This window comes from Clostridium sp. (assembly GCF_050717515.1).
In the GTDB taxonomy this organism is placed as follows: domain Bacteria; phylum Bacillota; class Clostridia; order Clostridiales; family Clostridiaceae; genus Clostridium_AD.
In genome coordinates this window covers 173015-230685 of sequence record NZ_JBOITL010000042.1, presented here as the reverse complement: position 1 = coordinate 230685, position 57671 = coordinate 173015, and the positions used below count along the sequence as shown (strand labels likewise).

Annotated in this window: 53 protein-coding genes and 1 riboswitch (2 of these 54 running past the window's edge); of the genes, 12 read left to right on the top strand and 41 right to left on the bottom strand. The window is 31.6% G+C overall.

Annotated features, from left to right (window positions below):
- From ACREV6_RS25410 to ACREV6_RS25400, 3 genes are all read left to right on the top strand, one after another.
- On the top strand, window positions 1–540 hold the 3' portion of the coding sequence (locus ACREV6_RS25410) for a PTS mannose/fructose/sorbose transporter subunit IIC (protein WP_431580827.1). 267 nt of this gene lie to the left of the window's left edge; only the last 540 of its 807 coding nucleotides appear in the window; the start codon falls outside the window, past its left edge; its stop codon occupies window positions 538–540.
- 19 nt (window positions 541–559) lie between these two features.
- Window positions 560–1471, top strand: coding sequence for a PTS system mannose/fructose/sorbose family transporter subunit IID (locus tag ACREV6_RS25405; protein ID WP_431580826.1), 912 nt, complete (start codon window positions 560–562; stop codon window positions 1469–1471).
- A 191-nt stretch (window positions 1472–1662) separates the two neighbouring features.
- The gene (locus tag ACREV6_RS25400) at window positions 1663–2037 is read left to right on the top strand and encodes a DUF956 family protein (protein WP_431580825.1); all 375 of its coding nucleotides are present in this window, start codon (window positions 1663–1665) and stop codon (window positions 2035–2037) included.
- 146 nt (window positions 2038–2183) lie between these two features.
- On the opposite strand, the gene kamE is transcribed toward ACREV6_RS25400, so the two are convergent.
- The 21 genes from kamE to ACREV6_RS25295 form a co-directional block, all read right to left on the bottom strand.
- On the bottom strand, window positions 2184–2972 hold the full coding sequence (gene kamE, locus ACREV6_RS25395) for a lysine 5,6-aminomutase subunit beta (RefSeq protein WP_431580824.1): 789 nt from the start codon (window positions 2970–2972) through the stop codon (window positions 2184–2186).
- Window positions 2972–4573, bottom strand: coding sequence for a lysine 5,6-aminomutase subunit alpha (gene kamD, locus ACREV6_RS25390; protein ID WP_431580823.1), 1602 nt, complete (start codon window positions 4571–4573; stop codon window positions 2972–2974). Before kamD ends, kamE begins: the two co-directional genes overlap by 1 nt.
- A 1-nt stretch (window position 4574) precedes the next feature.
- Window positions 4575–6044 (bottom strand): lysine 5,6-aminomutase reactivase ATPase KamC, encoded by a 1470-nt coding sequence (kamC, locus tag ACREV6_RS25385; RefSeq protein WP_431580822.1) that lies wholly within the window; start codon window positions 6042–6044, stop codon window positions 4575–4577.
- Window position 6045: 1 nt separating this feature from the next.
- Window positions 6046–7071 carry a lysine 5,6-aminomutase reactivase subunit KamB gene (kamB, locus tag ACREV6_RS25380; protein ID WP_503417278.1) on the bottom strand — a complete coding sequence of 342 codons (1026 nt, stop codon included), beginning with the start codon at window positions 7069–7071 and terminating at the stop codon, window positions 6046–6048.
- Between the two features lie 19 nt (window positions 7072–7090).
- On the bottom strand, window positions 7091–8344 hold the full coding sequence (gene kamA, locus ACREV6_RS25375) for a lysine 2,3-aminomutase (RefSeq protein WP_431580820.1): 1254 nt from the start codon (window positions 8342–8344) through the stop codon (window positions 7091–7093).
- Between the two features lie 105 nt (window positions 8345–8449).
- Complete coding sequence (kdd, locus tag ACREV6_RS25370; protein ID WP_431580893.1) at window positions 8450–9487, bottom strand: L-erythro-3,5-diaminohexanoate dehydrogenase; 1038 nt, start codon at window positions 9485–9487, stop codon at window positions 8450–8452.
- Window positions 9488–9502: 15 nt separating this feature from the next.
- Window positions 9503–10168 (bottom strand): 3-oxoacid CoA-transferase subunit B, encoded by a 666-nt coding sequence (locus ACREV6_RS25365; RefSeq protein WP_431580819.1) that lies wholly within the window; start codon window positions 10166–10168, stop codon window positions 9503–9505.
- A gap of 1 nt (window position 10169) precedes the next feature.
- Window positions 10170–10823, bottom strand: coding sequence for an acetate CoA-transferase subunit alpha (gene atoD, locus ACREV6_RS25360; RefSeq protein WP_431580818.1), 654 nt, complete (start codon window positions 10821–10823; stop codon window positions 10170–10172).
- On the bottom strand, window positions 10816–11649 hold the full coding sequence (gene kce, locus ACREV6_RS25355; RefSeq protein WP_431580817.1) for a 3-keto-5-aminohexanoate cleavage enzyme: 834 nt from the start codon (window positions 11647–11649) through the stop codon (window positions 10816–10818). Before kce ends, atoD begins: the two co-directional genes overlap by 8 nt.
- A 55-nt stretch (window positions 11650–11704) precedes the next feature.
- On the bottom strand, window positions 11705–12085 hold the full coding sequence (kal, locus tag ACREV6_RS25350; protein WP_124997282.1) for a 3-aminobutyryl-CoA ammonia lyase: 381 nt from the start codon (window positions 12083–12085) through the stop codon (window positions 11705–11707).
- Window positions 12086–12232: 147 nt separating this feature from the next.
- A riboswitch (Lysine riboswitch) is annotated at window positions 12233–12414 on the bottom strand.
- A gap of 80 nt (window positions 12415–12494) precedes the next feature.
- The gene (locus ACREV6_RS25345) at window positions 12495–13388 is read right to left on the bottom strand and encodes a GNAT family N-acetyltransferase (protein ID WP_431580816.1); all 894 of its coding nucleotides are present in this window, start codon (window positions 13386–13388) and stop codon (window positions 12495–12497) included.
- A gap of 16 nt (window positions 13389–13404) precedes the next feature.
- On the bottom strand, window positions 13405–14166 hold the full coding sequence (locus tag ACREV6_RS25340; RefSeq protein WP_431580815.1) for a DUF2087 domain-containing protein: 762 nt from the start codon (window positions 14164–14166) through the stop codon (window positions 13405–13407).
- A 232-nt stretch (window positions 14167–14398) separates the two neighbouring features.
- Window positions 14399–15640 carry a sensor domain-containing diguanylate cyclase gene (locus ACREV6_RS25335; RefSeq protein ID WP_431580814.1) on the bottom strand — a complete coding sequence of 414 codons (1242 nt, stop codon included), beginning with the start codon at window positions 15638–15640 and terminating at the stop codon, window positions 14399–14401.
- A gap of 54 nt (window positions 15641–15694) precedes the next feature.
- Window positions 15695–16555: a formate/nitrite transporter family protein gene (locus ACREV6_RS25330; protein WP_431580813.1), complete on the bottom strand. Its 861-nt coding sequence runs from the start codon at window positions 16553–16555 to the stop codon at window positions 15695–15697.
- A 191-nt stretch (window positions 16556–16746) separates the two neighbouring features.
- Window positions 16747–17178: a hypothetical protein gene (locus tag ACREV6_RS25325; RefSeq protein WP_431580812.1), complete on the bottom strand. Its 432-nt coding sequence runs from the start codon at window positions 17176–17178 to the stop codon at window positions 16747–16749.
- A 127-nt stretch (window positions 17179–17305) separates the two neighbouring features.
- Window positions 17306–18424, bottom strand: coding sequence for a hypothetical protein (locus ACREV6_RS25320; protein WP_431580811.1), 1119 nt, complete (start codon window positions 18422–18424; stop codon window positions 17306–17308).
- 267 nt (window positions 18425–18691) lie between these two features.
- Window positions 18692–20719 carry a urocanate hydratase gene (hutU, locus tag ACREV6_RS25315; protein ID WP_431580810.1) on the bottom strand — a complete coding sequence of 676 codons (2028 nt, stop codon included), beginning with the start codon at window positions 20717–20719 and terminating at the stop codon, window positions 18692–18694.
- A 248-nt stretch (window positions 20720–20967) separates the two neighbouring features.
- Window positions 20968–21435: a response regulator gene (locus ACREV6_RS25310; RefSeq protein WP_431580809.1), complete on the bottom strand. Its 468-nt coding sequence runs from the start codon at window positions 21433–21435 to the stop codon at window positions 20968–20970.
- A gap of 221 nt (window positions 21436–21656) precedes the next feature.
- Window positions 21657–23984 carry a hypothetical protein gene (locus tag ACREV6_RS25305; protein ID WP_431580808.1) on the bottom strand — a complete coding sequence of 776 codons (2328 nt, stop codon included), beginning with the start codon at window positions 23982–23984 and terminating at the stop codon, window positions 21657–21659.
- Between the two features lie 104 nt (window positions 23985–24088).
- Window positions 24089–26188, bottom strand: coding sequence for an efflux RND transporter permease subunit (locus tag ACREV6_RS25300; protein ID WP_431580807.1), 2100 nt, complete (start codon window positions 26186–26188; stop codon window positions 24089–24091).
- Between the two features lie 24 nt (window positions 26189–26212).
- Window positions 26213–26836, bottom strand: coding sequence for a TetR/AcrR family transcriptional regulator (locus ACREV6_RS25295; RefSeq protein WP_431580806.1), 624 nt, complete (start codon window positions 26834–26836; stop codon window positions 26213–26215).
- Between the two features lie 356 nt (window positions 26837–27192).
- On the opposite strand from ACREV6_RS25295, the gene ACREV6_RS25290 reads away from it, so the two are divergent.
- Window positions 27193–28299 carry an AI-2E family transporter gene (locus ACREV6_RS25290; RefSeq protein ID WP_431580805.1) on the top strand — a complete coding sequence of 369 codons (1107 nt, stop codon included), beginning with the start codon at window positions 27193–27195 and terminating at the stop codon, window positions 28297–28299.
- Between the two features lie 9 nt (window positions 28300–28308).
- On the opposite strand, the gene tsaD is transcribed toward ACREV6_RS25290, so the two are convergent.
- Window positions 28309–29331, bottom strand: coding sequence for a tRNA (adenosine(37)-N6)-threonylcarbamoyltransferase complex transferase subunit TsaD (gene tsaD / locus ACREV6_RS25285; protein ID WP_431580804.1), 1023 nt, complete (start codon window positions 29329–29331; stop codon window positions 28309–28311).
- A gap of 245 nt (window positions 29332–29576) precedes the next feature.
- On the opposite strand from tsaD, the gene ACREV6_RS25280 reads away from it, so the two are divergent.
- From ACREV6_RS25280 to ACREV6_RS25270, 3 genes are all read left to right on the top strand, one after another.
- Window positions 29577–30215, top strand: a complete 639-nt coding sequence (locus tag ACREV6_RS25280; protein WP_431580803.1) for a RusA family crossover junction endodeoxyribonuclease — start codon at window positions 29577–29579, stop codon at window positions 30213–30215.
- A 128-nt stretch (window positions 30216–30343) separates the two neighbouring features.
- Window positions 30344–30487, top strand: coding sequence for a hypothetical protein (locus ACREV6_RS25275; RefSeq protein WP_431580802.1), 144 nt, complete (start codon window positions 30344–30346; stop codon window positions 30485–30487).
- 259 nt (window positions 30488–30746) lie between these two features.
- Window positions 30747–31775 (top strand): branched-chain amino acid aminotransferase, encoded by a 1029-nt coding sequence (locus tag ACREV6_RS25270; RefSeq protein ID WP_431580801.1) that lies wholly within the window; start codon window positions 30747–30749, stop codon window positions 31773–31775.
- Between the two features lie 50 nt (window positions 31776–31825).
- Here the strand turns inward: ACREV6_RS25270 and ACREV6_RS25265 are convergent, their stop codons facing one another.
- The 3 genes from ACREV6_RS25265 to glgP all read right to left on the bottom strand — a co-directional run bounded on the left by ACREV6_RS25265 (window position 31826) and on the right by glgP (window position 35800).
- Window positions 31826–33199, bottom strand: a complete 1374-nt coding sequence (locus tag ACREV6_RS25265) for an MATE family efflux transporter (RefSeq protein ID WP_431580800.1) — start codon at window positions 33197–33199, stop codon at window positions 31826–31828.
- 29 nt (window positions 33200–33228) lie between these two features.
- Window positions 33229–34062 (bottom strand): hypothetical protein, encoded by an 834-nt coding sequence (locus ACREV6_RS25260; protein ID WP_431580799.1) that lies wholly within the window; start codon window positions 34060–34062, stop codon window positions 33229–33231.
- Between the two features lie 118 nt (window positions 34063–34180).
- Entirely contained in the window at window positions 34181–35800 is a 1620-nt protein-coding gene (gene glgP / locus ACREV6_RS25255) for an alpha-glucan family phosphorylase (RefSeq protein WP_431580798.1), read from the bottom strand.
- A 285-nt stretch (window positions 35801–36085) separates the two neighbouring features.
- On the opposite strand from glgP, the gene ACREV6_RS25250 reads away from it, so the two are divergent.
- On the top strand, window positions 36086–36697 hold the full coding sequence (locus ACREV6_RS25250) for a DUF4230 domain-containing protein (RefSeq protein WP_431580797.1): 612 nt from the start codon (window positions 36086–36088) through the stop codon (window positions 36695–36697).
- 97 nt (window positions 36698–36794) lie between these two features.
- On the opposite strand, the gene ACREV6_RS25245 is transcribed toward ACREV6_RS25250, so the two are convergent.
- The 4 genes from ACREV6_RS25245 to ACREV6_RS25230 all read right to left on the bottom strand — a co-directional run bounded on the left by ACREV6_RS25245 (window position 36795) and on the right by ACREV6_RS25230 (window position 40742).
- Window positions 36795–37739 carry an ROK family protein gene (locus tag ACREV6_RS25245; protein ID WP_431580796.1) on the bottom strand — a complete coding sequence of 315 codons (945 nt, stop codon included), beginning with the start codon at window positions 37737–37739 and terminating at the stop codon, window positions 36795–36797.
- A gap of 248 nt (window positions 37740–37987) precedes the next feature.
- Window positions 37988–38764 (bottom strand): TPM domain-containing protein, encoded by a 777-nt coding sequence (locus tag ACREV6_RS25240; protein ID WP_431580892.1) that lies wholly within the window; start codon window positions 38762–38764, stop codon window positions 37988–37990.
- A gap of 109 nt (window positions 38765–38873) precedes the next feature.
- A complete protein-coding gene (locus ACREV6_RS25235; protein WP_431580795.1) occupies window positions 38874–39443 on the bottom strand; it encodes a LemA family protein in 570 nt (189 codons plus the stop codon).
- Window positions 39444–39731: 288 nt separating this feature from the next.
- Window positions 39732–40742, bottom strand: a complete 1011-nt coding sequence (locus tag ACREV6_RS25230) for a MarR family transcriptional regulator (protein ID WP_431580794.1) — start codon at window positions 40740–40742, stop codon at window positions 39732–39734.
- A 366-nt stretch (window positions 40743–41108) separates the two neighbouring features.
- On the opposite strand from ACREV6_RS25230, the gene ACREV6_RS25225 reads away from it, so the two are divergent.
- On the top strand, window positions 41109–42773 hold the full coding sequence (locus ACREV6_RS25225) for a SulP family inorganic anion transporter (protein WP_431580793.1): 1665 nt from the start codon (window positions 41109–41111) through the stop codon (window positions 42771–42773).
- A gap of 70 nt (window positions 42774–42843) precedes the next feature.
- On the opposite strand, the gene ACREV6_RS25220 is transcribed toward ACREV6_RS25225, so the two are convergent.
- Window positions 42844–43017: a CoA-binding protein gene (locus tag ACREV6_RS25220; protein ID WP_431580891.1), complete on the bottom strand. Its 174-nt coding sequence runs from the start codon at window positions 43015–43017 to the stop codon at window positions 42844–42846.
- A gap of 255 nt (window positions 43018–43272) precedes the next feature.
- On the opposite strand from ACREV6_RS25220, the gene ACREV6_RS25215 reads away from it, so the two are divergent.
- Window positions 43273–45273: a fructose-1,6-bisphosphatase gene (locus ACREV6_RS25215; protein WP_431580792.1), complete on the top strand. Its 2001-nt coding sequence runs from the start codon at window positions 43273–43275 to the stop codon at window positions 45271–45273.
- Between the two features lie 118 nt (window positions 45274–45391).
- Here ACREV6_RS25215 and ACREV6_RS25210 read toward each other — a convergent pair whose 3' ends face one another.
- From ACREV6_RS25210 to ACREV6_RS25195, 4 genes are all read right to left on the bottom strand, one after another.
- Window positions 45392–45583: a hypothetical protein gene (locus tag ACREV6_RS25210; RefSeq protein WP_431580791.1), complete on the bottom strand. Its 192-nt coding sequence runs from the start codon at window positions 45581–45583 to the stop codon at window positions 45392–45394.
- A gap of 139 nt (window positions 45584–45722) precedes the next feature.
- On the bottom strand, window positions 45723–47066 hold the full coding sequence (locus ACREV6_RS25205; RefSeq protein ID WP_431580790.1) for a S1C family serine protease: 1344 nt from the start codon (window positions 47064–47066) through the stop codon (window positions 45723–45725).
- Window positions 47067–47463: 397 nt separating this feature from the next.
- Window positions 47464–48690, bottom strand: a complete 1227-nt coding sequence (gene pepT / locus ACREV6_RS25200) for a peptidase T (protein ID WP_431580789.1) — start codon at window positions 48688–48690, stop codon at window positions 47464–47466.
- A gap of 137 nt (window positions 48691–48827) precedes the next feature.
- Window positions 48828–49418, bottom strand: coding sequence for a DUF1836 domain-containing protein (locus ACREV6_RS25195; RefSeq protein ID WP_431580788.1), 591 nt, complete (start codon window positions 49416–49418; stop codon window positions 48828–48830).
- A gap of 394 nt (window positions 49419–49812) precedes the next feature.
- Between ACREV6_RS25195 and trhA the strand changes: the two genes are divergently transcribed.
- Together trhA and ACREV6_RS25185 are read left to right on the top strand one after the other, a co-directional pair.
- Window positions 49813–50466, top strand: a complete 654-nt coding sequence (trhA, locus tag ACREV6_RS25190) for a PAQR family membrane homeostasis protein TrhA (protein ID WP_431580787.1) — start codon at window positions 49813–49815, stop codon at window positions 50464–50466.
- A 129-nt stretch (window positions 50467–50595) separates the two neighbouring features.
- The gene (locus ACREV6_RS25185; protein ID WP_431580786.1) at window positions 50596–51084 is read left to right on the top strand and encodes a thioredoxin family protein; all 489 of its coding nucleotides are present in this window, start codon (window positions 50596–50598) and stop codon (window positions 51082–51084) included.
- A gap of 75 nt (window positions 51085–51159) precedes the next feature.
- On the opposite strand, the gene ACREV6_RS25180 is transcribed toward ACREV6_RS25185, so the two are convergent.
- The 7 genes from ACREV6_RS25180 to epsC form a co-directional block, all read right to left on the bottom strand.
- Window positions 51160–52332 (bottom strand): NAD(P)-dependent malic enzyme, encoded by a 1173-nt coding sequence (locus tag ACREV6_RS25180; RefSeq protein ID WP_431580785.1) that lies wholly within the window; start codon window positions 52330–52332, stop codon window positions 51160–51162.
- 82 nt (window positions 52333–52414) lie between these two features.
- The gene (gene nth, locus ACREV6_RS25175; RefSeq protein ID WP_431580784.1) at window positions 52415–53044 is read right to left on the bottom strand and encodes an endonuclease III; all 630 of its coding nucleotides are present in this window, start codon (window positions 53042–53044) and stop codon (window positions 52415–52417) included.
- 146 nt (window positions 53045–53190) lie between these two features.
- Window positions 53191–54150: an L-threonine 3-dehydrogenase gene (locus ACREV6_RS25170; protein ID WP_431580783.1), complete on the bottom strand. Its 960-nt coding sequence runs from the start codon at window positions 54148–54150 to the stop codon at window positions 53191–53193.
- A 98-nt stretch (window positions 54151–54248) separates the two neighbouring features.
- Window positions 54249–55442, bottom strand: coding sequence for a glycine C-acetyltransferase (locus ACREV6_RS25165; RefSeq protein WP_431580782.1), 1194 nt, complete (start codon window positions 55440–55442; stop codon window positions 54249–54251).
- Between the two features lie 288 nt (window positions 55443–55730).
- On the bottom strand, window positions 55731–56438 hold the full coding sequence (locus ACREV6_RS25160; protein WP_431580781.1) for a lysophospholipid acyltransferase family protein: 708 nt from the start codon (window positions 56436–56438) through the stop codon (window positions 55731–55733).
- A gap of 39 nt (window positions 56439–56477) precedes the next feature.
- Entirely contained in the window at window positions 56478–57470 is a 993-nt protein-coding gene (gene queG / locus ACREV6_RS25155) for a tRNA epoxyqueuosine(34) reductase QueG (RefSeq protein WP_431580780.1), read from the bottom strand.
- Window positions 57471–57484: 14 nt separating this feature from the next.
- A protein-coding gene (gene epsC / locus ACREV6_RS25150) for a serine O-acetyltransferase EpsC (RefSeq protein WP_431580779.1) crosses the window boundary here: on the bottom strand, window positions 57485–57671 show its 3' end. The gene runs 398 nt beyond the window's last position; only the last 187 of its 585 coding nucleotides appear in the window; the start codon falls outside the window, past its right edge; it ends in the stop codon at window positions 57485–57487.

The window sequence follows — 57671 nt, the reverse complement described above, 5'->3', positions numbered from 1 at the left end:
CAAGGCACAGCAGGGGTTCCAGCAGCTTATGCTATTGCTGTTCCGCTAGCAGTTGCAGGGCTATTATTAACAATTCTTTGTCGTACCATTGCAACAATATTTGTACATTTCATGGATGCCGCTGCTGAACAAGGAGATATCAGAAAAGTTGAAATGTGGCATATCATTGCTATTTGTATGCAGGGTGTACGTATTGCAATTCCAGCAGCCTTGATCTTAGCAGTTGGTGCTGGTCCTATTCGTTCAGCACTTGAAGCTATGCCTACTTGGTTAACAGGTGGCCTGGCAATCGGTGGTGGAATGGTGGTAGCTGTGGGTTATGCAATGGTAATCAACATGATGGCTACAAAAGAAGTATGGCCATTCTTTGCAATTGGTTTTGTGCTTGCAACTATTTCACAAATTACACTTATCGGACTAGGGGCAATCGGTGTATGTGTGGCTCTTATTTACTTAAAGCTTTCTAAACAAGGCGGCTCAGGTAATGGTGGAAGCTCAAATACTGGTGATCCATTAGGCGATATTATTGACACTTACTAAGAAGGGAGAGGACACGAAAATGGCAAATAAAATAACATTAACAAAAAAAGATCGTATTTCTGTTTGGTGGCGTTCAACTTTCCTTCAAGGTTCTTGGAACTACGAAAGAATGCAAAACGGTGGCTGGGCATACGCATTAATACCAGCAATCAAAAAATTATATAAGACCAAAGAAGATCGTGCAGCTGCACTCAAACGTCACTTGGAGTTCTTTAACACTCACCCATATGTAGCTTCACCAGTCATTGGTGTAACATTAGCCTTAGAAGAAGACCGTGCAAATGGTTTACCAATCGATGATATAACTATTCAAGGTGTTAAAGTCGGTATGATGGGTCCTTTGGCGGGCATTGGTGATCCAGTTTTCTGGTTTACTGTTAGGCCAATTTTAGGGGCATTAGCTGCTTCTCTTGCTATGGCTGGTAACATACTTGGACCAATTATCTTTTTCCTTGCTTGGAATGCCATCCGTATGTCATTTACGTGGTATACACAAGAGTTTGGTTACAAAGCAGGCTCTCGTATTACCGATGATGTATCAGGTAATTTATTACAAGATGTTACAAAAGGAGCATCCATCCTTGGTATGTTCATTTTGGGATCATTAGTTAACAGATGGGTATCCGTTTCATTTACACCTATAGTATCAACCGTTAAATTAGCTAAGGGAGCCTTCATTGATTGGAGCAAAATTCCTGCTGGAGCAGAAGGTATTAAAGAAGCACTGCTACAACAAGGAAGTGGTTTGTCATTAACTTCTGATAAGGTTACTACACTACAAAATAACTTGGATTCTTTGATTCCTGGAATTGCAGGATTAGGATTGACATTACTTTGTATGTGGTTGCTTAAGAAGAAAGTATCCCCAATTGCAATTATTTTTGGGCTGTTCGCAGTCGGGATTGTTTTCCACTTAATCGGTTTAATGTAATATTTTTCACTCAGCCTGGGCTTTTTAGCCTGGGTTTTTTTGTTACTAAAACTGGTTTTGACAGTTGTGCCTTGCATCACTTGATTATTTCATCTTAAGAAGGTATATTATAAATTATAGTCAATAAGTAAAATGATTTATTAATTAATAGAAACAAATTAAAAACATACAATAGAAGAGAGGTAAATCTTATGGTACAATCACTCAATACAAAGGTGGATCTAGTAATTGAGGCAACGGCCTTAACGGGTTTTACAGAATATGGTAAAATTATGATTGGCGACAAAGGTTTTGAGTTTTATAATTCTCGTGATTCTCGCAAATATATTCAAATTCCTTGGGAAGAGGTTGACAATGTCATTGCGTCCGTATTGCTAAAAGGAAAGTGGATTCCACGATATGCAATCCAAACGAAGAAAAATGGTAACTATATTTTTTCTTCTAAAGAACCAAAAAAAGTACTTCGTGCTATTCGAAAATATGTTGATCCAAGTCATATGGTTAATTCGTTAAGTTTTTTTGATGTGGTCAAACGAGCGGTGCAATCGAGATTTAAGAAGGGTTGATCAACTAAAGAACTTATCATGTGTATAAATTAGGTGAAAAGCAATTTGATTTCGGCTCCTAGTTAAACATAAAAATGTACCCCTAGAGTAGACTTTTTTTAGTTTACTCTGGCGTACATTTTGAATTTCTTTCAAGCCTTATCTACTTAAACGAGTCCTCTCTCAACCATTTCTGTAATAGCAAAACTTGCTACGTCATCTGCAAATTTACCTGGTCCAAAGCCTGCATCATATCCAAGCTCTTTAGCAAGTTCGTGAGTTATTCTTGGTCCTCCACAAATTAAAACAACTTTATCTCTTATTCCTTCTGCTTCTAACAATTCCACTAAATTTGTAAGATTTTGAATGTGTATATCCTTTTGAGTTACTGTTTGAGAAACTAGAAGAACATCTGCTTTAAGCTCTATTGCTTTTTTAATGAATTCTTCATTTTCAACTTGGCTTCCTAAGTTCAAAGCTTCTATCATAGGATATCTCTCAAGGCCATAGTGACCTGCAAAACCCTTCATGTTCATTACAGCATCAATACCAACTGTATGAGCATCTGTGCCTGTACTCGCTCCAATTATTATGACTTCACGCTTAATGTTTTCTTTTATATACTCTCCAATTTCTTTCATATCCATTACTTCGCCCTCTACAGTTTGAACATGGACTTCTTCATAGTTTACGGTATGTATTAATGAACCATAAACCACATAGAAACTAAATTCACTATCTAAAGCGCGATGATGAGCACAGTTTGGATCTTTAAGTCCCATAGATTTGGCAAGTTGAAGTGCCGATTCTACTCCTCTTTCATTATCTTCTACTGGAAGTGTGAAGCTCACTTGAACCTTTCCGTCATTCATTGTATCACCATAAGGTTTAAGCTTTGTTAAATCTAAACTTTTATCATAATCTTTAACTTCTAATGAATATTGTCCCTCACTCATTACTTTTTCCCCCTTGCGTGCTCATTCTGTGCACAGCAATTATCAATTGTTGTGCCTCCTAACATTAAATCTATAAATGGGTTGAAGTAAGCTTTTTCTTTTTCTACAACTCCTGCAAGTCCTTTTCCACCAGCAAGTGGCCTCTTAATTCCTGCAAATTTTCCTTGCTCTATTGTACTAAATAAACCCTCTTTTTCAATTTCTCCGATTAAATCTGCTGCTTTATTTAATACTTCGTCTACTCTTGTTTCCATTATGCCACCTTTTTTGAAGGTTATTTCTGATCCTAAATCTTTCATAGTTCTAAATATATATTGAGCATTATCTATTGCAAGAGCTCTATCTGACATAAATGGAGTGTGTATTGCTTCTGTAAGCATTCCTAGAAGATGTAGTTTTTGTCCTGTCATAATAGTAACCATGTTGAATAATGCATCTTGTACTTGACCTTTAAATATATCTCCAGTCTTAAACTTAGTTGGAGGCATATATTTTAGTGGAGCTTTAGGAAAAATTTCTCTTGCCATTTGCGCTTGTGCCAGTTCATATATGAATCCATTTTCAACATCTGGGCTTATTTCAAAAGCATGACCAAGTCCCATTTGTTCTTCTGGAATTCCAGCAACTACTGCAAATTGTTCATTTATAAATTGAGACGCAAGTACAGTATGAGCTTCTTCTACTGCATCTGCTGTAGTTAAGTAGTTATCTTCACCAGTGTTTATTATAACTCCAGCAAATCCGTTAATTACTCTTGAGAAATATTGATCAACTATAGTTCTTTGCATGTTGATATCGCGAAAAAGAATTCCGTATAGAGCATCATTTAGCATTACGTCTAATCTTTCTATAGCTCCCATTGCAGCTATTTCAGGCATACATAATCCTGAGCAATAGTTACAAAGTCTTATATATCTTCCAAGCTGCTCTCCTACTTCATCAAGGGCTGCTCTCATCAGCCTGAAGTTTTCTTGTGATGCAATTGTTCCTCCAAAGCCTTCTGTTGTAGCTCCATAGGGAACAAAATCAAGTAAGCTTTGTCCTGTGGTTCTTATAACTGCAATTATATCTGCTCCTTGCTTTGCTGCTGCTATTGCTTGAGTTATATCTTCATAAATATTACCTGTAGCAACTATTGCATAAAGATATGGGCCACTCTTATCGCCGAATCTTTTAAGATAGGCTTCTCTCTTGCCTCTATTTTCACTAATTTTAGCAACCATTGCTTTAGCTACTTTATCTACAGCCATTTTTATTTCAAATTCATCATGCATAGGAAGTTTAGTTAAATCTATGCCACCCTTTGCTACACTCTCCGCAATTTCTTGTGGCGAAAGACCAGTTTCAACCATAGCATTTCCCATAAACATTGCAGCACCAAGTGCTAATCCGTTGCCATTTTTAATATTATCCACGACGATATTTGGAATAGGTACTCCCACTTCATCTACCCCATCAATGCCTAAAAGTCTACAAACAGTTCTTTCTACTGTTACTGTAGTATGTATATCAATAAATTCTTGTGTATCTTTTGCTATATTTTTAGCTGATTGTCTAGCTTTATCAACTACAGCCCAATTTAAATTTAACTTGCTTTCCATATTAATCCTCCTCATTATAAAAACCTTTTGCTATATCTACTATTTCCTTTTGAAGTCCTAGTAATAATGCTATATTAAGTGCATCTTTTGGTACTTTATTTTCTTTTGAAACCTTCTCTAACTTGTACTCCATATGCTCTTGTATTAATTCAACAGAATGAGTTTTATTATCATTTATTTTATATTTTAAATCATCAAAATCTACATTTTTAAGTCCCATTACTTGATAATGCTCCATACTACCTTCAACCACTCCGTCATAATGAGTTGATATAAGGCTTGCAGAGTTAAATTTAGTCAAGTATCTAGCAAGAGATTTCACAAGAAAGTACCCTTCTTTTGGGTTAGTGCCTCTGGCAAACTCATCTAGAGCTATAAATCCATCTTCTCTTTTTGCACACTCTACCACTTCTTTTAACTTTATTATTTCTGCTCCAAATGTACTGAGACCCTTGGATACTGACTGCATGTCATCCGAAACAAAATGAATAAACCCAAGAATTGAAAACTGCGCATCTTTTGCAAATACAAAAAAGCCCATTTGACCTAGCAATAGATTCAGAACAATAGTTTTTAGAGTAACACTTTTACCTCCCATATTTGCACCAGTTATAATAGTTGTTCCTGCAAATAGATCTATACTAACGGGGGTAAATCGTTTTTTATCTTTTTCTAATATTTCTTTAATTTCAGGACTAAAAGCGCTATCAAGATGAATCTTCATTTCGTTACAAATTTTTGGCCGAGTCCCACCATAAGCTATGGCTAAATTGGCTTTAGCAATTAAAAAATCCAATCTACCTATGGCTTTTATATTCTGGTTTAGAGCCTTAGTATCTTTAGAAATATCTAATGTTAGCTCTTTTCTAATTCGTAGTTCTACTGCTTCTTCCTCTATAACTAAGTCTAGCCGCTGCTGTTTTAGCTCACTTATCTCTTCATCATTTTTTGCAGTAAAAATCTCCTTTTCCTTCTGCCTTTTCTTTTCACGAATGGATTTCAAGGTTTTAGAATACTCATCATAAACATAAAAAGTAGGTATTCCTGACCCCTGTGGGTCCAGAGTATAAATAATTCCCTGTAATGATTCTAAATAAATGTCTTCTATATTAAGATCTAAGTCCTCTAACACATTTTTCAATTCTGCTGACAGCATTGAAAAATATTTGATTTCATATAATTCAACCTCATCTAATATTTTGTCTTCGCTACATCTTTTAATAGAATTTCTAACATCTTTAAGCTTACAAAATATTCTTCCTATTGCGTTATACTCTTCCTTATGAGAAACCATAGAATTAATTATACTTTCTAGACTATTTAATTCATGGTTTAATTTATCTATTTCTGAATCTTTAAAGGGCACAATATTTTTTTTTTCCTGGAGTCCATAGGTTGTAGTTATTCCCAGTTTATCCATTACAAAAGAAAACCCAATTTGTTCTCTCTGCTGCTTATCTAAAAATTTCATTTTACTCCCCTCCAATTACATCAAATACAGGTACATTTAAATTGTTCCTAAGTCCATCTAAAAACTTACACTTATCAAATTCATACCCATAAGGTGATTTTGGATTAGATGTAACACATACTATATTAATTGGATTTATTGTTTTTATGATTCCACCTTGAATTTTAAATTTATAAAGGGTATCCCTAGTTAAAAACAACTTTGTTCCATCTTCAACTAGAAAAGTTACTCCCCTATACATTTTTGTGGTGCTCATAATATCTTCTAGAAGGTTATCTGAAACTACGCCCTTAATAACTACATAAGAAGTAGTTTCGTCCATTACCTCAGCAATTTCCTTAGAAGATCCGAGAGCTGTAAGTACATCTAGAATTTTCATATTATTGCCGCGGCTAATAATACCTATTCTTCCTTTGCACAAAACTTCACTGGCCAGCTTTAATATTTCATCATCTACTTCATTTTCTGTGGATAATAATTTAACAGCATGACTAGTTTCTTCTATAACCACAGCCATATTTTTTGAAAGTGCTGCTCCAGTTGATAAAATTGTAGCATTTGTAATTGCTGGAGAAGCAAAAGTTTTTCTACTAAGAGCCCCATCCACAATTGTAAGCTTACTTCCAAATTTTTTAAGATCCTCACATATTAAAGTCATATAAGAATTTACAGATGGACCTCCAAGTTCTACATATCCGTCACTTAGTGCTCTACATATAACTATTTCTCCCATAGGAGTATTAAAACCAGTAGTTTTTAAAATCTCCCGAGTTATATCACTATTTAATAAACATTGCTTGGCAGTTGCAATTAAAGTTCCGCACTCTACGTAAATTTTAGGTTTTTCTGTTGCAGTTACTAAGTCCTGGTCTTCTCCATCTCTTCCTATAGAGGTAAGGCCAAGGGTCATTCTCCCTCTGGCCTCTCTTAATATATGATTTAAGGTGGTTGTTTTTCCTACATTTTTATTCATTCCTATTATAGAAATGCTCTCATATTTTTGAACCATTTGGAAAATACTGAGCATTTCTTGATTGTGTTTCATTTTATTCGTGATGTGCTCTTAAATTTCTTTCAAGTCCAACTGGTTCCATTGCCATTCCTTCATGATTTAATAGACCTGCTACTCCTACTTTATGAACCTTTTTCTTACCTTCGCAAACGTCACAATGACAATCTGATGTATAGCTAGTTGGTTGCTGATAAGAAGTTATAACACCTTCAAAATTTCTAAGTACTACTTTTTCAGGGCTTTGGGATATAAGATAGCTTGGCATTACTGGAATTTTTCCACCGCCACCTGGTGCATCAACAACAAATGTTGGTATACAGAATCCTGAAGTATGCCCTCTTAGTGCTTCAATAATTTCTATTCCTTTAGATACCGGTGTTCTAAAGTGCTCAAGTCCCATAGAAAGGTCACATTGATAGATATAGTATGGTCTAACTCTAATTTTAACAAGATCATGAACGAGTTCCATCATTACATGTGTACAATCATTAACCCCTCTTAAAAGAACTGTTTGGTTCCCTAAAGGTATTCCTGCATTTGCCATTCGAGCACAGGCAAGTTTTGACTCTTCTGTAATTTCATTTGGATGATTAAAATGAGTATTAAGCCAAATTGGATGATATTTACTTAACATATCTACAAGTTCTGGCGTAATTCTTTGTGGAAGAACTACTGGCACTCTTGAACCTAATCTTATTATTTCAACGTGCGGGATTTCTCTTAATTTTTTGATTATATATTCTAATTTATCATCTGAAACAAGTAACGCATCTCCACCTGATAATAATACGTCTCTAATTTGCACCGTATTTTTGATGTACTCGATAGCTTTATCTATTCTATCCATTGGCATAGCACTATCGCTTTGTCCCGCGAATCTTCTTCTTGTACAATGTCTGCAGTACATTGAACACTGATCAGTTATTAATAACAATGCTCTGTCTGGATATCTATGAGTGAGTCCTGGCACTGGTGAATCTGCATCTTCATGTAGCGGGTCCAATAAATCAGCATCTGCCTGGTGTAATTCAAGCCCCGTTGGTATAGCTTGCTTTCTTATTGGGTCATGTGGGTCACTAGGGTCTATTAAAGATAGATAGTAAGGAGTTATTGCCATTCTTAATGTTTGAGTGCATTTTCTTGCACCCTCCTCTTCATCTTCTGTTAATGGTATATATTTTTTTAGTTCATCCACAGTTTCAATTCTATTTTTCACCTGCCATTTCCAATCATTCCACTGCTGATCTGTTACCTCTTTAAATAATTCAACTCTTCTATTAACTTTCATATTAGTACCTCCATCGTGTAATATTTTTTTCATGATGTGTAGCTGATATGTTAATATGTTTTATAGACCATACAATATATCATATATTGCCTCTATAACTCATAATTAAACGTATAATTCTTCGAATACACTTCTTAATGTTTCATTTTCCCTTAACTCTTCAAGAGTTATTTCTGCATGCCCTTTAGTATACCCATTTCCTACAATCATAGTAACGTCTTTACCTACACCCTCAGCTCCAAGTGCTGCTTTTGTAAAGCTTGTAGCCATTGAGAAAAAGTAAACTATACCGTTATCTTTTACTGGCAGGATTGTTGACATTTCAGTATTTGGAACATTAACTATGTTTATTGATACGTCAACTTCTTGCCCATTGTTATGTGCTAGTGTAGCATTCATTACATCAATAGCGTTTCTAGCATCTCCAATAACTATTTGCATTCTTAAACCTAATCTTTCTAATCTCTCTTTCTCTTCTTGGTTTCTTACAAGACCTATAACATTTCCTGTTGGTCCTACTCTCTTTACCGCTTCATATGAGCAAAGCATTCCTGATTTTCCTGCTGCGCCGAGTAAGAGAACTGATTGACCAGGCCTCACAAGTTTAGCAACTTGAGCTGGTGCTCCTGCAACATCTAATGCTGCTAATGCCAAATTTTCATCCATATCTTTTGGAAGTTTTGCATATAATCCGCTTTGGAACAAAATAGCTTTTCCTTTTATTACAACTCTATCGATGTCTGGTTTAATATCTATAATTTCATCTATTCTTAGTGGCGTTAATGATAATGAAACTAATGTAGAGATTTTATCTCCAACTTTAAGATCAGTTATTCCTTTTAAAGCTTCGCCTATTTTTTCAACTGTTCCAATAAGCATTCCACCTGAACCTGTTACAGGATTTTGCATCTTTCCACTGGCAGCTACAATTTCAATGATTTTAGCTTTTATTTTTTCAACATCATGACCCGCTTCTTCCTCTATTTGTGTAAAACTAGCTGAATCTATATTTAAAGCTTGAACATCAATTAAGATTTCATTATCAAATATATTCATATCATTTGATATTTTAATTGCTGGCTGTGGTAACACACCTTTTGGGTTTATTACTCTATGAGTACCGTATTTGCATCCTTTATTCATCATAAGTTCCTCCTCTTATATATCCATTATTTTTAGATTTTCTGATATTATTAGCTCTGCCCCAGTAAGCGATTTAACTTCTTCAACTGTTGTCTCTTTATGAATTTCAATAAGTACAAGCCCTTTATCCGTAACTTCCATTACGCCAAGTTCCGTAACTATAAGGTTAACTTGCGCCTTTGCGGTTAGTGGTAGTGTACATTTCTTTAAGATTTTAGGAGTTCCTTTAGCTGTATGTTGCATTGCAATAATAACCTTTTTAGCTCCTACTACTAAATCCATTGCTCCACCCATACCTGGAACCATTTTGCCTGGTACTATCCAATTAGCTAAATTCCCTTCTTGATCTACTTCCAACGCCCCAAGAACAGTCATGTCAACGTGTCCACCTCTTATTAAAGTGAAAGACATAGCACTATCAAAGTATGCTCCACCAGGAAGTATTGTAGTAAATTGACCACCTGCATTAGTTATATCCTTGTTTTCCTCTCCCTTTGGCGGAGTAGCTCCCATACCAACCATACCATTTTCTGATTGGAAAGTAACATGGACACCTTCAGGAATATAGTTTGTAACTAACGTCGGAAGCCCTATTCCTAAATTAACAAGTTGCCCGTCTTTTAGTTCTTTACCAATTCTTTTTGCAATAATCTGTTTTGCAAGCTTACTATCTGTAATCATATTAATTAGCCTCCCCTATAATATAATCAACCAATACACTTGGAGTAATAATATTGTTTGGATCAAGCATTCCAACTTTCACAATTTTTTCTGCTTCTACTATCACAATTTCCGCTGCAGTAGCTATAATTGGATTAAAGTTTCTTGTTGTTCCATAATAAACTGCATTTCCGATTTCATCTGCTACGCTTGCATAAACAAGTGCTAAATCTGCTTTGATTGGAAGCTCTAGTAAATATTCTTTTCCATCTATAGTAAGTTTTTGTTTTCCTTCCTCCACCATAGTACCAACGCCTGTAGGAGTAAGCACTCCACCAAGGCCAGCCCCTGCTGCTCTTATTCTTTCAATTAGTGTGCCTTGTGGCACAAGTTCTACTTCCATTTTACCTTCTGTCATAAGTCTTCCTGTTTCAGCATTTGTTCCTATATGAGAAGCTACAACCCTTTTCACTTGACCATTTACTATAAGTTTACCTATTCCTCTATCTATAAAACTTGTATCATTTGCTATTATAGTTAAGTTTTTAACATTTGTTTCTATTAATAAGTCTATCATCTTTTCAGGTGTTCCACAGGCTAAAAAACCACCTATCATTATTGACATTCCATCTTTAAGTAAAGGCCTAACTTGTTCTAAAGATACAACTTTATTCATTGTTACCCCCCTGTAAACCTAATATTTCTCTTGCTTCCTGTGGAGTGGCTATTTCTCTGCCCAGCTCTTTCGCAAGTCGAACTACTCTTTCTACTAATTCTGCATTTGATTTAGCTGGTATGCCTTTTTCAATATATACATTATCTTCAAATCCAACTCTTACATGTCCACCCATAACAATAGCCATGGCTGCCATTTGAAATTCGCTTCTACCTATACCTGATACAGTGTATGTACTTCCCGCTGGAATGCTTCCTGCCATAAATACCAAATCTCTTGGAGTAGCAGAAATCCCTCCATTTACACCCATAACAAAATTAAAATGCATTGGAGTTTTTATAAATCCCTTCTTTTGAAGTCTTATAGCCATGTCTATCATGCCCTTATCAAAAACTTCTATTTCTGGCTTTACGGAGAGTTCCATCATCTTTTGGCCAAATTCTTTAATAGTGTTTTCGGTGTTTACGAAAACGTCATCCCCACCAAAATTACAAGTACCAGCATCTAAAGTTGCCATTTCTGGCCTTAGGTCAACGGGTTGTAATCTTTCTGCGTTACTCATACCAACTGCTCCACCTGTAGAAGGCTGAACAATTGCGTCCGGACATCTATCTTTAATAGCTTCCATACAGGCCTTAAATCTCTCCCTATCTTGAGTAGGTGTCCCGTCATCTTTTCTTACGTGTAGATGAATAATGCTAGCCCCTGCACTATATGCTTTTTCAGCTTCTATTGCTATTTCCTCAACAGTGTACGGTACGTTTGGATTATGTTCTTTTGTAACTTCTGCCCCGCATATAGCTGCAGTAATTATTAATTTTCCCACGTTGTAACCCCCTTTTTAAGTATCAAATACTAGATGAAAAAGTTTACATTAAGCGTTATTTTCTTTGCTTATCTTTTAGGACAACGCAAGTTCCACTGGCCCTACAAACTACTATTGGCTCTTCTAATACATCACAAGCTGAATCATTTATATCTGGTCTTGGCACTATAACTTTTCTTGCTTCAAAAATCATTTTTCTTGATGAATTTCCTACCTTCACTATTTCTCCAACAGCTTCGATAAAGTCTCCTGCATAAACTGGTGCTAAAAATTCTACAGCATCATATGCTTTAAATAATCCTTCATCACCATCATTTAAAATTAAAAGTTCTGTAGCTACATCCCCAAATAATTGAAGCATTCTTGCTCCGTCCACTAAATTTCCACCATAATGTGCATCATGGGCACTCATTCTCAATCTGATTAAAGATTTCATTTTACCTTCCTCCTCTTTTATTGTAGTTGTCAGGCTTGTAGTACTTATGCTGCTTTTATTTTGAAAATAAAAAAAGGCACTAAATTTTCAGTGCCTTAATTAACAGAAGTACTCAACCTATTAATGCAATGAAAAATTATTTTCCATTACATAAATAGCTCTCCATAAAAATCTTTATGGCAGTGATAGAAATATTACTCTCTATCCCCAAGAAATATCTTGAAGAACCAAAATACTCTTTCGGCAAATAAATCCTTCGTTTTTGATATTGGACGTCCATATCCTTAGCATTCAAAAACTACCTCTTTTTTTGCACCTCTATTTATGTGAATTATTAAATTTTATTTTATTGTTCCCATTTAAATTATAATCTGTTAATAATTCAAATACAATACTTTTTTCAAAAAAATCAATATTTTTTTTCAAACCAATAAGAAAACACACTTTCCTCTTCAAATCCCATCTGCTTATACATGTTCACTGCAATATCATTAGAGGTAATCACTAAAAGTTTAATTTCATCTAAATTTTTCTCATATAGTTTTTTAATGCATTTTACTACTAATGCCCTTCCCAACCCCTTTTTTTGATAAATAGGCTTAATCCCTAGAGTATCAACCCATCCTGTATTCCCATCTATAGAAAGCTCATATATACCACATGGCTTATTTTTGGCAAAACATATTCCAATGAAATCTTCGTTATTAGCATATTGAACTATATAATCCTTTGCATCCAGGTCATTAATAGTTCCTCCATTAGAACTATTTCTAAATGTTTCATTATGAATATTCATATATTCATATGAATTTAATATACAAAGAGGCCTAAGGTCCATATTATTATTTTCTTCCAAAACCATATTTTTATCTTTTTTATATTTCATTACTACTGCATCATAAATATGAGTAAATTCCAATTTATTAATATATGGGATAAGATGTGTTTCACTTTCACGAATACCAATTTTTATACTTTTAGCATTATATGCATTACAACATTTAACTATTTCCTCCATTAAAAAGCATAAATTTTTTTCTGCCTTTTCTCTTTCAACACAAATATCTGTAATAAATGCCTCTCCATTAATACTGATTTCCTTAGTTATTACAGCCACGCTTCCTTTAATCTGACCCCTGTTAAATAGTATAAAAACAGTGTCTCCCTGATTAAAAGTATCACTTTCATATATTTTAGTCATCTCTATATAGGTTCTATTATAAGTTAAATCTGTGTTTTTAATGAAATTATATAGTTCCTTCTTCTGCGAAGTAGATATTATTTTAAATTGTTTAATCTCCATTCGCTCACCCCCCCTTTTAGTCATTTACCCAATAAGCACTTCCGTTATCTTCTCTATCCATAAACCCGTACTCGATCAAATATCTACGAAGAGCTGCATAATCATCATGCATGGATTTAATAGTTTCATTTACTTCATTTTCTGTATATCTCTTATTTTTCTGAAACTTTTGTAATAAACATTGAAGAATAACGATTTTTTTCTTTTCAGCTCTTGGTATCTTAATTATCTTATCATTCACAATATAATTTTTAAGAATGTTTTCTTTTTCTTTTTCCGTAATTACGTATCTCTCATCAATCATGGTTGCCCTCCTGTGAATCTCTACTAATTTTTTATCATCATCATCATCATTGATATGATTTTTAGAAAGTAAAGTCATCATAGCTAAAAAAGTTTTTGCTTGCTTTTCTTTCTCCTTTAATTTAAATCTATGATTTCTTATAGTTGATTCACTACCTTCACCTTCCATTTTTATAATATCTTTATCACTATATCCACTATAAAAATATTCTAAAATCTTACTTTGAACATCTGATAACCCTGTATACTTTTTATCCAAAGACAATAAGTATTCAAAGACAGATCCATGAGATTTACCTATGTGAACCTTAACCGCCATCTCAGCCTCCATAAGAACTCCATCCTTGTTAAATATAAGTCCTTTAGTGAATGCTTCTCCACAAAGACAAATATAATTTTCTGAAATTTTATCATAGATGTACCCTTTAGAAATATCCTCTATAGATGACTCCCAAAATGATTTTGAAATGTCCATATTAATCCCTTCCTTCTAACATATCATGTTCTCATACTTGTAAGTTTATATAATATATTATAATACTTTCCGTTATTTTTGTAAACCATTTTAATTATTGTTTGTTTATTTACAAACATTATATCTTTTTGTTGTGTTGTAGATTGTGATTAAAAACTTAAAGCCCTACTTTAACACAAAGTAGGACTTTAATACAAATATTCTGTTTTATTGTTTATACACAAACATTCTCTTATTTAATTTTTGTTTTTCCCTTTACTGCTTTCTTATACCCATACATCCTATCATCAGCGAGTTTTACCAACTGATGATAACTTTGCGCTTCCTTCGGGAATCTTGCAATACCATAGCTAAAACTACAAACGATTTCATTTCCTTCGAAGCTAAATGGGCTGTTTTTTAGTTGTTCAAATAATTGTTGAAGTTTTATATTTAAGTTTTCTGAATCTATACCCTTATATACAGCAATAAATTCGTCCCCACCATATCTAGCCAAAATATCTGTTGCGCCTGCATTAACAATTAAATAATTAGTGAAAGTTTTAATATACATATCCCCAGCTAAATGTCCATATGTATCATTAACAACCTTCAGTCCATTTAAGTCAAAAATAACTAGCTCAAATTCCTCATTATAACTAAGTGCACTGTTAAAGTATGAATCAAAAATTTCTTCAAAATATCTTCTATTGTATATATTAGTTAGCTTATCATACCTAGATAAATAGATTGTTTGCTCGTATAGTTTGTGTTTACTAATAGCTATTTCAACTTGACTTCTGAGGTGCTCCATACTTACTAAGTCTTCCTCACTAAATACATCAGTGCACTTGCTATCTACATTAACCATTCCATAAAGTTTGTTTTCAATTATGATAGGTGCACTGATACATGACTTTATATCCCAAGGATCTTTACTTTTACAAACGTTTACTAAATCAACCTCTTGTAATTCATCAATATCATTAATAATAATTGTTTTTTCTATATTTCCCTTTGTTTTTATCCACGGGAAGGATTTTTCTAAGGGTATACTAAAATTATTTGCTGAGTCAATATCATAACCTTTTGATACAGCAATCTTTAATATTCCATTTTCATTCAAAATCAAAACACTTCCAAATTCTGAATTTTCAATAATACCTATTGCTTTTTCTAATATCAATTCAAATAACTCATTTATGTTATTTACGCAAATAATAGATTGGCTCACTTCAAGCATAGCTTGATTTAGCTGTAATAATTTACTTATTTTTTCTTCGAACATCTTAGCTTCTGTAATATCTAGCATAACTCCAAGGATGGTTTCTTCACTTTTCTGCAATGCATCTTTTGCACGTCTTAATTTAAAATTATTTAAAATTAATAGCAGTATCACCACTATGAACATAATATCTATTGCATATTCATTCTTAGAATATAGTATGAAAATACAAGTTGCAAATAATAGTAGCAATTTAATTTTTTTCACCATACCATAACTCCCTTTAATTTTTCTATCAACTTAAATCATCACCTGGAATTAATTTTATGCAGCTACTTTTTTATATTTAGTGTCAACATCTTTTAAATCTGCTTTATTAAATATTAACCAATAAGCTATTCCTACAAAAATACCGCCCCCGACTATATTCCCCAGTGTTGCAGGAATCAAATTTTGAGCTATATGTACAAAATTAATATTTGCTACTTTTTCTGCACTTTGATGAGATAATTCTACATAAGTGGGATTAACTTTTGCAAATAAACCTAATAAGAGATAGTACATATTTGCAACACTGTGTTCAAAACCTGCAATAACAAATGCCATTATTGGGAAGAAAGAAATAAACACCTTGGAAACTACATCCTTTGCTGCATAGGATCCCCAAACCGCCAATGATACTACAAAATTACAAAGTATTCCACTTGTAAAAGCTTGAGTAAACGTTAGTCCACATTTATAAGCTGCTACCTTTATTACATATCCACCAAATTTGCCTCCATTTGTGCTTAACAACCCACTATAATATATTAAACCCACGATAATAAATGCACCAAGGAAATTTGCAAAATATACTATTGTCCAATTTTTAAGCATTTTTTTTAATGTTATTTTCTTTTGAGCGTAAGCTACAGTAAGTAGACAGTTTCCAGTAAAAAGTTCAGCACCGCAAATTATAACAAGCATAAGTCCTACTGGAAATATTATTCCAGAAACAAGTTTCGCTAAGCCTACATTTTCTATACTATGAGATGCCATTGCTGCTGAAAATCCTCCAATAGCTATAAATGCCCCTGCCAATATTCCGAGAATAAGTGTTTGAATGAATTTATTATTTGCCTTTTGCATTCCAATGGATTCTACATAGTTACATACTTCCTTTGGGCTTAACATTGGTTTCTCCATATTATTAATCTCCTTCGTTAAATTTCAGTTATTTTATAATATTTCTTTTAAATCTTCGATGCTGCAATATTAATAATTTTTGTTATTTTATTAACAATATTTAGCATAAAATAAAGGCACAAAAAAGCAAAATGAACTTCGCTTATTTACGCCCTAGTATCTATTAAATTTGAATGTGCCCTTACTAAGAACTATCTAATAGCATTATATATAACTTGTCCTAAATAAGTGCATAATATAATTATTATCATGGATAATACCACTTGAACTGTTCCTTTCTTTAGTGAAAAAAAAGAGTTTTTGCTATACTTTTTGTTTACTCCATTTTTTTTAGTGGTTAATGCATTATCATGTTGTATTGCTTTAGGATTAGGGTAAATGACCTCATCTTTTAAATAAGCAGCTATACTTATAAGTAGAACAAAAGCTGATAAAATTCTTGTAATAGAAAAAAAGTTCATATCCATAGCGTAACCTATCAATGCAGCTAATGGTATGATACCGCCCAGTAACATCCCCAATTTGCTACCTATTAATTTTGGTATTGATTTTGGTATATACTTTGGCTTAGACTTTACATGGGCTTTTGTGTTTAAAGCCCTATTAGTATTATTCTTTTTCATAATAACCCTTCTTCCATATTTTTTTCCAAAACTCTTAAGGTTATTATACCAAATTTTTAAATATTTGTTAACAATATTTCATATGTATAACACAAAATTAATCTATACTGTTATATTTTTTTAAAATTTAAAAAGGTTCTATGCTGTTTACATCAACATCCTCTAATAATGTTCCTTCTGAAATAGCATCTTCAGGGAATATTCTAGCCAAAACTTGTTTGAATTTTATAATCTGTTGATTAGAAGGTTCTAGTTTCTTTGGCGAAGAATTCTCCACCTTAATAAGCTTATCAGCTTTTAATTTGTATATAAATTCATTACCTATAATACTTATATTATTTTTATCATCAAATTCCATATCTCCAGTTGTATCACTACTTATACTTATACTTTTTAAATTGCTTATTGAATTATTATCACTATTAATCTTAGCTATATTAAGATAACCACTTACTTGCCCCTTTGGATCCACTGCATTTGCATTTTTCACCGAACTTCTGAATGCAATCATTTTAGCATCCTTAGATATAACAGCATCGAATATTTCTTCTTTATCCTTACTCGACTCAAAAATCTTAATACCATTAAGGAATAAATTAGCTTTTGGCGCTGGAAATATATGTGGTGTATTGCTATAAAGAATATTTTTTTTGTTTATAGCAACATCTCTTATAGTACCCACACAAGATAGTAACTCTGCTTTGCTTTTTATATTATATACTGCGTATCCTGAAACTGAAGGATTAATGTGCCCTGTTACTAAAATATTCACATTATCTATCCATTTCATGTCAATAATTTGTTGGACGTTTTTATTATCTATAACAATATCTGTTAGACTTTCAGTTTTTATATCGTAAATAACTATATGTGGAGGATATGTTGCTTTTTTTTCATTAAAATATCTAAATACTATTTTTGTTTTATCCGGAGAAAGTTTTAATATGTCCTTGGATTTTGAATCATCACCTATGGATTTAATTTGCTGCTTTATTTCATCATAAAGATAAACATTGTTATTCTTTACAAATGCTATCTTTGTTATTTTACTATTGACTACAATTTTTTCTTCATTCTTAACTTCAGTATTTTTATTGGGTATAACTTCTTCATTTTCACTTGTATTTTTAATAATCTTCCATATTTTATTTGGGCCTGCCATTAAAGCAAATATGCTTAAGACTAAACACAAAGCAATAATGAATAGCTTGAAATTTTTATTTATTTTTTTCTCATGGATAGTCATAATTTTACTCCTCTTACAGACATAAGAATAATTACTATTTTAAATCATTGAAACTTAGACCATTATACCCCACTTATACTAGTGTATCAACTAGAATGTTTTATATTTAACACAATTTCTATATGTTAAAATTTTCATTTAGACACCACTTATATCCCCCTTGCATTCCTTCATTTTTTATAAATATTAATAATGTATTTATTAGTAAAAAAAGGCATAAGTTTAAATTAAACTTATGCCTTTTCTATATTTGTTAAAATCTTATTTTTATTTATTAAAAACTTTTTCTATTGCTTTTGAAATAATTGCATCATCTGTTAGGTATGGCAATGTAATATGATCAACGTTAGCATTTTTCTTATTGTAATCTATGCTGGTTTCTATTGAGTGTGGATTTCTAGCCCAAGCACGCCTAGCCACTCCACCCATAACATCCCAAGCCATAGATGACTTTATAATACTATCTATTCTGTCACTGCCATCAAGTACAAGGCCAAAACCGCCATTAATAGACTTACCTATACCTACCCCTCCACCATTATGAAGAGCAATTAAACTCATACCTCTGGCAGCATTTCCTGCAAAACATTGAACTGCCATGTCTGCCATCACATTGCTACCATCTTTTATATTAGAAGTTTCTCTAAATGGGGAATCAGTTCCACTAACATCATGATGATCACGGCCCAGCATTATAGGTCCAACCTCACCAGACCTAACCATATCATTAAACTTCAAGGCAATATCTATTCTCCCTTGTGCATCTTGATAAAGTATTCTAGCCTGGGTTCCAACTACCAATTTATTCTTTTCTGCATCTCTTATCCATATATAATTATCTCTGTCCTGGCCACGTCTAGTTGGATCAATACATCCCATAGCCGCTTTATCAGTCTTTACTAAATCATCATGATTCCCGCTTAAGCAAACCCATCTAAAAGGACCATAACCGTAGTCGAAAAGCATTGGTCCCATTATATCTTCTACATAAGATGGGAATATAAATCCATCTTTCTCATCTACACCATTCTTAGATATTTCTATAGCGCCTGCATCATAAACAGCTTTCATAAATGAATTCCCATAATCAAAGAAATATGTTCCTGTAGCTACCATTTTCTTAATTAACTCAAAATGTTTAATCAAGGTTTTATCAACTAACTTTGTAAATTTATCTCTATCTTCTTTTAATAACCTGGTTCTCTCCTCAAAGGTAACCCCTTGCGGTGCATATCCTCCATCATATGGTGCATGACAAGAGGTTTGGTCTGATAGTAAATCTATCTTTATATTATTATCTACTACATATTGAAGTAAATCCACTATATTTCCGTGATAAGCAATAGATATACACTCTTTTTTCTCTATTTTTTCTTGCACAATTTTAAATATATCTTGAAGATTATCTGAGGCAATATTTACCCAGCCTTGATCTAGTCTTGTTTTAATTCTTGAATAATCAACTTCTGCTATAATTCCAATGCCATTTGCAATTTCTATAGCTTTAGGTTGAGCTCCACTCATTCCACCAAGTCCAGAAGTTATAAATGTTCTACCTCTTAAATCCCCATCGTCTGGTATTCCAAGTTTCAATCTTCCTGCATTAAGTAAGGTGTTAAATGTACCATGTACTATCCCTTGTGGTCCAATATACATCCATCCTCCTGCTGTCATTTGGCCGTAGTTTGCAACTCCAAGTTGGGTTGCTACATGCCAATCCTTTGGATTATCAAACATTCCTATCATAAGCCCATTAGTTATAATAACTCTTGGTGATTGAGGTGATGATTTGAAAAGTCCAAGTGGATGTCCTGACTCTAGTACAAGGGTTTGATCCTCCGTTAAATTTTCTAGATATTTTTTTATCAGTCTATACTGCATCCAATTTTGACACACCTGTCCTGTTTCACCATAGGTCACTAATTCATAAGGATATAGTGCTATGTCTGAGTCTAGATTATTTTCAATCATTACTTGAAAAGCTTTGCCTTCTAAGCAATTACCATTATATTCATTTATAGGTTTTCCATAAATTCTACCTTGTGGTCTATAACGGTATCCATATATTCTTCCTTTTGTAATTAACTCTTCCATAAACTCCGGTGCAAGCTTTGCATGATATTTTTCGGGAATATACCGAAGTGCATTTTTAAGAGCAAGCTCTGTCTGATTCTTGGTAAGCGTAAATCCTCTGTCTGGTGCTCTTCTTATTCCCGCTGCAAACTCAGGCATACTTGGTAGTTCATCATCTATTTTAATAGTCATAGCCTGTTCAATATCAAAATTATTAATCATATATGTGCCCTCCTATGTTTTAACACTATTGTGTTATGTAATTAATGAAAATTTTATTATTTTCTTCATATTTAATATATTCTGCACTTTTTTATATATCCCTTCAATTTTCCACTATAAATAGCCATTAAATATTGTTTACACGTTAATACTTCATTATGCTACATTACTATAAATAATGAGAGTATGAATAAAATAGGAGTAACAATTAATAATTGTTACTCCTATTTTATTCATATACTCGTCAACTAAAATTTATATTTTTCCCCACAATATTTACAAAATTTCGAAAGTTTATCGTCATCGTCCATTTTTTCGCCACAGTATGTACAGAATAAGGGCTTCATATGTTTACTGTGTTTATTTAATAATGATCTATTTTCGCCCATAATTTTCCTCAATTTTTCTTTAGTTACTGGCGTATGTATAACCCCATCTATTGAGCTATTATTAAAATCCTCTATTTTAATATCATTACTTGAGGATAAAATACACTTTGTTTCAGGATACATTTCTTTTATTTGCTCCAGTACTTTATCACCTGTTTTTTCTTTCATAATAAAATTTGCTATAATAAAGTTACAGCTTAACTCCCCTGCATCCCTAACTGCATTAAATTCATTACTGATGATAACCTCATAGCCTAAATTTATAAGCATGTCCCTCATAATAAAATTTTCAAATTTACAATCATTAACTAAGAGTACTTTATACATATTTTTTCTCCTATTCAAAATATTTATTACTCTTTTAATATTTATTTCACTAAATAAAAAACTTTTATAATCTTATATGAGTTATAAAATCAGTAATTATTTAGCATCTATTGCATCTAAGAAAAGTGTACCATTATATTTAAAACTTTACAATTTCTTTTGCATAAAAAAACACAGATTGCGGATATGCATATCCGCAATCTGTGTTTTAAAATTCATTATTATTTTCTTGCTTGATCATCACTGCCAAATAAATTCTTTACCCATGTGAAAAAGCCCTTCTTTTCTTCTTTTATCTCTACAGCTTTTTTATCTTCTTTATTTGCCACAACCTTTGCTTTTATTTCATCAGTTTTCATAATGAATTTTACTTTACCCTCCATTTTTTCACCTGTACCTGAAAATGCACCATAATTATTAGATATTTTTACAAGTTCATCCTTCACATCAATAACGTCTTGCAAATCTCCCATTTTACTGTCAACTTCTCCACTTATCTTTTGAATACCATCTTTATCAAACTTTTTCATATTTTCATCTAGCTCTTTACTTCCATTTGCTAATTTATCTATAGCTTCTTTTAATTTTCCTGATCCTAATGAAAGTTCTCCCAATGATGAACTTAGTTTTACAGTCCCTTGTGTCAATGGTTTTATTCCATCATTATTTAGTTTAAATAAGCCATCTGCAACACTTTGAGATCCTATTACTAATTTTTGAGTACTTTCCCCCATTGTTTTTGTTCCTGAACTTAGACTGGACGCAGCAGCATTTAACTTGTCTGCTCCAGCTATGAGGCCCTTACTACCTGTTTTAAGATTTTCGGCTGCTGGACTTAGTTGTTCTCCGCCCTTAGCAAGTTGCCCTGCTCCTTTAGCTAATTCATCAGTTTTATCTGCTATTTGTTTTGTAGCCAGGGCTAATTCTTTTGACCCTGAGGCTGCATTTTTTTGTCCTTGTTGAAGCTTACCCATGCCTGTATTTACTTGCCCTGAACCAGCCTTAATTTTTTCTATTCCGCCTTCGAGTTCATTTAATCCTTGCAACAATTCATTGCCGCCATCCTTTAAAGCTACAAGACCTGCTTTTTCATTTTCTAATCCGCTATTAAACATACCTGCTATTTCACCTGTACCAGGAATTTTCCCTAGAAGGCTAACAAGCCCCTGTAATTTTTCAATTCCTGATATTAAAGTATCAGTAGATTTTATCTCTAATTGTTTACCCTTTTTTAGTTTACCTATACCTTTTAAGCTTTGCTCTGTTCCATCTATTACTTGCTTTTGACCTTGCTGCAACGATCCAGTAGAATCCACCATTGTATCTAGTCCTTGACTTAATGATTCCATTTTTCCTGATACTGTAGTAGTTCCTTCTGCTAACTTACTTGCTCCCTCTGAGATTCCTTTAGAAGCTATAACTAATTTACCTGTTCCATCAACTACCTTAGCTGTACCCTCAGCAAAAGCTTTTGAATTTGTAGAAAAGTCTAATGCACCTACTCCAAATTGCTCTGCTCCAATACTGAACCTTGTAGTACCTGCAGCAAATGTTTTTAATCCACCTGCTACCTGCTGTGCACCGCTTTGTGCTGCCTCTACACCTTGACCAAGCTTTATCATCCCATTATTTAATCCTAAAGACGCAGCTCCCAGCTTATTTACCCCCCCGTTAAATAACGCCATTTTATCAGCCAAAGCTTTTTGATTTTCAGATAACTTTCCTGTTCCCTCAGCTAGCTTAGTACTAGCCTCTTCTATGTCCTTAATTCCTTTTATTAAATCTTGCAGCGATGAAGCACTTTTAAACTCATCCATATTAGGAAGTTCTGGAGTTCCCGTTATCATTATAGGTCCCATTTCAAAGTTTTCTACCTGAGCCGTAATTTCTAAATTCTCTTTTAAATCTAAGGTATTTTTTTCTAAATTTAAGCTTTCTTTCATCCCTGGAAGACAAATAAAAGTAACTATTTGGTTATTACCATCATTTATCATTTTCCCACTATTAATTTTTACATTTTTAAAATTATCTATGGGCAAGTCTAGTACAGTTACAGTACTAAATGGAGTATAAATTTTTCTATTTTTTCCCTTAATATTTACCATATGACTTTCATTATTTTTATAATCTATATTGATTTTTACCTGGCCACTTTTTCCTACTAACTCCTCTGGCTTAATTTCCTTTCCGTTAAGCGAGTATTTAACATTTACATCTATAGGAAGCTTTTTATCAGTAGTTCCTCTATAATAAACATCGTTTCCCTCTAACTTCCAAGTTAGATTTTCACCAACACCACTGGGTTTTTCTTCACCCTTTACATTTTTTATATCCTTTAATATAGATTTATCTTGAATTGCAACATTTTTTTCATTAGAGTGAATCCAATCACTTACTATTCTTTCTTTAACTTTTCCTTGCTGATTTAAAGTAACATAAACAGTTTCATCCTTTTGAACAAGTTCAGTAGCATAAGTTGCATTTGGAATAACTAATGTGCCTATTAATACTACGCTTAATAATCTTTTTGACATACATTTATTTTTCACGTTAATACATCTCCCTATAGTTTAACTTTTAAATTTATCATTGCGCTAATAAAATTTATAAATTTACTTTTACTTACTAATCACAAGCATATTAAAAATCCTTCTTAGTTTTCTGACTCTGCTTGTGCTTTTGATCCTGTTTTAGTTTTAAAATTTCTACTGGTAGCTATTATTAATTTTTCACTTACTATTAGTATAGATGGAAGAACAAACAGGATAATCACCATACTAATTAGTGCTCCTCTTGCCATCATTGTGCATAGCGAACTTATCATTTCCATTTCAGAAATGATTGCTACCCCAGCAGTAGCTGCGAAAAAGGTTAATGCACTAGTTACAATAGATTTTGCTGAGCCCTGAACTGCTATTTCCATAGCTTTCATTTTGTCATATCCGTTTCTCATTTCTTCTCTAAATCTTGTAGTCAGTAATATTGCATAGTCAACTGTGGCCCCAAGTTGTATAGTTCCAATAACTATAGATGCTACAAATGGTATAACAGCACCCGAATAACATGAAATTGCCATATTTATAAATATTGCCAGTTGTATAGCTAAAACCAGAATTACCGGTACAGATAGAGATGCAAATACTAAAAGTATAATAACAAATATTGCACCAATAGATGCTATGCTTACATGTTTAAAGTCTACATCTGCTATTTCGGTTAAATCCTTAGTAAGATTTCCTTCTCCTGAAACCATTGATTTCGGGTCGTATTCTTTTGTAATTTTAATTACTTGATCTATTTGAGCAGTTTCTTCACTTGTAGCTGCCTTATATTTAGAATTTGCCATTATTATTTTATATCCACCCTTTTGGACCATGGCTTTAATATCTTCTGGGATAAAGCTTTCTGGAATAAGTGGGCCTAAGTACTTATCTGATGCAAGTACCTTTTCAATTCCATCCACCTTTTCTATTTTCTTTACCATTTCCTTAACTTTATTAGTTTCAAGCTTATCATTTATTATAATAAAGTGTGTTGAGGTCATATTGTAATCTTTCTTTAGTTTATTTGTTGCTATAATGGAATCTAAGTTCTTTGGTAGAGATTCATCTAAATTGTAATAAACCTTAGTGTGGTTATTTCCATAAATAGCTGGTAGAAATGCAAGTAGAAATACTATAGTAATTATTTTATAGTGTTTAGTAGCAAGCTTTGATGTTTTAGTAAATTCAGGTAATATTGTTTTGTGACTAAATCTATGAATAGGTTTATCAAATATTAAAATAAATGCAGGTAATACTGTTACCGTAGTTATAACTCCAAGTAAAACACCCTTTGCCATTACTATCCCAATATCCTTACCTAATGCAAGTTGCATGGTACATAATGCTAAGAAACCTGCTATAGTAGTTAGTGAGCTTCCTGATATAGCCACCATGGTATTTGCTATAGCATCTCCCATTGCTCCTATATGATCATTGGGCATAAGTTCTCTTTCCTCATCATATCTATGAAGTAAAAATATTGAATAATCCATAGTTACACCAAGTTGAAGTACTGCTGCTAATGCCTTTGTTACATAAGAAATTTGTCCGAGGAATATATTTGTTCCCATATTATATAATATGGCGTACCCTATACCTAATAAGAAAATAAATGGAATTATAACAGATTTCATTGTTAAAGATAAAACTATTACTGATAATACCACTGCAATCATTACATAAAATGGTGTTTCTTTATCAGCTAAATCTTTAGTATCCTTTACAATTGCAGATATACCACTTACATAACACTGCTTATTTGTTACCTTCCTTATGTTTGTTATACCATTTTGAGTGGTTTCTGAAGATGCGGATTCTTTAAATTTAATTATTAACATAGTAGAATTTCCACTATAAAAAGAACTTTTAATTTCTTCCGGCAAAATTTCCTTAGGTACAGTAGTATCTAAAATATCATCCACCCAAATAATTTTTTCTACACCTTCAACCTTTGCAACCTTTGCTTTTATTTTTAAAACATCCTTAGATTCCATATCTTCAATAATAAGCATTGAAGTAGCTGCGTTTGAGAAGGTTTTATCTAAAATGTTTTGTCCCTTCATAGAGTCAAGGCTTTGTGGAAGATAGGTTAAAAGATCATAATTTATTTTTGTATTTACCATTCCAATTACGGATGGAATAAGGAGTAATGTGGATATAATTAAAACCATTATCCTGTTTTTTGCTATAAAATGTCCGAACTTTTTCAATTAGGTCATCCCTTTCTTATAAAATTAATTTTGTAATATTTTTTTAATAGTTTTAAATAATATAGGTTTCATATTGTCTATAGTATCAGGCTCCTCTAAAATAATTGAGCTGTAGCACACCGAACCCGTTAGTTCAATAATCATAAATAATGTTTTTTCAGCTTCTCTTATATCCATGGTCTCACTCACTATATTATCCATAAATACTTTTGCAATTTCCTTCATTTCGTCGTACTCCAAAGGTTCCGCTATCACCTTTCTATAGATGCCCCAAGAAAGATTTTTATATATAAGCCTTAAAAGTTTTTTATCTTCCCTTAAATACTCAATTATATAATCTACCAAGAAAATTACTTTATCATTAAATTCTTCAAACTCCTTATCCATAGATACTTCAATAGCCTCTTTTAAAACTTTTGAACTCTTTCTTAAAACTATCAAATCAATAATGTGATATTTATCTTTAAAATAAAGATAAAAAGTTCCTTTAGCAACGCCTGCTTTTTTTACAATATCATTTATTGCTGTGTCATTAATTCCTTTAGTTGTAAAAAGTTCATATGCTGCATCATATAGGCTCTTTTGTTTTTTTGACTTATTTATTTCTGATTTACTTTGTTTTTCTTTAATATTTTTATCTTTTTCCATAGTACATCTACCACCTTACTCCTAGTTCTAAATTGTGACCAACGGTCATTTACTTTCTACACTTATTTATTATATGCTTTTATGACCATTAGTCAATAATTATATTGTAAATAAATTATGAATATTTAGAGTATTTTAATTAAGGTTAATCATTATTAATTTAATATATTTATAAAATTCAAATCCTACAATACAATTATTTATTAGCTGTCACCCAATAAGCAAAAAAAATAACCACCATAAACTTATGATAGCCTTAAAATTATTATAAATGCCTTTTATATACATAATTTATGATATAATCATTTGATGGTATTATTGCCAAAACAATCATTAATTAAGGAAGTGAATTAAATATGTTTAACGATAAAAAAATCCCTTATGTAAAATTAATCCCTATAATTTTATTATCATTTATTTTATTAAGAGTAGTAAATGATATAGAAGTACTTACAACTGCCTTTAGTGTTTTTATATCCTACATAAGTTCCTTTATATGGGCATTCGGTATTGCTTACTTATTAAACCCTCTAATGGTTATCATTGAAAAAAAATTCCATACAAAACGTGCTTTAACTTTACTTATTATATATGTATGCGTTTTAGGCATATCATTTTTTAGTATCACCATACTAACCCCCAATATAGGTGTAAGTATTCGTGAATTAACAGATGCAACTCCTCAATACATAGCTAAAACTCAAATTTGGGTTTCTAAAAATATGGATAAGGTTCAGTTACTTGATAAATATGGTGTAACTAAATATTTAGAAGAGGCTACCTCGACATTCATGTCCAACATAACTAGATACCTAAATACTGGTATTAATTTTGCTTTCTTAACAGCTGTAGGCTTTACCTCTTCTTTTATGAAGTTTTTGCTGGGATTTGTTGTCTCCTTGTACCTTTTAAAAGATAAAGAAAGCTTAATACTAAATATAAAGAGGCTGATTTATGCAATATTTAAAAAAGAAAATGCAGATGGTTTACTAAAATTTAGTAAAGAAGCAAATTCTATTTTTTCAGGATTTGTTATAGGTAAATTTATTGACTCTGTCATTATAGGTTTTATATGCTTTATAGGACTTAGCATTTTAAAAATGCCTTATGTTGTACTTATAAGCCTAATAGTTGGAGTTACAAATATGATTCCTTATTTCGGACCATTTATTGGAATGATTCCCGCTTTTTTTATTACTCTACTTGATAGCCCTGTAAAAGCTTTTTGGGTACTTTTATTCATCATTATTCTCCAACAATTTGATGGATTATATTTAGGTCCAAAGATTCTTGGAAAATCTGTTGGTTTAAGTCCCTTACTTATTATCTTATCCATACTCATAGGTGGTGGAACCTTTGGGGTTCTTGGAATGTTCCTTGCAGTACCCACCATGGCCATTGTTATACTACTGGCTGAAAGATTTATTAATAGGAGACTAGAAGAAAAGGATATTAAATTATAATATCCTTTCCTATCTTTCTCCAAGTTTTAAGTTTGGTATTGCATTAAGTTTTAGCCCGGAAACTCTTCCTCTAATTAATTCAAAGTAAGCCGCACTTCCTATCATAGCTGCATTATCAGTGCAAAGCACCATTTCTGGAAACAAAACTTTTATATTTTTCTTTTGCCCTTCTTTTATCATAGTTTCTCTAAGGCAAGAATTTGATGCTACCCCACCGGCTATTGTTATTTTATCTACACCCTTTATTTCACATGCCTCTAAGGCATTATGAACCAAAACATTAACCACTGCCTTTTGAAAAGATGCTGCAACATCCGGTACATTAATCTCATCATTTTTCATATTCATTTTATTTAGGTAATTAAGCACAGAGGATTTAACCCCACTGAACGAAAAATCTAAACTATTGTCATGAAAATTAGCTCTTGGAAATTTTATAGCATCTGCATTGCCTTCTTTTGATATTTTATCTATTTTAGGTCCACCAGGGTAGCCAAGTCCAATAGCACGAGCCACCTTATCAAAAGCTTCTCCTGCTGCATCATCTCTAGTTTGCCCCATAACTTCAAACTCACCATGCTCCTTCATATATACAATAAATGTATGCCCACCTGAAGCTACCAAACATACAAATGGTGGCTCTAGCTCCTTATATTGAATAAAATTAGCACTAATATGACCTTCTATATGATTAACTCCAATTAATGGTTTATTAGTTGCATATGCCAGCCCCTTCGCATATTGAACACCTACAAGTAATGCCCCCACTAGCCCTGGCCCGTAAGTTACTCCTATTGCATCTATATCATCTAATGTAACTTTAGCTTCATCTAACGCCTCTTGAACCACAGCACTTATTACTTCTATATGTTTTCTAGAGGCCACTTCTGGGACAACGCCTCCAAATTTTTCATGTATATCTATTTGTGATGCAATAATATTCGATAGAATTTCGCGGCCATTAACTACCACTGCTGCTGCTGTCTCATCACAACTTGATTCTATTGCAAGTATTTTAATCTTCTTTTCCATTATTTTACCCACCTTTAATATAGTTTATATAATTTTTCATCTATATTCATAAACCTTCTAAGAATTTTTATATCTATTAATAACACAAATTAATTATACTTTATTGAGTTTAGCTTTTCAAATTTTTATATACTTTTTAAGTGTTCTCACTAAGTATCTCTACTTTATGATACAATTATATATGTGATTATATCATAGAAAATTAAAAATTATCATCTATTGGAAATAGATCCTAGGGGGAAAATATGAGTAACACCTATGCAAAGGTAATAATAAAAGGCTCACCTATTTCAAAATCTAATTTTAAACTATTCAACATGAATGGCAGAGCTATTTTACCTTATAATTCCGGCAAATATCATGATAGATACGCTTTATATGAAGAAGAAATTGCTTATCAATGTAGAATTCAAAATCCCAATATTTTTTTAACAGAATCTCTTATTGCTGTTCTAAAGGTATATTATAAAAGTATAAAAAGACATCCAGATACAAACAATATAACAAAAAGTATCTTTGATGGTATAGAGAAAAGTGGACTTATAGTAAATGATGCGCAAGTTACAAGACTTATTATTGAGGAGTTCTATGATACAGAAAATCCTAGATTTGAATTAGAGCTTTTTGGTGAAAGTACATATGCTATGAATTACTCAATAGTTGAAAACAAAGAAAAGAATCAACCTATTAATTATGATCCACCTTCAAATAAGAAAAAAACAATAGGCTCTAAAACAAATAAATCAAGTTCTGTGGTAGTTAATAGCTGCTCCTCAACGCTCATATGTGAAGTATGTGGAAAATCAGTATTAAAGGATAACTGTATTTCTGCAAATAAAGGTAAAACTTCACTCTGCAAAAACTGCTTCAAAAAATTATTTTAAAAGCAAGTCCTTCTATTATAAAAATCATAAAATGGAATAAACTGTCCCTCTTTATATATACATAATACCAATAAATATGGCTATGCTATTAATATAAATAGCGCAAAATATGAAGGGAGACAGCACTCATGAACAGAAATAAAAAAACTAAAAACAAAAAGGTTAATGAAGCTATAAGTAACATGGAAAACAGTACGAGTTTTAAATCCTTAAATGATATTCCTAATAATAAATTGCAGGATAAAAAAAATAATCCTGAAGGATTAGAATGATAATTTATCACAATATAATTAAACAATTATTTTAAAGACAACAAAACGAATAAAAAGTTGCAATAATAGATAAAATTTTTTATTATTGCAACTTTTTATTCATTTTAAAAATATAATGAATTTAATTTATTAAAATTTGATAATAAATACGACACGTCGCTATTTTATGTTATAATAATTTTAAATAAAATATATTTTATAATAACCTTATATAAATTATATTTTAATTTAAAAAAATATTACATAGTAGGGGGTTCATATGAGTAAAAATGTTAACATCGATTGGAATAATTTAGGTTTCACTTACATGAAGACAGACTTACGTTATGTTTCAATATGGAAAGACGGAAAATGGGACGCAGGAAATTTAGTTGAAGATAACAACATTACTATAAGCGAGGCTTCAACAGCTATTCATTATGGCCAACAATGTTTCGAAGGCTTAAAAGCTTATCGTACAAAGGATGGTAAAATTCAACTTTTCAGACCTGATGAAAATGCTAAACGTATCAATAGAAGTTGTAATCGTATACTTATGCCTGAAATACCTGCTGAAAAATTTATTGATGCATGTATTCAAGTTGTTAAAGCAAACGAAGCTTTCGTTCCACCATATGGAACTGGTGCAACACTTTATCTAAGACCTTATGTCATAGGCATCGGTGATAATCTTGGAGTAAGAACAGCACCTGAATTTTTATTTGGTATATTCTGTTGCCCTGTAGGTGCTTACTTCAAAGGTGGAATGTCTCCAGTAAACTTTATGATTTCAGAAGAATTTGATAGAGCAGCACCACATGGAACTGGCGCTGCAAAAGTTGGAGGAAATTATGCTGCAAGTCTTTTAGCTCATGTACAAGCTGTAGAAAAAGGATTTGCAGACTGTATCTATCTTGATCCTGCAACTCATACTAAAATTGAAGAGGTTGGTGCTGCAAACTTCTTTGGAATTACTAATGATGATGTATTTGTAACTCCAAAATCACCATCTATACTTGCTAGTATAACTAAATACTCACTATTACACGTTGCAAAAGAATACTTAGGATTGAAAACAGAAGAAAGAGATGTTCTAATTAATAATCTTTCAGAGTTTAAAGAAGCAGGTGCCTGTGGTACTGCTGCTGTAATATCCCCTATCGGTGGTATTGAGTATAAGAATGAACTTCATGTTTTCCACAGTGAGACAGAAGTAGGTCCAATTACTACAAAACTTTACGATACTCTTTATGGAATCCAATTTGGGGACGTAGAAGCTCCAAAAGGATGGATTGTAGAAGTAAAATAGTAATTAGCATAATAAAAGGTTTACCAATTTTTATATTGGTAAACCTTTTATTATTTTTCCTTAAAAATCAATTCATTATTATAAATATCTCTTGTTTTATATAAAGTTAAGCTCAAAACAAATCTCACCACTAAGTCGAGTCCCATAACTACCCATATAGCATTTATACTCATATTAAATTTATATGTTAAAAGTAGTGATAAAGGAATTCTTATTACCCAAATTCCAACACCGGCTACAATCATGGGCACCTTTGTATATCCGGCCCCTCTTAAAGCTCCATTAAAAACCCCTGCAATGTTTTGAGGAAGTTGCACTAGTCCCATTACTATTAGGTATATTACCCCCATTTCTATGATTTTCACATCATTTGTAAGAAGTCTCATAACTGAACCTGGAAAAAATATTAATATAAAAGCACTTATGCTAGTAATCATAGCTGAGCCTTTAAGTAACTCCTTCATATATTTTCTCCCCAATATAGCATCTTTGGCTCCCACGGCCTGACCAATAAATGCTGTTGCTGCCACACCAAATCCCATGGCTGGCATAAACGAAATTGATTCAGCTTGAAGTCCAAGTTGGTAAGATGCCATAGCTACTTCACCATAAGATAATATTACTCTTGTTAAAATTATAGCGGATATTTGCCAGAATATTGACTCTAAGGCTGTAGGCATTCCTACTTTATATACTTTACTAATTTGTATTAGGTCTAACTTAAAGAATTTTCTATTAAGTAATGAATACAATATACCAGATTTATTAAATAACACATAAATACCAAGCATAGCACCAGTAAACTGTGCAATTATTGTAGCAATGGCAGCTCCTCTAATTCCCAAAGCAGGTATACCAAGCTTACCAAATATAAGTATAAAGCTAAAAACAATATTAGTTAAATTCATTATTAATGCTATTTTCATTGGTGTCTTGGCATTCCCTGTAGCCTGCAAAACCCCTGCCACTACAAGCATTATGGCCATAAAAGGTAGGCCCCAAGATACTATCTTTAAATATATTACTGCATTAGCTAATAGGTCTGGTTTTGGGTTGAAAATTTTCAGTAATAGCGGCGCCTTCCAAAAGACAAATTGCTGAAACATAAAAACTAAGATTATTGAAGATAATAATGTTTGTTGAATAACATGCTTAACCTTTTTAGAATTACCTGAACCATAGGCTTGTGCTACAAATACAACCCCACCTGTTGTTACCCCCTTAAATAATGCCCATATAATTTGTGTTATTCTTGCACTAAGTCCTAGAGTTACTATTGCAATAGCGTCGATACGCCCTATCATTGCCATAGAAACAAATCCGGCTGTCATCTGCAGAATGTTTTCAATAGTTATAGGTAAAATCATGGAATAGATTTTTTTACGCACCTTTTTTGCATCGTCGATTTTATCTTTATCCTCCAAGTTGCCCCCCCTTTTGTTGCCATAATTCATTATTTCTTTATTTGTTTATCTCCATTTTCTGTGTAAGATATTTCATTAGTTCCCTCTTTATTCGTAATTTTTTTTCTTACTAATAGGTCCCTGCCGCCTGCATCTTTTACATGTGAATGGTGATGAATTGTTTTATCTATAACCTTATTTACATTATCAATTATGTCTTTGCTAAGCTTAGTATATGAGTCACTTTCAAGTATAGTGTTTTTCACACTATTTTTGATTACATCAAAATGAGTAAAATTATTGAACTTTAAATTTTCAAACTCATTACTTATATTTTCAATTTCTAAAAGACTTTCTCCAATTAATTCAAATAACTCTTTTAGAACCTCATTATTTTTAATTATTCCAGCAATTTTAACACTAAGTGTACTATTAGTACTGGCTGAAACTTCGCGTCCCTCTTCACCTACTATTTCCAACAATATATCTGATTGCGTGTTTATTAATTCTCTAATAGTCTTTTTTTGTAAAAATCTTTTAATAGCCACTTCACTGTTACTTCTAACAACAAATTTATCACTTAAATCATCATAATCCACTTTTATATCCTGCATATCAAAAAAATTCGGAAAATAATTATTAAAATACTCTCCAAATACCTTAAATCTAAAACCATATTTATTTGGAAATACGCAATAAACTCTGGTAAATACCGACTTATTTCTCTCATTAGAAGTACAAGTATCTAAAATGATAACCCAATCCTTATATTTTTTTATAACCTCATACTTTTTAAAAACTGAATCTTTAATAATAAATTCAGCTCCTATGTCATCACTAAGCATTTTCCATACATCTTCATGTGTAGGCCCAAATAACCTCATTAATTTCATCTCCCTTTATATAGTTATACCTAACTATATAATAACTTATCTCCATTATAAATTCTAGTATTTACCAATATAAATAGAAAAAAACCATGATTTTATCATGGTTTTTTTATTATTTTATATACATCTTGTTATAGTATTCATCTAACATTCTCTCTACTGAGAATTCATAACTTGTAGTTTTAATACTTTCTTTCATCATTTCTACCCACTTTTCTCTATTTCCATAATAAGTAGTCATAACTCTATTTACTAAAGTGTCATAAAGAGCCTGCGTATCATGTTTATCTAATTCATCTGGTGATAGATCATCAAGACCTACTCCATCTCCAAATTGCCACCCATTTACACCGTCATTGCAAGCTTCTGGCCACCAACCGTCTAGAATAGAACAGTTAAGCACACCATTCATTGCAGCTTTCATTCCTGAAGTTCCACTAGCTTCCAGAGGTCTCCTTGGATTGTTTAACCATATATCTGAGCCTCTAGTTAACATTCTTCCTATATTCATATCATAATTTTCTAAGAATACTACACTGTTTGGATACTTCTTCATCATTCTTACCAGCTTTGCCACTATTTCTTTTCCTGTATCATCAAGAGGATGAGCTTTTCCTGAAAATACAATTTGAACTTTTCCACTTTTGAGTAGTGGCGATATAATTTCTTCATTCGTAAATATCAAATCACTTCTTTTATAAGGTGCAGCCCTTCTTGAAAATCCTATAAGTAACTTATCTGCATCTAGTTCTACACCAGTTCTCTCTTTAATAAATCCTATTAGTTCCTTTTTAACAGTTAAGTGAGCTTTCCATAGGTCCTCATTGTTTTCAAATGCCTTAGTAATTCGATCGTCTACCCAGGTTGGTTTATGTATTCCATTAGTTATACCAATAATTTCAGATCTTCCAGCAACAGTTCTCCACATTTTATTTGCAGTTGACATGTGAAGCTGTGCTACTGCATTTGCTTTCCTTGATAACCTAAGTCCTGCTACCGTCATATTAAATGGTTCTCCACCAAATCTAATCATTTGCTCCCTAGTTAATCCATTAAATGCTCCCATGTACTCTAATTTGGAAACCTCATGAGATTCATTACCTTCAACTATCGGAGTGTGAGTTGTAAATACTACTTCTTCGCGGGTTTTATTCCAAGACTCCTCAAAACTGAATCCTGATTGCATTTTTTCTTTTATAAGTTCTGTAGCAGCTAAGGCTGCATGACCTTCATTAAAATGGTATACATCTATAGGAATATTCAAGGCTCTTAAAGCTTTTACGCCCCCAATACCTAATACTATTTCTTGAGCAATTCTTTCTTCTCCAAACCATCCATATAATTGTCCAGTTATCCAAGCATCAGCATTTTCTGGTATATCAGTATCTAGAAGGTATAGTGGATTATTTCCAAATTCAACCAATTTCCAGACCTTACACACTACATCTAACTTTCTTATACTAACAGATACTTTTACCCCTGTATCTTGCATGAAATCATATTCATAATTGTGATATGTATCATAGGCTTTCCCATTTTTATCTATACGTTGATCTGTATATCCTTGTTTCCACTTAAGCCCTATTCCCACAAGTGGTAGATTTAAATCTTTAGCTCCTTTTAAATGGTCACCTGCAAGTATTCCCAGGCCTCCTGCATAAGCTTTAAAATCCGGGTGTAGTCCATACTCCATACAAAAATAAGCAACTCTTGGAAGATTGTTATTATCCATTATTTTTCCTCCTCTAATCCTTTTTAATAATAAACAATTATTAAATAATTATTTATTTTAATTTTAATGACCTGATAAATTTTCAGTTTATTTTAACTATTTCTTTTATAATTATTATACATAATTTTTTTAATTAGTGCAACCGTTTGCACTAAATTTTTTTTATTAATTATTACTCCCTACTTATACAAGTAATTAACTTTCCTTCTGAAATGCTATTAACTACCATATAATATATTAGCCATATTATATTATCATTTTAATATTATAAGGAGTTGCTTTAGCATGAATCTAAAATCAGTCTTCAAACCTATAAAACACAAAAATAAACTCTTTTTTTTAATTATACTTTTGTGCACAACTATCTCATCAATAATAATTTATTCCATTATAAGCAATTTTAATAATGATAAAGTTATAAGCACTACTGTTATTGCGGAGAGGTTGTCAAAAATATCAGAACTATCCACAACAAAATATAACTATTCCAACATAATAGCTCTAACAGATAGTAAAAAAATCAGAGATTTCCATATTCCCTTTACTGAAAAGTCCTTTTTAATCAAATACAGTGGCTATATTAAATCCGGGGTAGATTTAAAAGATTTAAATATTGTTGTACTTGAAAAAAGTATTACTATAACTTTAAAAAAATCTAAAATTCTTGATCATGTAATAAATAATGAAGATTTTTTTGTTTATGATGAAAAATCCTCAATGTTTAACAAACTTAGTATTCAGGATATGATAAATGAAATCAGCAATCAGAAAAATAAGGTTGAAGCTGATTTAATTAAAACAGGATTTTTAGATGTGGCTAATGCTAATGCTAAATTACTTTTACAAGGCATTTTATTGGATATGGGTTTTGAAAATGTAACCATACTTTTTAAATAAGTCACATTTAAAAATAATAAAATCACCATGAAAATTTATCAAATTTAATAAGTTTTCATGGTGATTAAAATTGCATTTTCAAAAACTAACTTTAAATTTATAGCTTGTCTAGCATTGCTGCTCCAATAATGCCAGCATCATTCCCTAGCGTTGCAATTTTTATGTAACAAACAGGTATTTCTTTAAACAATTTGTATTTTTTAATATCACTCAGCAGCGATTCCATAAAAAATTCCCCAGCTGCAGAAACTCCACCGCCAATGCCTATCATTGTTACATCCAAGATATTTAATATATTACAAATTCCTATAGCAAAATATTTAACGAACCTTTCTACAACTAAATTAGCTAATATATCTCCTTGTTTTGCACAATCAAAAATTATTTTAGCATCAATCCCATCCAAACCATTTGTTTTTTTTAGTATTAATGTATCCTGTGGATTTTCATTTATTAATTTTTTAGCATACTTAATTATACCTGTAGCTGAAGTAAAGGTTTCAAAGCAACCATTATTACCACAGGCACAATTATAAAAATTTTCTCCTACTATCATGTGTCCTATTTCTGCTGCTGAACCATTTTTTCCTCTATATAATTTACCATTTAAAATTATTCCTCCCCCCACACCAGTTCCTAAGGTTAAAAAGACTGAATTCAAATGATTTTTCATTGTTCCAAATAGATACTCTCCACCAGCTGCAGCGTTTGCATCATTTTCTATAAAGATTCTTTTACCAGTTTTTTCTTTAAGTATTTTACATATATCTACATTTTTCCATCCTAAATTTACACACTCTTTTATTATTCCACTCTTATAATCCACCAGGCCTGGAACCCCAATACCTATAAGTTCAATGTCATCCATAGAAGTATGGGACATTTCCAAGGTTTTATATATTAAATTAACCATATCATCTATTATTACTAGTGCCGATCTTGAAGCTAAGGTTGGTGTGCTTTTTTTAAGGACTATATCCCCTTCATTTGTAACAATACCTACAACTATATTAGTTCCACCTAAATCAATCCCTATACGCATAATTTTTACCTATCCTCTCATCTTTAATTAGCTCTTCTTGAAAAAATAACTAGTTAGAGTACTAGTGTATTTTCTTATAATTTGTATAATATACTTTTATAAATATTTAAAAGCAGAAAATAAATTGTTTTCTGCTTTTAAATATTTAATCTACCTATTAATATTATACTTTTAAATTTATAAAATTAACACTGTAATATAATCCAATAATCTAGCTTATTTTTATTACGTTCCACTAAATCAATATATTACCATCCTCCTGAGGAACCTCCACCACTTGATGACCCTCCCCCAAAACCTCCAGACCCACCTCCTGAACTGCCTCCGAACCCACCACCATTTCTTCCGCCCCGTCTACCTATTGAACTCCAAAAAAGTAGTGTAATTATAAATCTAGTTATTCGGCCTCTATTAAGAATAAAATCAAGAAGCACTAATACAATAACTCCTATTACTAGAATACCATTGGACTTTTTAGAGATGCTTGGATTTTTTTTACTTTCACTATATCTTGGAACATTAATATTTTTTTCTAGTTTTACTTCATATTCTTTAGCTATACTATCTGACAAAACTGAATATGCTGCTCTAATTCCCTGTCCATACTGATTTGCCTTGAATTTTGGTACTGCAAAATCATTCATTACTCTTGAGGAGTATATATCTGTAATAGCCCCTTCTAGCGCTGTACCCACTTCCACTCTCCACTTTTCATCTTTTAGTGATAATAAAATCAATAGACCATTATTCTTATCCTTTTGCCCTATGCCCCAGGTTTTAAAAATACCATTAGCATAAGATTCAATAGTTTCTCCCTGTAGTGAATCTATAACCACAACAGTAGCCTGGGCACCTGTTTTATCTTCTAATTCCTTGCCTACTGACAATATATATTGCATAGAATCACTATCTATTACTTTAGCATAATCATTAACATATTTTAACTGCGTAGGTCTGGGAAATTTAATCTCTGCATTTACTAAATTAATAGCCATTATCCCACTTAGTAAAAATGCACTTATCATAATCACAAAAAAATTTTTTGGTTTAATCTTATTTCTTATAGGTATATTCCAATTAATATCAGTAATTTTTTTCATTATTTTAAATAAATAATTCTTCATATTTTAGCTCCTACTTACTAAAGTTAACTTTTGGAACTTCTTTAGCGGATTCACTAGCTTTATAATATGCTCTTTCTTGAAATCTAAAAACCCCTGCAATAATGGTATTTGGAAATTTTTTAATTGTGGTGTTATAACTGTCAACACTTTTGTTATAATCCTGTCTTGCTATGCCTATTCTATTTTCTGTACCTTCTAGCGCTACAGTTAAATCCCTGAAATTCGCACTAGATTTTAAATCTGGATACCTTTCTACAACTACTAGAAGCCTTGATAATGCAGTACCAAGTTCGCTATCTGCTTGTGCTTTATCTCCTACGGTTTGCGCACCCCCTAGTTTTGCCCTAGCCTCAGCTATTTTTACAAAAATATCTTTTTCTTGAGAAGCGTAGCCTTTCACTGTTTCTACTAAATTTGGAATTAAATCTGATCTCCTCTGAAGCTGAGTATCTATGTTTCCTTCTGTTACTTTTACCTTTTGTTCTAAACTCACCATTTTATTGTAGCCTCCAATAATAGGCATTGCTATTACTAGAATTATTGCTACAACAATTGCAATTGTTCTTAAAGTTTTATTCATTTCTATACCACCTTTCTATTTTATAGAATATATAATAGTTGTTAATTATTTAATCCTTCTAATTATTAAATCAAATTTACCCTTATATAATAAGTTATGAATTTTATAAGGATACTATACTAATTTGCTATTTATTATTAAAAATTATGTATTATTTAAGAAAGATATTTTCTTAATGTACTGCAAGATACTCTAAATATTTTATAATAATAAAAGCAAAAAAAAATAAGCCCGTTACCATAAAAATAAAATCAGCAACTCCATGGGCTATATTAGAAATTTCAATTGTCAAAATGCTTTATTTTTAATAATATCAAAGGTCTTTTCAATATATTCAGCTGTTTTATGATTTCCTAATCTATTATTCATTCTACTTAAAAGGCCATTTAACTTTAACATATCCTTAGAATTTATATCCTTCAATTCTTGAAAAATCAAGAGTGTTTTTTGGTTTTTTGTGTAATCTTCTATTATTAAATTTTCACCAAGCTCCGATATATCTAAGTAATGAGCATTTTTTATTAGTGCTTTTTCTTTATGAATAAATTCCTTATTATTTAAATTTTTCACTATCACATGAACTGTAGATGGTGACCAGAAGCTAATTTCACTTAATTCACTTGAAGTAATTCCAGGGAACGCCGCTATTATCCATAATGCTCTAAGTTGAGGATATGTAATATTAAATTCCTTAAGTGGTTCTCTATGATTACTTTTAACAGTTAAAATGAATGTTCTTAAAAGATTATATATACTAATTGTCTTTTTTATAATACTAATCGTATTTATATCAAAATCTTTGAAGTCAATTTTTAAATTCATTTCATTAATCTTCTTAATATAATCGAAAATAAATTCTTTCTTTTCTTTTATGATGATTTCAGTGAAAATATCTATAATAAAATCCAATTCCTTATGTGAAAATGTGCCTATTAAGTCAAAAAGGTAAAACTTTTTTTGCTTATCTTGTTTATTTATATCAATAAACCAATTACCCATTTCTGTTAATTGAAACTTGTATACTTTTCTATTAATAGTTGCTTCTTTAAATATCAACTTTTTATTCATTAAAATCTTAATCATATTACTAACTGTAGGTGAAGTCCAACAACCAATCCTTGCGATATTGCTAAGTGAAGTTCCTGGATATACTTTAATAATCCATAGAACTCTAAGTTGTGGCAGCGTTATACTCGACGTCTCCACCATCCTTCCGTAATTAGATTCAATTTTCAAAAAAGCATACCTTGCTAGATTATATAACGAATGTACATTAAACAAATACTCACTTTGTTCCATAATTTCCCCTTATGTGCCCTAATATGACAGTTATTTTTTATATAAATCACTATTTTCATATGCCTGTCTATCGTTCAATAGATTGTACCAAAAATATTATATCAAATCAACATAAGGATTTTATATTATGAAAAAATGAACATTATTAATTGTTTTTTTTCGCAAAATATGATATTATTATACATGATATGTAGTATTTAATATCGCATGTCCTTAAATATAATTTTATTGTTTTTAAGTTTTTCATCTTAAGAACTAATATATTTATATAAGATAATATTAAAAGTGACTAATTTCAAGTAAAATATTACTTGAATATATTTTATTTCTAATATTCGAATGCTAATTAAATAGAGGAGTGAAAATATGTTCGTACCAAAACTGTTTACCTGTTTAAAGACCTATTCAAAGGATCAATTTATTAAAGATTTTATTGCTGGAATCATTGTTGCCATTATTGCTTTGCCTTTAGCTATAGCTCTCGCAATAGCTTCTGGAGTCTCTCCTGAAAAAGGAATTTACACTGCCATTGTAGGTGGCTTTGTAGTCTCTTTACTTGGGGGAAGCAGAGTTCAAATTGGAGGTCCCACTGGCGCTTTTGTAGTTATTGTATTTGGTATTGTTGAAAAATTTGGAATTGACGGCCTAATCGTAGCTACAATAATGGCAGGCATCTTTCTTATAATAATGGGCTTTCTAAAATTTGGCGGTATGCTAAAATTCATTCCCTACCCCATTACCACTGGATTTACAAGCGGTATTGCTATTATTATTTTTTCCACTCAGATTAAAGACTTTTTTGGGCTAACCATGAAAACTGTACCCTCAGAATTTATTCCTAAATGGGGTGCTTATTTTAATAGTTTTAGCACTTTAAATTTACAAAGTATGCTTATCGGTATTCTTTCACTTTTAATAATTATATTTTGGCCTAAAATAAATAAAAAAATACCAGGAACGCTTATTGCAATAGTATTAACTACTGTAATAACTCTTTTATTTAATTTGAATATAGAGACCATTGGAAGTCGTTTCGGTGATATTTCAAGTGCATTGCCTAGTATTTCTCTTCCTCATACTTCTTTTGCTATGATTAAAGAGCTTATGCTTCCAGCTCTAACCATTGCAATTTTAGGTTCAATAGAATCGCTTTTATCTGCTGTAGTAGCTGATGGTATGATCGGTGGTTCACATCGTTCTAACATGGAGCTTGTAGCTCAAGGGGCAGCTAATATTTGCTCCGGACTTGTGGGCGGTATACCAGTAACTGGTGCCATAGCAAGAACTGCAGCAAATGTAAAAAATGGTGGTAGAACTCCCGTTGCGGGTATTGTTCATTCACTGGCTCTATTAATAATACTTCTAGTATGTATGCCCTATGTAAAACTTGTACCTATGTCATCTTTGGCTGCAATATTAATTATAGTATCTTATAATATGGGTGAATGGGAAGCTTTCCAAAGAATATTTAAAGCCCCTAAAAGCGATTCCTTAGTGCTATTGGTTACTTTTTTACTAACAATTTTCTTTGACTTAGTAATTGCTATAGGCATAGGTCTACTTCTTGCCTCATTACTATTTATGAGAAGAATGGCCGATGTTTCGGATGTGCGATATATTCTTGATGAATATGAAGATGAAGACCACCTAGAACTTATTGATAGCATAAAAACTCCAGAAAATGTATCTTTATATGAGATTAATGGTCCTTTCTTTTTCGGTGCAGCGGATAAATTTATGCATGCAATTAGAGAAATAGGGATTCCTACTAAAATATTAATTGTAAAAATGTTAAATGTGCCGGCTATGGATGCCACCGGATATCATGCATTAGAAATGCTTTATGGTATTTGCACAAAACATCACACTCACTTAATAATATTAAATCTTCAAGAACAACCTACTACGGTTCTTTTGAAATATGGATTTATAGATGCTTTAGGAAAAGAAAATATCTGCAGTAATCTTGATGAAGCTATTGAAAGAGCTAATATCTTATTAGAAAAGCCTAATGCATTATCTAAAAAATAAATTTCTGTTCAACAGTTAAAAAGTACACTGGCATGAGCCAGTGTACTTTTATTCTTTAATCCACATAATTTTAAATTTCACCTAATTCTACACATATACATATACGAAAAACCATATTTAGTTCATTATTTTTAGCCTTATCTAAAACTTGGGGGTTGTAAGAACCTGGTTGAACCCATACATTTCCTATTTCACATTCTACAATCTTATCTAGGGCCTTTATTGCTACATTAGGATTTACTATAACACTTACCGCATTATATCATATAATATAATTATCTAAAGACTATACTTTTGCAGTGTTTTTGTTAAGGAATCTTTATTAAAACAAAAAATATTTTGTTTACATATAACAATATTCTATTATAATGTATTATACTATTAAGTGTAGCCTTTATATTAAATATGCTACACAAGTCAACTGCCATCTACCATAAATGGATAGTGGTTTTCTTCTAAAAACTTATAAAATTATTGCAATTATAAAGGAGAGTCAAAAATGATATTTTCTAGTGAGACACCCATTGATACTATAGAAGAAGATTTGAGATATCTTAAATTATTGGCTAGCAAGTATCCTACAATTCCAGATGCTTGTACAGAAATCATAAATTTACAAGCTATTTTAAATCTACCTAAAGGAACTGAGCATTTCCTTACAGATGTTCATGGTGAATATGAATCTTTTACTCATGTTCTTAGGAATGCCTCTGGAGTAATCAAAAGAAAAATTAACGATATTTTTGGTAATTCACTTAGGGAAATTGAAAAAAAAGAACTAGCAACCATTATATATTATCCGGAACAAAAGTTAGACCTAGCACTTAGAGAAGAAGTTGATATAGATGATTGGTACAAAATTACCCTTCATAAGCTTATTAAAATTTGTAGAACCATTTCCTCTAAATATACTAGATCTAAAGTTAGAAAAGCACTGCCTCCAGATTTTGCATACATTATTGAGGAATTACTTCACGAACAACAGAATACCTTTAATAAGCAGGAGTATTACAATGGAATTATTCAAACTATAATTAAAATTGGTAGAGCTAAAGAATTTATAGTTGCTATTTCAAACCTAATTCAAAGGCTTACTATAGATAGACTTCATATTCTAGGCGATATTTATGATAGAGGTCCTGGGGCTCACATAATCTTAGATACTCTTATGCACTACCACTCTATTGATATCCAGTGGGGTAACCACGATATACTTTGGATGGGAGCAGCCGCTGGCTCTGAGAGTTGCATTGCTAATGTTCTTCGTATTTCAACCAGATATGCAAATTTAGATACAGTGGAAGAAGGTTATGGTATAAACTTATTGCCGCTAGCAACCTTCGCTTTAGATTTTTATAAAGATGACCCCTGTAAATCCTTTAAGCCTAAAGTTTTTCCTGAAAATAATTATAGAGAAAATGACCTTAATTTAATGTCTCAAATGCATAAAGCCATTGCTATAATTCAGTTTAAACTTGAAGGTGCCATAATAAAAAGATGTCCTCATTATGAAATGCAAAATAGATTACTTCTCCATAAAATAGACTATGAAAAGGGTACCATAGATATCGATGGAAAAGAATATATACTAAACGATACTAATTTTCCAACTATAGATCCCAAAGACCCTTATAAATTAACCCAAGAGGAAAGAGAACTTGTAGGCAAACTTAAATCTTCTTTCTCAAATAGTGAAAAGCTTCAAAAACATGTACGTTTTCTATATTCTAAAGGAAGTATGTACTTAAAATACAACTCCAACTTGCTTTATCATGGATGTATTGCACTAAACCAAGATGGTAGCTTTAAGAAAATGAAAATAGACAATGTTACTTATAGTGGAAAATCCTATATAGATAGGACTGAGCGAATAGCAAGAGAAGCTTACTTTGGGAAAGTTGATTCAGAATCCAAGCTTTATGCCTTAGACTCCATATGGTATTTATGGTGTGGTTCCAATTCTCCACTATTTGGTAAAGATAAAATGACTACCTTTGAAAGATATTTTATAAATGACAAAAGTACTCATAAAGAAATTAAGAATCCATATTATAGCTATAGAGATGATGAAACAATATGCAATAATATATTGTCTGAATTTGAATTAAATCCCAAGGAGTCACACATTATAAATGGTCATGTTCCAGTAAAGACTAAGCAAGGTGAGAGTCCTATAAAAGCTAATGGTAAACTTTTAGTTATTGATGGTGGCTTTTCTAAGGCCTACCAACCAGAGACAGGCATAGCAGGATATACGCTTATTTATAATTCTTATGGATTGCTACTCGCATCCCATGCTCCTTTTGAATCTACTCAAAAGGCTATTGATGAAGGCAAGGATATCCTTTCTTCTACTATAGTTTTAGAAAAATCTACAAATCGTATACGTGTAACAGATACGGATGTGGGTTTAGAAATAAAGGATCAAATTAAAGATTTAGAACTACTTCTTACAGCATATAGAAAAGGTCTTATTAAAGAACAACGGGTAACCTTATAAAAAATCTTACATTTAAAGCCACTTGCCTCCAAATGAGCCAAGTGGCTTTAAATTTATTATATATCACCTTACAACATAATATGAGTTATGAGTAACTTAATTAGCGTAGCTACTATTGCTACTTTTTGTCATGTATACTTAATAATTCTTGTAGTTTCTGAGCTTGCATTGCAGATTGTTCTGCAAATTCCCTAAACGTATTACTAACTTGTTCTTCTGATACTTCTCTTGCAAATGATTGATAGTCTCTAACATTTTCTTGTGCGTCTAGTAATTTTTTCATAATAGTATCTCTAGTATTCATTTCCATTTTCATCACTCCTTCAATAATATTTTCCCACAAAAGATATTTTTTTATGTATTTTAAATTTCGTTATTGGTTAATAATAAAAAAAGAAATTGGGAATCATAATTTCCAATTTCTTTTATTTTTCATATATATATTAAATTTACTCTGAAAGAGTTATATTTATTTTTATTGTCTTTCCATTTCTAACTAACTCTGCTTTAATTACATCCCCAGCTTTATGCGTACCTTTAATCTTATTTATTTCTTCCACAGTTTTAATCTTTTTACCATCAAACTGTGTAATAATATCTCCAGGCACTATACCCGCTTTTTCTGCAGCACTAAACTCTTTAATCTGTGAAACATATACTCCTACTGGCATATTATATTCCTTAGCTCTATCTTCAGTTATATTTTTGCAAGTAATTCCTATACTGAGAATCGGTTTAATTAAGGCCTCCATTTTAGGGTTTACTGTATTAATTGGTATTGCAAAACCCAATCCTTCTACCCCTTCTTGGCCTATTTTAGCAGTATTTATTCCTATAACTTGACCCTTAGTATTCACAAGTGGCCCACCACTATTCCCTGGGTTAATAGCTGCATCTGTTTGGATAAATTTCAAATCTTTATTTTCAATGCTTACTTGCCTATTAACTGCACTAACAATTCCTGTAGTAACAGATCCTAAAAATTCTTTTCCTAAAGGATTCCCAATTGCTACTACTGATTCTCCTACTTCAAGCTTATCCGAATCTCCAAATTCAGCAATACCTGGAACCTTAGTTCCATCTGCTAATTTAATTACAGCTACATCTGCTGCAGCATCATAATTAATTATTTTTGCAGAAACTTCGCGTCCATCACTAAGCATAACTTTAATATTCTGTGCTGCGCTTATGACATGATAATTAGTTAAAATATATCCATCTTCACTAAATATCATACCAGTACCCACACCTTCTGGCTGAGTACCCTGCCCTCTAACCGCGCTACTTACACTAGTACTATTGGTAGAAATTGCAACTACTGCTGGGCTTACCTTTTTTACAATTTCAGGTACAGTTAAATTTTCTGTACTACTGGCAGGTATAAGCTTTGCTTTTGAATTGCTAGCAACCGTTGTAGCAGTTGTTTTGGGTGTATTAGTAGTGCTTGTATTTTTCATCATATTCATCGTAACAACAGCAGAACCTACCCCTCCAAGTGTAGAGCATATTGCACCTACTATTATATAGGATACTATCCTTTTTCTCATACCACCTTTATCTTTTTTCACCTTCTTATCATTTATTTCAGTGTAATTGGCATCTTCTAATTGTAGAGGCAAAGTTTCACTCTGTTTTTCGCTAAGCACATCTTTAGGTACATTTACATTTTGCTCCTCGTTACCACCCCAAAAATTGTTCTCACTGCTAACTTCATTTTTATTTATTACATCATTATTCATATTTTCATTAGTTTCATTATTAGTGTTATTATTAGTGTTATTATTTTCGTTCATATTATTGCCCTCCTTATTGGAATTAGTTTCTATAGTAAAATTATTATCGCTCATCTAACTTAAATCATCATCTGTGGTGCTTCAATATTAACAACTTCAGAAATGTCGTTAGCTTTATAGTAAATAGGATATTTATATGTCTTTTTGAATTTCTGCTTGTATTTTACCTTTAAGTATATATTAATACTTCTATGTTACAGTTTAGTGTCAACTTTATTAACAAACCTTTAATAAACATTGTATATTTTTAAAACACTATTTATTATTTACACTTTAGTTAGTATGTACAATTATTTGTATTTATAAAAAAATAGTGAAATCATTATATAAAAATATAATGATTTCACTATTTAACCACAATTCACTATTGAATTGTTATTTATATTTAAACGTACTATTATTTACCAGCATATAGTTCAACTATTTTAAGTATTACATCAACAGCTTTTTCCATAGCGAATGTAGGTATAAACTCATATTTACCATGAAAATTATGTCCACCTGCAAATATATTTGGTGTAGGAAGTCCCATAAATGAAAGCCTCGCACCATCCGTACCGCCTCTAATAGGTACCATTATAGGATTCACTCCTACCTCCTTCATAGCCAAAAATGCTGTATCTACAATATGTTTAACTGGCTCTATTTTTTCTTTCATATTAAAATATTGGTCCTTTATTTCTATTTCAACGGTTCCAGTACCATATTTATCATTTAGCGTCTTTACTATATTTTTTATAAATCTTTTCCTATTTTCATAGCCTTCACTCTCAAAATCTCTTATAATATATTGAAGTTTTGTTGTTTCAACATCTCCATTAAGAGCAATTAAATGATAAAATCCCTCGTAACCTTCTGTAGTACCTGGTGTCTCATTTGATGGCAATAAATTCATAAATTCGTTTGCTATAAGTGTAGAGTGAATCATTTTTCCTTTTGCTGAACCTGGGTGAACATTTCTGCCATGAATAGAAATTTTCGCGCCTGCAGCATTAAAATTTTCGGACTCTAATTCCCCAATGGTACCGCCATCCATAGTATATGCAAAATCGCAAGCAAATTTTTTCACATCGAAAAGATCTGCCCCACGTCCTACTTCTTCATCCGGTGTAAATCCAATACAAACCTTACCATGTGGAAAGCTAGGATTTTCCATTAAATACTCTACAGCAGTCATTATCTCAGAAATTCCAGCTTTATCATCAGCTCCTAGTAGTGTAGTTCCATCTGTAGTTATAAGAGTTTTTCCTATATAATTCTTGAGCTCTGGAAAATCTTTTGGGGATAATACTATATTATTTTCTTTATTTAATATTATGTCTTCTCCGTCATAGTTGTAAACAAAGTTAGGCTTAACGTTTTTTCCTGACATATCTGGAGCAGTATCCATATGTGCTATAAATCCTATTGTTGGTATATCTTTTTCTACATTTGACGGAATAGTAGCCATTACATATCCATTATCATCTATACTTACCTCTTGTATACCCATTTCCTTTAATTCAGCAACTAATTGTTTGCCAAGTATCATTTGACCATTTGTACTTGGAACGGTAGTTGATTCCTCATCAGATTTAGTATCGTAGCTTACATATTTTAAAAATTTTTCTACAACTTTTGACATACACCCATCTCCTTATTTTCATGTACCTAATTGATTTTATTTATTGTATACATTTACATTATACTACAATAAGTCCAAATTTTAAACATTGATAATAAGACATTTTTACATTTCAAAAATAAGATATATAAAATTTATTATTTTTTATTCAGAAAGCTATCAATTAATTTTTCTGCCATTCTTTTTTGCATATTAGCCTTATTAATAAGTAGCAATACCATTAATATTAATTCTAATAACTCTCCATCTTTTTTTCCCATTTCTTTAATTCTACTTTTTATAAATTCCGAGTCTTTATCTATATCACTTACAAAATTTTGATTTTGAACTTCTTTGATATCTAAAAAATTATCATATAAATTTTCCAATGAAATACTAGTACCTTTTGGGGCTTTTATATCGATAATAGAATCAAAAATAGTATTGATATCATTAATTGATATGCTCTGCTTTAAATTATAAATAAGCATAAGCAGTATCATATGCTCATTAGTATATTTCTTGTTTTTTGCTGGCATCAATACTTTACCTTTAGTATAGTTATTAATCATAGTTTTTGTAAGAATCTTATCATCATCATTTCTTTTAAGACTTCCCAGTTTTTCATTAAAGAAAGTTGTAACTTGATCCATATATAAATCTACGCAAGGTATTTCCATTAAAGTAATATCCTTTGTTCCTATAATCTCTTCTACTAATTTATCTAAACTTTCCTTGTTATATTCCATTTATTTCACCTCACCTTCATTATATAGCATTAATTACTAGTAATCCACAAATAAACGTAATCTATGAGCGGGTGTTAACTAAATATAATAGTACTTGTGAATTACTATTATTGGCTCAATATATTTGTAGCATTCCTAAGCTATAGGTTGCAATTTAACAATAATTTAAATTATTGCCCAAATTCAGTATAAATATGAATTATATCATTATTGATATATACTATTTTATATTGTAGTATTAACATATGTTTAACATAGTTATAAAAACTATGTATAAGATTTTCATAACTGGATATCCTATATTTAGCCAGTACATATCACAAAGAGTTTTGTCTTTGTTTTTTTATATTATTACCTATAAATAAAAAATTATGAATTAGAAGGAGTGATCCATTTGTTATCAAAATTTAGAGAACCTGTAAGTAGCATTACACATTTAATTGGTGCCCTTTTATCCACAATAGCCTTAATACTTCTCATTAAGTACTCTTTAGACACAACAAACGTATATAACACTATTATCCTTGCAGTGTTTGGAATAAGCTCAATACTACTTTACTGTGCAAGTTCAACTTATCATAAATCCACATCTTCAGAAAAAGTTATAAAAATACTTAGAAGAGTAGACCATTCTATGATATATGTTCTAATTGCAGGTACTTATACTCCTATATGCTTAATTGCTTTAAAAGGCACAATGGGAACCGTACTTTTCGTAGTTATTTGGCTACTGGCTCTTATAGGAATTGTACTTAAAATTGTTTGGTTTGATGCACCTAGATGGTTATACACTGGATTTTATATTTTAATGGGTTGGATTTCCATTTTTGCTGTTATACCTATTATAAAAGCTGTATCTTTAGGTGGATTTATGTGGCTTCTAGCCGGTGGTCTCTTTTATACTATTGGAGGGCTTATCTATGCAACTAAATGGCCCAAAATAAATCTTAAGCTTTTTGGATTTCATGAAATATTTCATATTTTTATAATGCTGGGCAGTCTTTGCCTTTATGTACTTATGTTTAAGTACATAATGTACATTAACTAAGTTTGTATTATCTAGTCACATGCTAATAAGTAACAAGTCAATAAAAGTATCTTTGACTTGTTATTTATTAGCATGTGCACTATTATTAAATTAGAATTAATAATTTCACTGAAAGTAGGGATGTTAATTATGATAAACTTATCAAAAGGTTTAACTTTTGAAGAGTACTTGGAAAAATCCGAACTAGAATATGGCGATATACAGCTTATAACCTATAATTCTACTACCTTGTCTTCAGTCACTAAAGAATCTCTAAGAAATTTAACTTCAACTATTAATGTTGCAGTTTTTTCTGAAGGATACTGTCCTGATTGCATTGTTACGCTACCCTTTATTAAAAGAATGGCAGAACAAAATAAAAACATAAAATTATATTGTTTTCCCAAAAGTGGTTATGAAAGCTTTTTAGAAGAATACACAGGTGAAGTCCGCATTCCAGCTATTATAACTTTTGATTCAGAAATGACTCCAAAGGGAGCTTATGTGGAGTTCCCAAAAAAACTACTAGAAAAGATGATGCCTTTAAAAATTGAAGAAAAGAAAAATCTAGTCAATGATTATAGGCTTGGAAAATATAATGACCTTATTGAGGAAGAACTTTTAGATATAATTCTATGATTTTCATAAAATTTAAAAGCCCTTTAATGTTTGCAAACATTAAAGGGCTTTATCTATCAGTTCTATACTTTAGATCTAAATTCTAGCGAGACCCATTTCCCTTGCAACCCTCATAACCTCTTTAGTTACAGATTCACAGACTCTAGGGTCAAAAACATCTGGAATTATATAATCTGCGGATAATTTTTCATTACTAATCAAATTAGCAATTCCTCTAGCTGCTCCCAGTTTCATTTCATCATTAATTTCCTTTGTTCTAACTGCTAGCGCACCTTTAAATATTCCTGGGAAAACAAGAACATTATTTATTTGATTTGCAAAGTCTGATCTTCCCGTAGCCACCACTGCAGCCCCAGCCTCTTTTGCAACATCTGGCATAATCTCTGGTGTTGGATTAGCCATGGCAAAGACTATGCTATTTTTATTCATAGTTGAAACCATTTCACTTGTCAATACTCCTGGTGCAGATACTCCTATAAAAACATCCGCGCCTACAATTATTTCTTTTAAAGTTCCTCTTTTAATGTGTCTATTTGTACTTTTGGCAATTTCAGCTTGAGCTGGATTTAAAATAGCGTCGCCTTCAACTACTGCTCCATGTTTATCACAGAGTAATATATTTTTAGCTCCTGCACTAAATAACAGCTTACATATTGCAATTCCAGCGGATCCCGCTCCATTAATTACTATGTTTGCACTTTCTAATTTTTTATTAACAAATTTTAAAGCATTATAAAGTCCTGCTAAAACCACTATTGCAGTACCATGCTGATCATCATGAAATACAGGTATATCCAATTCTTCTTTTAATCTTTTTTCTATATAAAAACATTCTGGTGCTTTTATATCTTCAAGATTTATCCCTCCAAATACTGGAGATATTAATTTAACTGTTCTTATAATTTCTTCAGGATCTTCGGTGTCCAGACATATAGGAAAAGCATCTATTCCTCCAAATTTCTTGAATAATAGAGCTTTACCTTCCATTACAGGCAGTCCTGCCTCTGGACCAATATTGCCAAGTCCAAGAACCGCTGTACCGTTAGTAACTATTGCCACAGTATTTCCTTTTATAGTGTAATCATAAACTTTATTTTTATCTTTTGCAATTTCTAAACAAGGCTCTGCTACCCCTGGGGTATAAGCAATAGATAGATCATGTTTATTTTCAAGTTCTATTTTCCCTATCACTTCCAAAACGCCTCTATTTTTTTTATGCATCCTCAATGATTCTTCTTGTATTGTCATCTAAAAGCCTCCCTATTATTCTGTAGCATCTATATTGATTACTAATTTAATATTTAAATTTTGTGAATTAGCGTATAAATATCTATTTTCCATTTAAAAATTCACAATATGGCGCTATAGGACACATATCACAATTAGGCTTCCTAGCTTTACATAATTTTCTTCCATGCCATATAATATAATGATGAGCATCACTCCACATTTTTTTAGGAATATTTTTCATAAGCTCTTGCTCTACCTCTTCCACATTTTTTCCTGAGGCAAGGCCAATTCTTTTTGAAACTCTAAAAACATGTGTATCTACGGCAATGGCAGGAACGCCAAATGCATTAGATAATACCACATTAGCTGTCTTTCGTCCTACACCGTTTAACTCTATTAATTCCTCCATAGTACTTGGTACTAGGCCCCCATATTTTTCTAAAATAACTTTTGTAGCACCTAATATATTTTTACTCTTATTATTATAAAATCCACAGCTTTTAATTTTTTCTCCTAGTTCCTCTTGTGATAGTGTAATCATAGCTGCAGGTGTATTATATTCCCTATACAGCACTTTTGTAACAATATTTACTCTCTCATCAGTGCATTGTGCTGATAGTATAGTTGAAACTAAAAGTTCATAATGATTGTTGAAATTAAGGCCACACTTTGCACCTGCGTATGTTTCATTAAGAATTTCAAGTACTTTTTTAATTGTTTTTTTATTCATATAAATCACCTACTTTTTACTAGCAAGAATATTTCCTTAGGATTATTCTATCACATTCTATACCAAAATAATCTAATTCTAGAATTATTAATAAAAATACGTTGTTTTCCTCATATATGAGGAAAACAACGTATAAATTATAACTATTACTTAGCGCCAATTCCTTTAGCACGTAATTTTTGGAGCATATCAGTAGTCATTTTTGCTAAATCATATTCAGCTACAAATCCCCACTCATTTTTAGCACAAGTTGAATCCATTGAATTTGGCCATGAATCAGCGATTCCTTGTCTTATTGGATCTACATCATAATCCATAATAAAACCAGGCATATGTTTTTTGATTTCAGCAGCTATTTCTTCCGGTTCAAAACTCATAGCTGCAATGTTGAATGCATTTCTATGTATTAGTTTTGATGCATCCGCTTCCAATAAATTAATTATTGCATTTATTGCATCTGGCATATACATCATATCCATTTTTGTACCACTGGCAATGAATGAGGTGTATTTGCCTGATTTTAATGCTTCATAATATATGTCAACTGCATAATCAGTTGTTCCGCCTCCTGGAAGAACTTCATAAGAAATTAGTCCTGGGAACCGAACTCCTCTTGTATCAACCCCAAATTTTTTATAGTAATAATCACATAATAATTCTCCTGCAACTTTATTTACACCATACATAGTTGTTGGTCTTTGAATTGTATCTTGAGGAGTATCATCTTTAGGCGTAGATGGTCCAAATGCACCTATAGAGCTTGGTGTAAAGAACTTACACTTCACTTCTCTTGCAACTTCTAAAGCGTTTACAAGCCCACCCATATTTATATTCCAAGCAAGTAGCGGTTTTGCTTCTGCTGTTGCTGATAATAGCGCTGCTAAATGAACTAATGTATCTATTTCATATTTTTTAGCAAGATGGAGCATAGCTTCATGATCGGTTACATCCAATATTTCAAAAGGCCCGGTGGTAACTACGGGACTACCCTCTAGCTTTCTTAAATCTGTAGATATTACATTTTCATTACCATAAATTCCTCTCATTCTCATTACCAGTTCTGAACCTATCTGCCCTAAGGCTCCTGTTACTAATATTTTCTTCATTATATTACCTCCATATTTAGCTTACAACACATAATATTGTAAACGTTTAAATTAATAGGTATAACGCCTAATTATTAGGCGTTATACTCTGATTATATTTATTTTATTATTTTCATTTCTTTTCCAACTTTTTCATAAATAGCTAATGCTTTGTCTAACATTTCTTTTGTATGCGCTGCTGTAGGCATATTTCTTACTCTTCCAGTTCCTTTTCTAACTGTTGGGAAAACTATTGATTTTGCGTAAACGCCCTCTTCAAATAGTCTTTTACTGAATTCTTGAGTTTTTACTTCGTCTCCTATGATACATGGAGTAATTGGAGTTTCGCTGTTTCCAATATCGAATCCAAGTTCTTTTAAACCCTTCTTCAAATAATTTGCATTATCCCAAAGTTTATCATGTAATTCCGTACTTTCTGTAAGAATATTAATAGCTTCAATCGCAGCGCCTGCTGCTCCTGGAGTTAGTGATGTTGAGAATAAGAATGGTCTAGCACGAACCATAAGCCAATCAATTAAGTCTCTTGTTCCAGCTACATATCCACCTACAACACCAATGGCCTTTGATAGTGTACCAATTTGAAAGTCTATCTTATCAGACAGTCCAAAATGATGTACAGTACCCGTACCTTTTCCCATTACTCCTGAACCATGAGCGTCATCTACGTATGTTATTAAGTCAAACTCTTCTGCTATTTTTACAATTTCAGGAAGTTTAGCAACATCGCCATCCATAGAGAATACACCGTCAGTAATAACCATTATTTTCTCATATAAGCCTGACTCTACTGCTTCTTTTGCTTTATTTCTTAAATCTACCATATCTGAATGTTCTACTCTTATGATTTTGGCACCAGATAATCTACATCCATCTATTATGGATGCATGATTTAAGGAATCTGAAAGAATAGCATCTTTTTTATTCATTACTGCTGAAATTGCTCCCATATTACAATTGAATCCTGACTGGAAAGCAATAGCCGCCTCTGTATGTTTAAATTCAGCAAGTTTTTGTTCTAATTTAGTATGTATTTCTAAAGTACCATTTATTGTTCTAACGGCACCTGCTCCTGAACCATACTTTTTAGTTGCTTCAATAGTAGCTTCAATCATTCTAGGATTAGTAGCAAGACCTAAGTAGTTATTTGAAGATAGGTTAACTAATTCATTATCTCCAATTTTAATAACAGGTCCATTTGAACTCTTTAGTACATTTATTACGTTATACAAACCTTTACTTTTTAAATCATCTAAATTATCTTTTAAAAATTTTCCTAATACTTTACTTCCCATAGTAACATGCCTCCAACCTTTTATTTTGTATATTCCTATAAAAATATATAAGAATTTTATATTTAATCTCAACTCCATTATATATCTTTTAGCTCCAAATGCCAAATCAAATTGCAAAACGTTTACTTTAAAAGCAATATTCCTTTTATTTTTTTTATACTTATGAATTTTTTCTATCATTTCCAATTATTACGTTTCATTTCTTTAAGCTTAATAATACACAATTAAAAAACAAGATTTCATTTTTTAGAACTCTTGTTTTCAATCGCCTTATTTTTTTATTATTACCTATTTAGAATCAGAATATACTCCTCTATATTGTTCTGGAAGTAGCACCGCTATACCACACATTATTTCACGCATAGCCCTATCATGATACTGATTTTTATCCTCATCGGCCTTTTTACTAGGAAGCATAATAGACTCCCCAACATTAATATTTACATCTGCATAATTGAATTTTTCTGAGGCCATGTTATTTTCATTAATAGGCAATAATTTTTCTGTTCCCCAAATTCCCATGGGAACAATTGTTGCCTTTGATAATTTAGCCATTAATAAAAGACCCTTCTTTGCTTCTGCCATTTGCCCGCTTCTACTCCTGGTTCCTTCTGGAAAAATCATAATGTTATTTCCTTGCTTTAGAGTATTAATGATTTTAGATATAGCTTCCTTATCTGCAGAATTGGGTTTTATATTTATAGTCTTAGCTACGTGAAACCCTAGTTTAGTAAGCTTGTTATCAGTTAACTTTACGCCTGCCACAAAAGTTACATTATTATCCTTTAATAGCCTATTCATAATTATACCATCTGCATTACTTAAATGATTGCATATGAAAATTATAGGAGACTTTACCTTCACAATTTTCTCCATCCCGCAAGTTTTTATATTTGCATATTTATTAATATATGAATCAATCAATTTATTTGCTATAAATGATACAACTTTATCCGGCAAAAAATCTATTATTTTTAGTACTATTGGAGAAATCATTAAAATTCCACCTTTCTTAAAAAAATATTTATAAAATTATTATAAATTGAAAAACTTTAAAAGTCTATAATAATAATCCCTTATATAGGGTGATGTGTCCTTCTCTAGGGTTATAATCTTAACTTTTCCAATGGAAATCGCATTAATAATTGCATTCCTTTTAAGTATATTTTTTCCTCTCCACCCACAAGAAGTTATTTTATACTTATCTTTAAATAAGTCATTATTCATATTCATTAAGGATTGCACGTCCGCGTTTTTCATATATTCATATGGTTTAAATTCACTAATATCACTAAACTGAATTCCACTATTGTATGGACATGCTCTCTGACAGGTATCGCAACCAAATAATCTACCATTTATTTTTCCAAACCAATGATCCTCTATATGTTTTTTCTGAGTTATGTAGGAAAGACATATATTTGCATCATTATTTATTCCTGCTTGACCTTTCACTATAGAATTTGTAGGGCAAGCTTCTAAACACATCTCACAATTACCGCATTTTTGCGCAATGGGTTTGTCTGGTAGGATTATTAAATCTGTTATAATTTCACCTAAAAAAACATATGATCCGTATTTTTCTGTTATCAGTGTATTATTTTTTCCTATAAATCCTATTCCACTATTACAGGCAATGTATCTCTCTGGAAGCGCATTGCTATCCACAAAAGACATAGCTTTTCCGCCAATACCCTCAATGAACTTGCATATTTTTTCCATGTATTCAGTTACAACAGCATGATAATCTCTTCCTAACGTATATTTAGAAAAATACGTCTCTTCAATAAAATCTAGACTATATAGATAGGGAAATGCAATTGTAATTATTGTTTTTCCCTCTGGCATATATAAAAATGGATTTATCCTCTTATCTAAACTATGCTCCTCAAACTCATTTTCTAACCCAAGCTTTTTTCTTGTCTCAAAATAAGGACTTAGCTCATGAAAAATCCTACACTCGCTAAATCCTATTGTGTCTATTCCATTTTTTATACAAAACTCTATTATTTCTTCCTTAATGCTCATATTGTCAGTCCTTTTTATATTATCATATCATTATACATTCTTTTAGTCTTCCCTAAATAATCCTTAATCTCTATTATAGGAATAGTTTTCCCCAAAATTACTCTAGCTGGAATACCAACAGCAGTTGCCTTAGCTAATACATCTTTTAAAACTACAGCATTAGCACCAATTTTACTACCAGATCCTATTTTAATTGGTCCC

Excerpts from the sequence above, each read along its gene's own strand:
- ACREV6_RS25400 (WP_431580825.1), top strand. The coding sequence starts at position 1,663 with ATGGTACAATCACTCAATACAAAGGTGGATCTAGTAATTGAGGCAACG.
- ACREV6_RS25170 (WP_431580783.1), bottom strand. The coding sequence starts at position 54,150 with ATGAAGAAAATATTAGTAACAGGAGCCTTAGGGCAGATAGGTTCAGAA.
- kamC (WP_431580822.1), bottom strand. The coding sequence starts at position 6,044 with ATGAAATTTTTAGATAAGCAGCAGAGAGAACAAATTGGGTTTTCTTTT.
- queG (WP_431580780.1), bottom strand. The coding sequence starts at position 57,470 with ATGAGCATTAAGGAAGAAATAATAGAGTTTTGTATAAAAAATGGAATA.
- ACREV6_RS25330 (WP_431580813.1), bottom strand. The coding sequence starts at position 16,555 with ATGGAGAAACCAATGTTAAGCCCAAAGGAAGTATGTAACTATGTAGAA.
- ACREV6_RS25205 (WP_431580790.1), bottom strand. The coding sequence starts at position 47,066 with ATGAACGAAAATAATAACACTAATAATAACACTAATAATGAAACTAAT.
- ACREV6_RS25180 (WP_431580785.1), bottom strand. The coding sequence starts at position 52,332 with ATGACAATACAAGAAGAATCATTGAGGATGCATAAAAAAAATAGAGGC.
- ACREV6_RS25195 (WP_431580788.1), bottom strand. The coding sequence starts at position 49,418 with ATGGAATATAACAAGGAAAGTTTAGATAAATTAGTAGAAGAGATTATA.
- ACREV6_RS25295 (WP_431580806.1), bottom strand. The coding sequence starts at position 26,836 with ATGGAAAAAGATAAAAATATTAAAGAAAAACAAAGTAAATCAGAAATA.
- ACREV6_RS25160 (WP_431580781.1), bottom strand. The coding sequence starts at position 56,438 with ATGATTTCTCCAATAGTACTAAAAATAATAGATTTTTTGCCGGATAAA.
- ACREV6_RS25210 (WP_431580791.1), bottom strand. The coding sequence starts at position 45,583 with ATGGAAATGAATACTAGAGATACTATTATGAAAAAATTACTAGACGCA.
- ACREV6_RS25275 (WP_431580802.1), top strand. The coding sequence starts at position 30,344 with ATGAACAGAAATAAAAAAACTAAAAACAAAAAGGTTAATGAAGCTATA.
- ACREV6_RS25240 (WP_431580892.1), bottom strand. The coding sequence starts at position 38,764 with ATGATAAGTGCATTTTTACTAAGTGGGATAATGGCTATTAATTTAGTA.
- hutU (WP_431580810.1), bottom strand. The coding sequence starts at position 20,719 with ATGATTAATAATTTTGATATTGAACAGGCTATGACTATTAAAATAGAT.
- kdd (WP_431580893.1), bottom strand. The coding sequence starts at position 9,487 with ATGAATAAAGGATGCAAATACGGTACTCATAGAGTAATAAACCCAAAA.
- ACREV6_RS25345 (WP_431580816.1), bottom strand. The coding sequence starts at position 13,388 with ATGGAGATTAAACAATTTAAAATAATATCTACTTCGCAGAAGAAGGAA.
- ACREV6_RS25260 (WP_431580799.1), bottom strand. The coding sequence starts at position 34,062 with ATGAGGTTATTTGGGCCTACACATGAAGATGTATGGAAAATGCTTAGT.
- ACREV6_RS25245 (WP_431580796.1), bottom strand. The coding sequence starts at position 37,739 with ATGCGTATAGGGATTGATTTAGGTGGAACTAATATAGTTGTAGGTATT.
- ACREV6_RS25320 (WP_431580811.1), bottom strand. The coding sequence starts at position 18,424 with ATGACTATCCATGAGAAAAAAATAAATAAAAATTTCAAGCTATTCATT.
- ACREV6_RS25165 (WP_431580782.1), bottom strand. The coding sequence starts at position 55,442 with ATGGGAAGTAAAGTATTAGGAAAATTTTTAAAAGATAATTTAGATGAT.
- ACREV6_RS25325 (WP_431580812.1), bottom strand. The coding sequence starts at position 17,178 with ATGAAAAAGAATAATACTAATAGGGCTTTAAACACAAAAGCCCATGTA.
- glgP (WP_431580798.1), bottom strand. The coding sequence starts at position 35,800 with ATGGATAATAACAATCTTCCAAGAGTTGCTTATTTTTGTATGGAGTAT.
- ACREV6_RS25365 (WP_431580819.1), bottom strand. The coding sequence starts at position 10,168 with ATGATTACAGATAGTAAGCTTGCAAAACAGATTATTGCAAAAAGAATT.
- kamD (WP_431580823.1), bottom strand. The coding sequence starts at position 4,573 with ATGGAAAGCAAGTTAAATTTAAATTGGGCTGTAGTTGATAAAGCTAGA.
- ACREV6_RS25280 (WP_431580803.1), top strand. The coding sequence starts at position 29,577 with ATGAGTAACACCTATGCAAAGGTAATAATAAAAGGCTCACCTATTTCA.
- ACREV6_RS25185 (WP_431580786.1), top strand. The coding sequence starts at position 50,596 with ATGATAAACTTATCAAAAGGTTTAACTTTTGAAGAGTACTTGGAAAAA.
- kal (WP_124997282.1), bottom strand. The coding sequence starts at position 12,085 with ATGAAATCTTTAATCAGATTGAGAATGAGTGCCCATGATGCACATTAT.
- atoD (WP_431580818.1), bottom strand. The coding sequence starts at position 10,823 with ATGAATAAAGTTGTATCTTTAGAACAAGTTAGGCCTTTACTTAAAGAT.
- nth (WP_431580784.1), bottom strand. The coding sequence starts at position 53,044 with ATGAATAAAAAAACAATTAAAAAAGTACTTGAAATTCTTAATGAAACA.
- ACREV6_RS25270 (WP_431580801.1), top strand. The coding sequence starts at position 30,747 with ATGAGTAAAAATGTTAACATCGATTGGAATAATTTAGGTTTCACTTAC.
- ACREV6_RS25290 (WP_431580805.1), top strand. The coding sequence starts at position 27,193 with ATGTTTAACGATAAAAAAATCCCTTATGTAAAATTAATCCCTATAATT.
- pepT (WP_431580789.1), bottom strand. The coding sequence starts at position 48,690 with ATGTCAAAAGTTGTAGAAAAATTTTTAAAATATGTAAGCTACGATACT.
- ACREV6_RS25230 (WP_431580794.1), bottom strand. The coding sequence starts at position 40,742 with ATGGAACAAAGTGAGTATTTGTTTAATGTACATTCGTTATATAATCTA.
- ACREV6_RS25235 (WP_431580795.1), bottom strand. The coding sequence starts at position 39,443 with ATGAATAAAACTTTAAGAACAATTGCAATTGTTGTAGCAATAATTCTA.
- kamE (WP_431580824.1), bottom strand. The coding sequence starts at position 2,972 with ATGAGTGAGGGACAATATTCATTAGAAGTTAAAGATTATGATAAAAGT.
- ACREV6_RS25215 (WP_431580792.1), top strand. The coding sequence starts at position 43,273 with ATGATATTTTCTAGTGAGACACCCATTGATACTATAGAAGAAGATTTG.
- ACREV6_RS25225 (WP_431580793.1), top strand. The coding sequence starts at position 41,109 with ATGTTCGTACCAAAACTGTTTACCTGTTTAAAGACCTATTCAAAGGAT.
- ACREV6_RS25310 (WP_431580809.1), bottom strand. The coding sequence starts at position 21,435 with ATGTATAAAGTACTCTTAGTTAATGATTGTAAATTTGAAAATTTTATT.
- kamB (WP_503417278.1), bottom strand. The coding sequence starts at position 7,071 with ATGCTCAGTATTTTCCAAATGGTTCAAAAATATGAGAGCATTTCTATA.
- kamA (WP_431580820.1), bottom strand. The coding sequence starts at position 8,344 with ATGAAAGTTAATAGAAGAGTTGAATTATTTAAAGAGGTAACAGATCAG.
- ACREV6_RS25405 (WP_431580826.1), top strand. The coding sequence starts at position 560 with ATGGCAAATAAAATAACATTAACAAAAAAAGATCGTATTTCTGTTTGG.
- ACREV6_RS25340 (WP_431580815.1), bottom strand. The coding sequence starts at position 14,166 with ATGGACATTTCAAAATCATTTTGGGAGTCATCTATAGAGGATATTTCT.
- ACREV6_RS25250 (WP_431580797.1), top strand. The coding sequence starts at position 36,086 with ATGAATCTAAAATCAGTCTTCAAACCTATAAAACACAAAAATAAACTC.
- tsaD (WP_431580804.1), bottom strand. The coding sequence starts at position 29,331 with ATGGAAAAGAAGATTAAAATACTTGCAATAGAATCAAGTTGTGATGAG.
- ACREV6_RS25335 (WP_431580814.1), bottom strand. The coding sequence starts at position 15,640 with ATGGTGAAAAAAATTAAATTGCTACTATTATTTGCAACTTGTATTTTC.